The sequence below is a fragment of the Syntrophotalea acetylenica genome, from assembly GCF_001888165.1.
GTDB classification, from domain to species: Bacteria; Desulfobacterota; Desulfuromonadia; order Desulfuromonadales; family Syntrophotaleaceae; genus Syntrophotalea; species Syntrophotalea acetylenica.
The window spans coordinates 800,001-857,671 of record NZ_CP015455.1 but is presented as its reverse complement, the minus strand read 5'-3'; the positions used below and the strand labels follow the sequence as shown (position 1 = coordinate 857,671).

Annotated in this window: 38 protein-coding genes, 2 rRNA genes and 2 pseudogenes (2 of these 42 cut by a window edge); 23 read left to right on the top strand and 19 right to left on the bottom strand. The window is 57.2% G+C overall.

Annotated features, from left to right (window positions below):
- Positions 1–110, bottom strand: partial view of a PHP domain-containing protein gene (locus tag A6070_RS03890; RefSeq protein WP_330220600.1) — the 5' portion only. 721 nt of this gene lie to the left of the window's left edge; only the first 110 of its 831 coding nucleotides appear in the window; the start codon lies at positions 108–110; its stop codon lies beyond the left edge, outside the window.
- Positions 111–114: 4 nt separating this feature from the next.
- Positions 115–2,394 carry a Tex family protein gene (locus tag A6070_RS03885; RefSeq protein ID WP_072287132.1) on the bottom strand — a complete coding sequence of 760 codons (2,280 nt, stop codon included), beginning with the start codon at positions 2,392–2,394 and terminating at the stop codon, positions 115–117.
- A 163-nt stretch (positions 2,395–2,557) separates the two neighbouring features.
- Between A6070_RS03885 and A6070_RS03880 the strand changes: the two genes are divergently transcribed.
- The 4 genes and pseudogenes from A6070_RS03880 (at position 2,558) to ptsP (ending at position 9,452) form a co-directional block, all read left to right on the top strand.
- Complete coding sequence (locus tag A6070_RS03880; RefSeq protein WP_072287131.1) at positions 2,558–3,505, top strand: ABC transporter ATP-binding protein; 948 nt, start codon at positions 2,558–2,560, stop codon at positions 3,503–3,505.
- Complete coding sequence (locus tag A6070_RS03875; RefSeq protein WP_072287130.1) at positions 3,502–4,497, top strand: ABC transporter ATP-binding protein; 996 nt, start codon at positions 3,502–3,504, stop codon at positions 4,495–4,497. The genes A6070_RS03880 and A6070_RS03875 overlap by 4 nt, the downstream gene beginning before the upstream one ends.
- A 234-nt stretch (positions 4,498–4,731) precedes the next feature.
- On the top strand, positions 4,732–6,993 hold the full coding sequence (locus A6070_RS03870; protein ID WP_072288126.1) for a [Fe-Fe] hydrogenase large subunit C-terminal domain-containing protein: 2,262 nt from the start codon (positions 4,732–4,734) through the stop codon (positions 6,991–6,993).
- Positions 6,994–7,101: 108 nt separating this feature from the next.
- Positions 7,102–9,452: pseudogene (ptsP, locus tag A6070_RS03865) on the top strand (phosphoenolpyruvate--protein phosphotransferase).
- 13 nt (positions 9,453–9,465) lie between these two features.
- Here the strand turns inward: ptsP and A6070_RS03860 are convergent.
- The 3 genes from A6070_RS03860 to A6070_RS03850 form a co-directional block, all read right to left on the bottom strand.
- A complete protein-coding gene (locus tag A6070_RS03860; RefSeq protein WP_072287129.1) occupies positions 9,466–12,084 on the bottom strand; it encodes a bifunctional diguanylate cyclase/phosphodiesterase in 2,619 nt (872 codons plus the stop codon).
- 215 nt (positions 12,085–12,299) lie between these two features.
- A complete protein-coding gene (locus A6070_RS03855) occupies positions 12,300–14,957 on the bottom strand; it encodes a valine--tRNA ligase (protein ID WP_072287128.1) in 2,658 nt (885 codons plus the stop codon).
- Positions 14,958–15,154: 197 nt separating this feature from the next.
- The gene (locus A6070_RS03850) at positions 15,155–16,486 is read right to left on the bottom strand and encodes a response regulator (protein WP_072287127.1); all 1,332 of its coding nucleotides are present in this window, start codon (positions 16,484–16,486) and stop codon (positions 15,155–15,157) included.
- 728 nt (positions 16,487–17,214) lie between these two features.
- Here A6070_RS03850 and A6070_RS03845 point away from each other — a divergent pair.
- The gene (locus A6070_RS03845) at positions 17,215–17,658 is read left to right on the top strand and encodes a Ros/MucR family transcriptional regulator (protein WP_072287126.1); all 444 of its coding nucleotides are present in this window, start codon (positions 17,215–17,217) and stop codon (positions 17,656–17,658) included.
- A 65-nt stretch (positions 17,659–17,723) separates the two neighbouring features.
- Here the strand turns inward: A6070_RS03845 and A6070_RS16670 are convergent, their stop codons facing one another.
- Positions 17,724–18,077, bottom strand: coding sequence for a DUF2914 domain-containing protein (locus A6070_RS16670; RefSeq protein WP_407058568.1), 354 nt, complete (start codon positions 18,075–18,077; stop codon positions 17,724–17,726).
- Positions 18,078–18,273: 196 nt separating this feature from the next.
- Here A6070_RS16670 and A6070_RS03835 point away from each other — a divergent pair, with 196 nt between their 5' ends.
- Positions 18,274–19,074 carry a PilZ domain-containing protein gene (locus tag A6070_RS03835; RefSeq protein ID WP_072287124.1) on the top strand — a complete coding sequence of 267 codons (801 nt, stop codon included), beginning with the start codon at positions 18,274–18,276 and terminating at the stop codon, positions 19,072–19,074.
- On the opposite strand, the gene A6070_RS03830 is transcribed toward A6070_RS03835, so the two are convergent.
- From A6070_RS03830 to A6070_RS03795, 8 genes are all read right to left on the bottom strand, one after another.
- On the bottom strand, positions 19,062–20,261 hold the full coding sequence (locus tag A6070_RS03830) for a phosphopentomutase (RefSeq protein WP_072287123.1): 1,200 nt from the start codon (positions 20,259–20,261) through the stop codon (positions 19,062–19,064). The two genes, A6070_RS03835 and A6070_RS03830, sit on opposite strands and share 13 nt — an antisense overlap.
- Positions 20,237–20,902: a deoxyribose-phosphate aldolase gene (gene deoC, locus A6070_RS03825; RefSeq protein ID WP_072288125.1), complete on the bottom strand. Its 666-nt coding sequence runs from the start codon at positions 20,900–20,902 to the stop codon at positions 20,237–20,239. The genes A6070_RS03830 and deoC overlap by 25 nt, the downstream gene beginning before the upstream one ends.
- An 85-nt stretch (positions 20,903–20,987) precedes the next feature.
- Positions 20,988–22,172 carry a bifunctional glutamate N-acetyltransferase/amino-acid acetyltransferase ArgJ gene (argJ, locus tag A6070_RS03820; RefSeq protein ID WP_072287122.1) on the bottom strand — a complete coding sequence of 395 codons (1,185 nt, stop codon included), beginning with the start codon at positions 22,170–22,172 and terminating at the stop codon, positions 20,988–20,990.
- A gap of 40 nt (positions 22,173–22,212) precedes the next feature.
- Positions 22,213–24,903: a preprotein translocase subunit SecA gene (secA, locus tag A6070_RS03815; protein WP_072288124.1), complete on the bottom strand. Its 2,691-nt coding sequence runs from the start codon at positions 24,901–24,903 to the stop codon at positions 22,213–22,215.
- A 336-nt stretch (positions 24,904–25,239) separates the two neighbouring features.
- Positions 25,240–26,109 carry a M23 family metallopeptidase gene (locus tag A6070_RS16430; protein ID WP_083558710.1) on the bottom strand — a complete coding sequence of 290 codons (870 nt, stop codon included), beginning with the start codon at positions 26,107–26,109 and terminating at the stop codon, positions 25,240–25,242.
- Between the two features lie 192 nt (positions 26,110–26,301).
- Positions 26,302–26,751 (bottom strand): N-acetyltransferase, encoded by a 450-nt coding sequence (locus A6070_RS03805; protein WP_072287121.1) that lies wholly within the window; start codon positions 26,749–26,751, stop codon positions 26,302–26,304.
- Positions 26,752–26,754: 3 nt separating this feature from the next.
- Positions 26,755–28,440, bottom strand: a complete 1,686-nt coding sequence (gene recN / locus A6070_RS03800; protein ID WP_072287120.1) for a DNA repair protein RecN — start codon at positions 28,438–28,440, stop codon at positions 26,755–26,757.
- A gap of 45 nt (positions 28,441–28,485) precedes the next feature.
- Positions 28,486–29,343 carry an NAD(+)/NADH kinase gene (locus tag A6070_RS03795; protein WP_072287119.1) on the bottom strand — a complete coding sequence of 286 codons (858 nt, stop codon included), beginning with the start codon at positions 29,341–29,343 and terminating at the stop codon, positions 28,486–28,488.
- A gap of 236 nt (positions 29,344–29,579) precedes the next feature.
- On the opposite strand from A6070_RS03795, the gene A6070_RS03790 reads away from it, so the two are divergent.
- The 4 genes from A6070_RS03790 to A6070_RS03775 all read left to right on the top strand — a co-directional run bounded on the left by A6070_RS03790 (position 29,580) and on the right by A6070_RS03775 (position 37,808).
- Positions 29,580–30,878, top strand: a complete 1,299-nt coding sequence (locus A6070_RS03790) for a replication-associated recombination protein A (protein WP_072287118.1) — start codon at positions 29,580–29,582, stop codon at positions 30,876–30,878.
- A gap of 226 nt (positions 30,879–31,104) precedes the next feature.
- Positions 31,105–33,387: an HD domain-containing phosphohydrolase gene (locus tag A6070_RS03785; protein WP_072287117.1), complete on the top strand. Its 2,283-nt coding sequence runs from the start codon at positions 31,105–31,107 to the stop codon at positions 33,385–33,387.
- Positions 33,388–33,862: 475 nt separating this feature from the next.
- Complete coding sequence (locus tag A6070_RS03780; RefSeq protein WP_158514018.1) at positions 33,863–35,470, top strand: PilZ domain-containing protein; 1,608 nt, start codon at positions 33,863–33,865, stop codon at positions 35,468–35,470.
- A gap of 25 nt (positions 35,471–35,495) precedes the next feature.
- Positions 35,496–37,808 carry an HD domain-containing phosphohydrolase gene (locus A6070_RS03775; RefSeq protein ID WP_072287115.1) on the top strand — a complete coding sequence of 771 codons (2,313 nt, stop codon included), beginning with the start codon at positions 35,496–35,498 and terminating at the stop codon, positions 37,806–37,808.
- A 44-nt stretch (positions 37,809–37,852) separates the two neighbouring features.
- On the opposite strand, the gene A6070_RS03770 is transcribed toward A6070_RS03775, so the two are convergent.
- Positions 37,853–38,662 (bottom strand): class I SAM-dependent methyltransferase, encoded by an 810-nt coding sequence (locus tag A6070_RS03770; protein ID WP_072287114.1) that lies wholly within the window; start codon positions 38,660–38,662, stop codon positions 37,853–37,855.
- A gap of 164 nt (positions 38,663–38,826) precedes the next feature.
- Here A6070_RS03770 and A6070_RS03765 point away from each other — a divergent pair, with 164 nt between their 5' ends.
- The gene (locus tag A6070_RS03765) at positions 38,827–40,083 is read left to right on the top strand and encodes an OmpP1/FadL family transporter (RefSeq protein ID WP_072287113.1); all 1,257 of its coding nucleotides are present in this window, start codon (positions 38,827–38,829) and stop codon (positions 40,081–40,083) included.
- An 87-nt stretch (positions 40,084–40,170) separates the two neighbouring features.
- On the opposite strand, the gene A6070_RS03760 is transcribed toward A6070_RS03765, so the two are convergent.
- Both A6070_RS03760 and A6070_RS03755 read right to left on the bottom strand, forming a co-directional pair.
- Positions 40,171–40,638: a peroxiredoxin gene (locus A6070_RS03760; RefSeq protein ID WP_072287112.1), complete on the bottom strand. Its 468-nt coding sequence runs from the start codon at positions 40,636–40,638 to the stop codon at positions 40,171–40,173.
- A gap of 45 nt (positions 40,639–40,683) precedes the next feature.
- Positions 40,684–41,427 (bottom strand): glycerophosphodiester phosphodiesterase, encoded by a 744-nt coding sequence (locus tag A6070_RS03755; protein WP_072287111.1) that lies wholly within the window; start codon positions 41,425–41,427, stop codon positions 40,684–40,686.
- 215 nt (positions 41,428–41,642) lie between these two features.
- Here A6070_RS03755 and glpX point away from each other — a divergent pair, with 215 nt between their 5' ends.
- The 12 genes and pseudogenes from glpX to A6070_RS03695 all read left to right on the top strand — a co-directional run bounded on the left by glpX (position 41,643) and on the right by A6070_RS03695 (position 56,576).
- Positions 41,643–42,602, top strand: coding sequence for a class II fructose-bisphosphatase (gene glpX / locus A6070_RS03750; protein ID WP_072287110.1), 960 nt, complete (start codon positions 41,643–41,645; stop codon positions 42,600–42,602).
- A 113-nt stretch (positions 42,603–42,715) separates the two neighbouring features.
- Positions 42,716–43,462, top strand: a complete 747-nt coding sequence (locus tag A6070_RS03745) for a YebC/PmpR family DNA-binding transcriptional regulator (protein WP_072287109.1) — start codon at positions 42,716–42,718, stop codon at positions 43,460–43,462.
- An 85-nt stretch (positions 43,463–43,547) separates the two neighbouring features.
- Positions 43,548–44,033, top strand: coding sequence for a crossover junction endodeoxyribonuclease RuvC (ruvC, locus tag A6070_RS03740; RefSeq protein WP_072287108.1), 486 nt, complete (start codon positions 43,548–43,550; stop codon positions 44,031–44,033).
- A gap of 31 nt (positions 44,034–44,064) precedes the next feature.
- On the top strand, positions 44,065–44,661 hold the full coding sequence (gene ruvA, locus A6070_RS03735; protein ID WP_072287107.1) for a Holliday junction branch migration protein RuvA: 597 nt from the start codon (positions 44,065–44,067) through the stop codon (positions 44,659–44,661).
- A 107-nt stretch (positions 44,662–44,768) separates the two neighbouring features.
- Positions 44,769–45,793 (top strand): annotated as a pseudogene (gene ruvB, locus A6070_RS03730) (Holliday junction branch migration DNA helicase RuvB).
- 45 nt (positions 45,794–45,838) lie between these two features.
- On the top strand, positions 45,839–48,208 hold the full coding sequence (locus A6070_RS03725) for a hypothetical protein (RefSeq protein WP_072287105.1): 2,370 nt from the start codon (positions 45,839–45,841) through the stop codon (positions 48,206–48,208).
- A 153-nt stretch (positions 48,209–48,361) separates the two neighbouring features.
- Entirely contained in the window at positions 48,362–49,306 is a 945-nt protein-coding gene (locus tag A6070_RS03720) for a patatin-like phospholipase family protein (protein ID WP_072287104.1), read from the top strand.
- Between the two features lie 67 nt (positions 49,307–49,373).
- On the top strand, positions 49,374–49,709 hold the full coding sequence (locus A6070_RS03715; protein WP_072287103.1) for a phasin superfamily protein: 336 nt from the start codon (positions 49,374–49,376) through the stop codon (positions 49,707–49,709).
- A complete protein-coding gene (locus A6070_RS03710) occupies positions 49,703–51,394 on the top strand; it encodes an ABC1 kinase family protein (protein WP_072287102.1) in 1,692 nt (563 codons plus the stop codon). Before A6070_RS03715 ends, A6070_RS03710 begins: the two co-directional genes overlap by 7 nt.
- A gap of 190 nt (positions 51,395–51,584) precedes the next feature.
- Positions 51,585–52,514, top strand: coding sequence for a UDP-3-O-acyl-N-acetylglucosamine deacetylase (gene lpxC / locus A6070_RS03705; protein WP_072287101.1), 930 nt, complete (start codon positions 51,585–51,587; stop codon positions 52,512–52,514).
- A gap of 367 nt (positions 52,515–52,881) precedes the next feature.
- Positions 52,882–55,128 carry a sensor histidine kinase gene (locus A6070_RS03700; protein WP_072288122.1) on the top strand — a complete coding sequence of 749 codons (2,247 nt, stop codon included), beginning with the start codon at positions 52,882–52,884 and terminating at the stop codon, positions 55,126–55,128.
- Positions 55,129–55,208: 80 nt separating this feature from the next.
- Positions 55,209–56,576 (top strand): sigma-54-dependent transcriptional regulator, encoded by a 1,368-nt coding sequence (locus tag A6070_RS03695; protein WP_072287100.1) that lies wholly within the window; start codon positions 55,209–55,211, stop codon positions 56,574–56,576.
- A 282-nt stretch (positions 56,577–56,858) separates the two neighbouring features.
- On the opposite strand, the gene rrf is transcribed toward A6070_RS03695, so the two are convergent.
- Both rrf and A6070_RS03685 read right to left on the bottom strand, forming a co-directional pair.
- Positions 56,859–56,975 (bottom strand): 5S ribosomal RNA (rrf, locus tag A6070_RS03690).
- Positions 56,976–57,148: 173 nt separating this feature from the next.
- Positions 57,149–57,671, bottom strand: a 23S ribosomal RNA gene (locus A6070_RS03685); it runs 2,431 nt beyond the window's last position.

The window sequence follows — 57,671 nt, the reverse complement described above, 5'->3', positions numbered from 1 at the left end:
GGTGCGTACAAGCCGTCGGAACAGCGGCTGTGCAAATGCAGATCGACGTACTTTTCCAATCCCTGTATCCCCTTTCGACCGGCGTACGGACTGCACCAGTCACCAGTCACCGTCTTACTTCCGCTTCACCCGGAACCCCGCCTTTTCCCAGGCGGAGGGATCCTTGAGCGGCGCATTCCCGGTTTTCGCGCGTTTTTCTGCACCTGAACTTTTCGTCGCCCCGGGATCCGGCTGAGCTTCCTTGATGGACAGCCCGATGCGTTTGCGGGCCTCATCGACCGAGAGAACCTTGACCTTGACGATATCGCCGACCCGTACCACTTCGCCGGGATCCCTGACGAACCGGTGGGCCAGATGACTGACGTGCACCAGACCGTCCTGATGCACACCGATATCGACGAAAGCCCCGAAAGCGGCCACATTGGTAACGGTACCGGAGAGGATCATCCCCTCTTTCAGGTCGCCGATGTCGCGCACGTCGTCGCGGAAGGATACGGTTTCGAACTGCCGCCGTGGATCCCGTCCGGGCTTTTTGAGCTCTTCGACGATATCCCGCAGGGTCGGCAGACCCACGGTATCGGTGATGTAGCGTTCCAGCCGCAGCCCGGCAACCTTGCCGGGGACCGCGGCCAGTTCCGCTACCGACAAGCCGAGATCATCGGCCATCGCCTTCACCGTGGCGTAGTTCTCCGGATGCACGGCGGTGTTGTCGAGAGGATTAGCGGCGCCGCGGATACGCAGAAAACCCGCCGCCTGCTCGTAAGTTTTAGCGCCGAAGCGGGGAATATCGAGGAGCGATGCGCGGGCCGCGAAGGCGCCGTGGCTTTCGCGGTAACGTACCATGCTTTTGGCGAGGGCCGCGCCGATTCCCGACACATAGGAGAGCAGTGCCCAGGACGCGGTATTGAGATCGACCCCGACAAAGTTGACGCAGCTCTCCACCGTATCGTCCAGAGCCTTTTTAAGGGCCGGCTGATTGACATCATGCTGGTATTGACCGACGCCGATGCTTTTGGGATCGATCTTGACCAGCTCGGCAAGAGGATCCTGCAGGCGTCGCGCTATGGAGATGGCGCCGCGCACCGTAAGGTCGAGATCGGGGAATTCTTCGCGGGCGATATCCGAAGCCGAATAGACGCTGGCGCCGGCCTCGTTGACCATCACCACCGGCAGCTTGAGTCCGGCTTCCGCCAGGGTTTCCCGCACGAACAGATCCATCTCGCGCCCCGCCGTTCCGTTGCCGATGGCGATCATCTCGATGCCATGCGACTGAATCAGCCGCAGCAGATGTCCGCGGGCGGGTCCGATCTGACTCTTTCCCGTGTGTGGATAAATGGTCGCAGCCTCCAGAAAACTCCCTGTCTGGTCGACCGCCGCCAGTTTGGAGCCGGTGCGCAGGCCGGGATCGACCCCCAGCACCCGGCGGCTTCCGGCCGGTGGCAACAGCAACAGGTTGCGCAGGTTGTCGGCGAAGACGGCAATGGCCGCTTCGTCGGCCCGTTTTTTGGCCTCAAGACGCAACTCCACCTCGATGGAAGGGGCGATCAGCCGCCGATAGGCATCTTCGGCGACCTTTTCCAGCACCGGCCTAAAGATGCTTTCGCCCTGGATCAGGCGATTTTTAAGGCGCGCCAGCAGCTCTTCTTCCGGCGCGGCGATGGACAGGCGCAGCACCTCTTCCTTTTCGCCACGCCGCATCGCCAGCATGCGGTGGGAAGGCACCTCGCGCAGCGGTTCCTGATAGTCGTAATACATTTCGAACTTGCTGACCTTCCCGGCCCAGTCAGGCGCCACCCGCGAGCAGAACAGACCCTGTTCCCAGGTCAAACGCCGGACCACAGCGCGCATATCGGCATCTTCGCTGAGGGTTTCGGCCAGAATGTCGGAAGCTCCCTGCAAAGCCGCGGCGGCGTCCGGCACCTCCCGTTCCGCATCGACAAACGGGGCGGCGATCTGCTCCGGTGACCCATGCGTGACCCGGCCATCCGCCATCAGCTCGGCCAGTGGCTCCAGTCCCCGTTCGCGGGCGATCATGGCACGGGTACGACGCTTGGGTTTGTACGGCAGATACAGATCTTCCAGTTCGTTTTTCTGGCGGGTCCTTTCGATACGGGCGGCAAGCTCGGGGGTCAGCTTGCCCTGCTCTTCGATGGAGGACAATACGGTGACCTTGCGCTCTTCGAGTTCGGTAAAATAAGCGAGGCGTTCTTCCAGGTTGCGGATCTGCACTTCATCAAGTTCGTCGGTGCGCTCCTTGCGGTAGCGGGCGATGAAAGGCACCGTCGCACCCTCGCGCAGCAAGGCGATAGTATTGGCTACCTGGGCAGTCCGCAGGCCGGTTTCTTCGATCAGGCAACCAAGAACGCGGTTATCCTGTTGTGCATTAAGAGACATTGAAAACCTCCAAAAATGGGTATATCGGGGGCGAATTCTAACACGGCCGGGCTACCGCGAAAAGGCCAACTTGTCAGCGGCACTCGGCACGCAGCCCGGGCACTTGACGGGCAACGGCTTTCCGGCTACATTGGCTGACTGCAACCCGCCACAAGGAGCATGCATGCCCGCCCTTCTTGACGTTCGCAATCTGCGCACCTATTTTTTTACCAAAACCGGCTTGACCAAGGCCGTGCGCGGCATCGATTTCACCATTGATGAGGGGGAGACCCTGGCGCTGGTCGGGGAATCGGGCTGCGGCAAGTCGATCACCGCCCTGTCCATGCTGCGGCTTGTGCCGCCGCCCGGCCGCGTGGTCGAAGGGGAAGTGCTTTTCCGGGGCGAGGATTTACGCCTGCTGCCGGAGACGGAGATGCGCCGGGTGCGGGGCAACCAGATCGCCATGATCTTCCAGGAGCCGATGACGGCCCTCAATCCGGTGTTCTGCATCGGCGAGCAGATCGCCGAGGTATTGCGCATCCATCAAGGCATCGATCGCCAGGAATCCCTGCAACAGGCCGCCGGACTGCTGGCCCAGGTCGGCATTTCCTCGCCCCTCCAGCGCTGCCGTGAATACCCTCACCAGCTTTCCGGTGGCATGCGCCAGAGGGTGGTGATCGCCATGGCCCTGGCCTGCCGCCCCCACCTGCTGATTGCCGATGAACCGACCACCGCCCTGGACGTCACCATCCAGGCTCAGATCCTGCAACTGCTCGATGAACTGAAAACCCGGCACCGCATGGCGACACTGCTGATAACCCACGATCTTGGCGTGGTGGCGGAAACCGCCGACAAGGTCGCGATCATGCACGACGGTCTGATTATGGAATACGCTCCGGTAACGGCTATTTTCGATAATCCGCGCCACCCGTATACGCGCAGTCTGCTGGCATGTATTCCGAGGATGGGACAAAAGCGGCACCGTCTCGCCATTCACCATACTCTGACGCCGGCAAAGGGCCTCTCCCTGCTGGACAGCTGCCCCGCCCCCTTCGCCCCCGAAAAGGGCAAACTGCCGCCCTTGCTGGAGGTGGCGCCCGGACACCTTGTACGCTGCTGGAGAGAAGCATGAATACGCTGCTCGAGGTACGCAATCTGCGCAAAACCTTTCAGGTCTCCACAGGCGCCCTGGCGGGCGCACCCCGCCTGTCCCTCAAAGCCGTCGACGGTGTCGGTTTCACCTTGCAGACCGGAGAAACCCTTGGTCTCGTCGGCGAATCGGGTTGCGGAAAATCCACCACCGGCAAGGCGATTCTGCGGCTTCTGGAGCCGGATTCGGGGGAGGTCCTGTTCGACGGAGAAGACCTGTTGAAGCTCAGCCGAAACCAGATGCGCAACCGGCGTCGTGATCTGCAGATGATTTTCCAGGACCCATACGCCTCGCTCAACCCCCGCATGAAAGTAGCCGACATTGTCGGCGAACCCTTCATCATCCACGGCCTTGCCAAAGGCAGGGAACTGCGGCAGGAAGTGCTGCGGTTGCTGCAAACCGTCGGCCTGGACGCGCCTCACATGGACCGCTATCCTCATGAATTTTCCGGAGGACAGCGCCAGCGCATCGGCATTGCCCGGTCACTGGCGCTGAATCCCCGCCTGATCGTGGCGGACGAGCCTGTCTCGGCGCTGGATTTGTCCATCCAGGCCCAGGTTGTCAATCTGATGCAGGACATCCAGCAGCAGTTCGAGCTTACCTACCTGTTTATCGCCCACGACCTGTCGGTCATCGAACACATCAGCAACCGGGTGGCCGTCATGTATCTGGGGCGCATCGTTGAACTGACCGCCGCCGAACAGTTGTACCGGGCACCTCGCCACCCCTATACCGAAGCACTGCTCAACGCCGTGCCGATCCCCGACCCCCGTGCCCGCCGCCAGCGTCGGCCGCTGACGGGTGAAATACCCTCAGCCACCCGTCCGCCGGAAGGGTGTCACTTTCACCCGCGATGCCCCTACGCACAGGAGATCTGTCATTGTCAGGCCCCTGAACTGCGCGACCAGGGCAGCGGCCATCTGGCCGCATGCCATTTCAGCCAGGAAGTCGGGCGTTACCGCATTCCTCGCTGACGCGCGGCCGGGCCAGGCACAACAGCTTCCTTGCAACTGACCGTGCAATGCGCACCGCACCGTTGACGCCCATCATGCGGCGGACGCTTTTCTCATCTGTTTATTATCCATCGTCAATGACATTTGCAAAATGTTTGACTTGCCTGTGGCATTGATGGCACACTTCCGGCATATTTACCGCAACCAACATCCCGGCCCGATGATTCCTTGTGAAGGGATTCGCCACCCGTGGGCATGATTCAAACCGACATCCAACGCTGCCGCAGCTGTTTTGCCTGCCTTCGTCATTGCCCGGTCAAGGCCGTCCGCGTCACCCCGCAGGGCACCGACACCGATGCCGGTCGTTGCATCGGCTGCGGACGCTGCCTGCAGGTCTGCTCCCAGCAGGCACGCAGGGCACCGAACAGCCTGAACCGGTGCCAGCGCCTGTTGCGGCACAAAGAACCGATGGCAGCCATCCTAGCTCCATCCTTCCCGGCCTACATAGGTGATATGCGCCCCGGCCAACTGGTATCCGGCCTGCACCGGCTCGGCTTTCAGCTCGTGGTTGAAGGCGCCTGGGGGGTCGAACTTGCCGCCCGAACCATCGCCGCCGGGTTGCGGACCGTGTCAACCGCGCCTCGGATTCTCAGCCATTGCCCGGCCATCGTGGCCTTGGTGGAGCGCCATTTCCCGCAACTGCTGCGCAACCTGTCGCCCTGCGTCTCGCCGCTGGTGGCTGCGGCACGGGCCCTGCGCGCAACCCATGCGGGGCCACTGCGCATCGTCACCATAAGCTCCTGCTTCGCCGCCAAAATCGAAGCAGCGGACGACCAGTTCCAGGATGTCATCGACGGGGCATTGACCTTTGCGGAAATAGGCGAACTTTTCGAAACGGCCGGCATCACACCGACGCGCTTGCCGGAAACCGTGTTCGACCAGCCCCATGCGCGAAGCGGAAGACGCTTCGCCCTGTCGGGCGGAGCCCCGACCAGCCTGTTGCCGCGTGATTACGCCGAGCAGGGCGAGATGCTCTCGACGGAAGGCTACCAAAACGCGCGGGAGGTCCTGCTCGACCTGGCGGCGGGCCGCATCCGGCCTGGGATTGTAGACCTGCGCCTGTGTCGCGGCGGCTGCCTCGGCGCGTGTGACCCGGGCAGCCGCCTGTCCGCTTTTGCGCGGGGCCGGCTGGTGGAACAGTTTGCCCGTCAGCACGACAACGGCCCCCGGCCCGAGCCTGACGCCGCGTCCGCAAAGGTCAATCTCAAGCGGACTTTCAGCAATCGCCAAACCCGACAGGAACACCCCAGCGGCGAAAGCATCCGCAGGGTTCTGCAGTCCACCGACAAATTTTCCCAGCGTGACGAACTCAATTGCGGTGCCTGCGGCTATCGCACCTGCCGTGAACACGCTACCGCCGTGTGCCGGAGTCTGGCTCGGGAAGACATGTGCCTGCCCTATTTCGTCAAGCGACTCAAAGCGGAGCAGGCGCGCCTGCAAAAATCCGCGCAGCTTGCGCAACAGGCCGCCGAGGAGGTCATGCCCGGTGACGACCTGCTGGCGAGGCAGCTTCTCGATCTCGTGCAAGAAGTAGCGCCTGGTGATAAAACAATTTTGCTGCGTGGCGAGATGGGAACCGGCAAAAAAACCGCCGCCCGGACCATCCATCGTTACAGCCGCCGGGCGGAACAACCTCTGGCCACCCTCAGCTGCTCCGGGCTGGATCAACAGCAGCTGCTGATCGAATTGTTCGGAAGCCGCCACGCTTCGGATTTCCGGCAGGGGCTTTTGGAGCTGGCGGCCGGCGGAACCCTGATGCTGGAAGAAATCGGGGATGCCGGGCAAAAGGTACAGGATGCCCTGCTGGAGTTTCTCAACCATGGCTCCATCATGCCGGTGGGCGCGAAAATCCGGCTTCCGGTCGATGTGCGACTCATCGTCACCAGTCGCCGCGACCTGGAACAGGGCGTTAAGGAAGGCTGGTTCAGCAGCGACCTGTATTACCGGCTGTGCCTTTGTACCCTGACCCTCCCCCCTCTGCGCAACCGGCCGCAAGCCCTCCAGGAACTTGCCGAACAGCTGCTGCGGCGATCAGGCCGGCGGCTTAACAGGAACCCCGCAGCCATCGACGCGCCAGCCATGGAAGCCCTGTGCCGCTATGCATGGCCAGGCAATATACTGGAACTGGCGGCAGTCATCGAGCGAGCGGTCATCCTTGGCGGCGATGATCCTGTCCTGCGACGGGAGCACCTGTCCTTGCCCCTTGCGGCAGGCGCGTCGGCTCCGCAGCCGGATCCCGGAAAATCCCCAAGCGATTTCCGGGCCCGGCGAGGCCGGCAGATGGAATTAATCGAGCGCGGCCTGCTGGAACGTTACCTGCGCGAATCGTCCGGCAACGTGTCCGCCGCCGCGAGGCGCGCCAACCTGCCGCGACGCACCTTCTATCGGCTGATGGAACGCTACGACATCCAGCGGTGCAAGTTTCTGACCCGCCCGGCGGCGAGGAAAGGTGACTGATCGTCGCCACGCTTTTGAGTTCAAGCCCGCCGACGCGGTTCTCTTCAATATGATTTGCCGGACCCGATACCGTTTGTGCAACCGGCACCCGAGAAAGGCCATTGTGTGATGGAGCCAAAACATACCAACCACATCGGACTGCGCACCCTTGAGGATATCAGCACGCTGATTCTCAAATCCCACGATTTGCACGAAACCCTGCAGAACATCGTGTCGGTCGTCGCCCGACGGACCCTGTCGGAGGTCTGTTCGATCTATCTGCTGGACGAGGATCGGGAGACCTTGCGGCTGGGAGCCACCAAGGGGTTGTCCCGTCGTGCGGTTGGCCGTGTTACCATGAAGGTCAGCGAAGGGTTGACCGGCCTGGTGGTGGAAAAACGACGCGTGGTCGCGATTCAGGAGCCCCAGAATCACCCCCGTTTCCGCTACTTCAAGGAAACCGGCGAGGAGAGATTTCACAGTTTCCTGGGAATCCCGCTGTTCGACCGCAATGAGCCGATAGGCGTGCTTGTCATCCAGAGCCGGGCCTCCCGGCGCTTCAGCGACGAAGACATCAGCGCCCTGTCGACCATTGCTTTTCAGGTATCGTCCATCGTGATCAACGCCCGCCTGCTCGACTCCATCCAGCGCAAGGAAGCCGAGGCCAGCCGCTATGCGGAGGTGTTACGCCAGGCTGCCGGCACGACACGGTCCGTCTCCGGACAGGCGCCGACGCAAAAGGAACCGCCCCAAAGCACCCTGCGCGGCAGCATCGCCTATCCCGGCCTGGCTGCGGGGCCGGCTCATGTCATGTCGGCACCGCACGGGCTGACGGATATTCTCGAGGAGGAAGCACTCGATCCGCAGCGGGAGAAAAACCTGCTGGAGGAAGCCCTGGAAAAAACCCGCATCCAGACCATCTATCTGGAAAAACGCATGGCCGAGAGGCTGTCCCGGTCGGACGCTTCCATTTTCCATACCCACCTGATGATTCTCGAGGACCGGGCCATGCACCAGCGCCTGATGGCGGAAATCGACCAGGGCCACGGGGCGCGCTACGCGGTTGAAAAAACCATCGGGAACTACGTCGAAGCGTTCGAAAAAATGGAGGACCCGTATCTTCGGGAACGGGCCGCGGACATGCGCGACATCGGCCGTCGCCTTCTTGCCAATCTGGCAGGCCAGGATCCGCATCCGCTGCAGCTGAAACATCCCGGCGTGCTTATCGCCCGCGAGATTCTGCCATCGGACATGGCAATGCTCGATCACGAGCAGATACGCGGCATCGTCACCGAGGCCGGCGAACGCAATTCCCATGCCGTCATCATGGCAAAATCCCTTGGCATCCCGGCGCTGGTAGGGGTCCGGGGGGCACTGAAACATATAGCGCCCGAGGAGCATGTCATCCTGGACGCCAATTCCGGCCTTCTGCATATCAACCCCGGCCCGCGGATCCGTGAAGAATACCGCAGGCTGGAGGAAGACGCCGGACGCCAACTGCACCAGATTGAACGATTCCGTGACCTGCCAGCCTGCACCCGCGACGGCGTCAAGGTCATCCTCCGTGCCAATGTCGGTCTGGTCAGCGATATTCATATCGCCCGGCGCAACGGCGCTGAAGGGGTCGGGCTGTACCGCACCGAATTCCCCTACATGATCCGCGCCGACTTTCCCGACCGTGAGGAGCAGTACCGCCTCTACGCGAGGGTTGTCACGGAATTCGACGGGATGCCCGTCACCATCCGGACCCTGGATATCGGCGGAGACAAGGCCCTGCCCTACTTCCGCCCCCCCTTGAAGACAACCCCTTCATGGGCTGGCGCTCGATCCGGGTATCCCTCGACAATCGGGACATTTTCCGTACCCAGATCGAGGCGATTCTCATGGCGGCCTGCCACGGCCCGGTCAAAATGCTGTTTCCCATGATTTCAGGGATCGAGGAAATTCGTGCCTGCAAAGCGGTTGTCGATGAAGCCCGTCACAATTTAAAACGGGAAAACCTGGCCTTCGCGGCCGATGTGCCCATAGGGATAATGGTCGAGGTGCCGGCCGCCGTGCAACTGGCTGAAAGCCTGGCGAGGGAGGTCGATTTTTTTGCCCTTGGCACCAATGACCTGATCCAGTACCTGCTGGCGGCCGACCGCAACAATCCCCTGGTCAACCGCTATTACGATCCGCTGCATCCTGCCGTGCTGCAAGTATTGAACAACGTCGCAAAAATTGCGCAAAAGCAGAAAAAAGGGCTTTGCCTGTGCGGTGAAATGGCTAACGATCCCCTCAACCTGCTGGCTCTGATCGGCATGGGAATCCGCGAATTTTCCATGGCCGCGCCTTTTATCCCGCGGGTAAAAATGATGTTGAGCCGCATTTCCAGCCGCGAGGCGGAAAGCACGGCCCGAAAAATCCTGACCATGTCGGAGGGAAGCCGTATCCGCGACTGCCTTGCCGCGATGCTGAGGCATCTGGAAATCACCTTTTGACACGGGGCTGCTGTCAAAGAAGCTCTTCCGGACAGAACTCACCCTGCGGATGGCCCCGGAGAAAGGCTGCGGTCTCCGCCGCCGTCATGGGCTGTGCCAGATGGAAGCCCTGCCCCGAAGGGCACCCCAGGCTGCGCAGGGTATCGAGTTGCAGGGCATTTTCAATCCCCTCCGCCACCACCTCCATCCCCAGGGTTCGCCCCATGCTGACGATGGCCTCGGCTATCGCCCGGTCGCAGGCATCGTCCGCCAGATTTCTGCTGAAGGCCTGATCCATTTTCAGCTTGGAAAACGGAAACGTCCGCAAATAGCTCAGGGAGCTATAGCCCAGACCGAAGTCGTCCACCGCCAGACAAATACCGGCCTGTCTCAGAATCGTGAGCATGTTGCGCGCATGCTCGGCACTCTGGATAACCACCCGTTCGGTGATCTCAAGTTCAAGCAGCCCCGGTTCCAGGCCGTAATGGCGCAACAACCGGAACACCATATCGATAAAACCCGACTGACGGAACTGGCGGGCGGAAATATTGACGGCCATGCGCAACCGCGGAAAACCCCCGCGATGCCACGCCACCATCTGCCTGCAGGCTTCCCGCAGCACCCATTCCCCGATGGGAACAATCAGGCCGGTATCCTCGGCAAGAGGGATGAATTCGTCCGGCGGCACCAGACCACGGGTCGGGTGCCGCCAGCGCAGCAGCGCCTCAAGCCCGATGACCGAGCCGGTCTGTAAATTGAACTGCGGCTGATAGGTCAGGTGGAACTGCTGTTGTTCCAGGGCACGGTGCAAATCTGTTTCGAGATTGAGCCGAGCCTCGACGTCGACTTGTAACGACGGCATGAAAAACCGGCAGGTGTTGCGACCCTGTGCCTTGGCGTGGAACATGGCATTGTCGGCGGCTTTCAATATAGCCTGGGCATCACCGCCATGTTGCGGAAACAGGCTGATACCCACACTTCCGGTCAGATAGAAGCGGTGCCGGCCGATCTGCAAGGGACAAGCCATCGCTTCCAGCAGTTTTTGCGCCACCGCCCTGCCCCCTTCACCGTCAGCGGGATTTTCCAGCAGCACCAGGAATTCATCACCCCCAAAACGAGCCACCACATCCGATCCTCGCAAAACCCCCTGAATCCGCCGGGCCACCTCCATAAGAATCTGATCGCCAACTACATGCCCCAGAGATTCGTTGATGTTCTTGAAGCGGTCGATATCAAACAGCAGAGCTGCCACCGTTGTATTCCGGTTTCGGGCCCGGGCGATGGCGCCCTGCAAAAGCTCCAGGGCTTTCAGGCGATTGGGAAGGCCGGTCAGGACGTCGTGATAGGCAAGAAAATCGAGTTTCAGTTTTTGCTCCCGGAGCATGTTTTCCGATGCCCTGCGCTCGGAGATATCCCGTGCCAGCACAAAAAAATAACTCTGCGGCAGCAGCGCGACACGACTGACACTGATTTCTGCGGGGATCCCCTGACCGCGGCGCCCCCGCATCGTCACCTCGCAGGGCAGGAACCGCGCTGCGGAAAGGACATTCGCAGCACCCCGTGCATCTTCAAGGGAGGTATCGGCAACATCCGCCCAACCCAGTTCCAGCAGGTCCGGGCGGCTGCGGCCGAGGACCCGGCAGGCCTGTTGATTGGCATCCAGAAACCTGCCATTGGCATCGCATAGGAAAAAGGCATCCACCGAATTTTGGAAAACGTGCCGGAACAGGGACTCGCTGTCACGCTGTTTTTGCTCGGAACTGACCAGGCGTACCCAGATCAGCCAGATGCAGGAGCCTGCCGCAATGCTGAAAAGCAGCAAGCCAAGGTGAAAATAGACCATGGCCTGCCGCCCCCGGGCATAGATTTCACGCGGCAGGGTGACACCTAGCGCCTGCGCCGGCTGCCCCCATATGTCACGCAGCAGAATCCGTGATCGCAGGCGGTGTGAATCGACGGCCCGCAGCAGGATTTGCGGACGCGGATTCGCGGTTTTTGTCCAGGGCATCCATTCCGGCCCCGATTCCAGGCGGGTAAATTCAAAAGGCAGGTTCGCCTTGGCGCGAAGTCTTCCCAGTTCCGCTGGGTCGAGAAATCGCCCCATGAGCAAAGTGCCCCGCGGTGGCCCCTTGCCTTCTCCGGTCAGTACGGGCTGCAATGCCATCAGGAGGCTGCCTTCCGGCAAGGACACCAGACCGTGCACCCCCTGCGCATGGATTCGCAGCACCCGCTGACTCCAGCCGTCCCTGAAAAGCTGCTGCAACCCCGCATAAATTGGCACTTCCGATTGTTTGTTCAGATCAAAAGCCTTGCCGGCCACGATCTTACCCTTTTCATCAAGAAACACCAACACGTTAAGATTCAAGGAAGTAAAGGTGCTGTCAACAACATTGCTCAGCAAAAAACGGCGATCGCGGCTCTGCATGAAGTCATAAGCATCATCCCACTGGGCCCAGTCCCCGGCGAGGCGCTTCAGAAAGGCGAGATGTCCCCGATAGACTCCGACACCGCGCTGCAGGGTTTCCCGCGCCTGGCGGCGCTCCAACCGGATAAAACTGTCGAGAAACACCTGGCGGCTCAGCAGCAGCAGGATGCCGTTCAAGGCAATGATGGCCAGGCCAAGACCCAGCAGGCATTTCCACCGACATCGCATGGCAGGCTTCTCCTCTTTGAAGCGAAGGGTCCTGCAGATCCCTGCACCGAAAATGAGTTGTAATTTTTTACGTTAATTTCATAAATGATTGCTTATCAAAGATTTCATGTCAAGCGTTTCGCGGTCGGCGTTTCCGCGCAAACGAAAAAAACCCGTCCAGCCATGCTTCGGCTGGACGGGCTCTATGCAAAAAACCGCCGGGAGAGCGGCGAGGCTTACTTCAGGGCGGAAATCCTGGCCAGACTCTGCCGCAGGATGGCCGCTTTTTCCTCGGCATCCGCGAGCTTTTGACGGTCTTTTTCCAGGACATCGGCCGGCGCCTTGGACAAAAAGGATTCATTCGACAATTTTTTGCTGAACATGGCAATGTCCTTTGCGACTTTGGCGATCTCCTTTTCCAGCCGTTTCAGTTCCTCATCCAGGTCGATGAGGCCGGCCAGTGGCAACAGGATCTCTACCTCTCCGGCGACCTGGGTCGCAGCCTGGGAGGGGCGTTCGACGCCTTCACCACAGGAGAGTTGGTCGACTTTTGCGAGGCTTCTGACATATCCCTCACCGGCAGCCAGAATTCCGGAAATCTCCGGGTTTTTACAGTCCAGAACCGCCGTGATCCGTTTTCCGGGCGGCACATTCATTTCGCCGCGGATGTTGCGGATGCCCTTGATGACCTCCATGATCAATTCCATATGCGCGGCACCCGCCTGATCGGCAGGCAGCGCAGACACGTCGGCATAGGGGGCCGCCATGATCGATACCGTCGGGCGGACCCCGGGCAGGGCCTGCCAGATTTCCTCGGTGACGAAGGGCATGAACGGATGCAACAGCCGCAACAGCTGCTCAAGGACAGTGTACAGCACGGCCTGGGCGGTTTTTTTGCGCTGTGCATTTTCTCCGTAAAGGTCGTCCTTGCTCAACTCGATAAACCAATCGCAGAACTCGTGCCAGGTAAAAGCATAGAGGGCACTGGCAGCTTCGTTGAACTTATATTCCGTCAGAGCCTGGCGGGCTTCCGCGACCACATCGGTCAGGCGACTGAGAATCCAGCGTTCCGACAGGGCAAGTTCGCACTGCTGCAGATCGACCCCGTCAGGCTCGAACCCTTCAAGGTTCATCAGCGCGAAACGGCTGGCGTTCCACAGCTTGTTGACAAAATTGCGGTACCCGGCGATGCGGTCAACAGACAGTTTAACGTCGCGCCCCTGCGCGGCGAAAGCCGCCAGAGTGAACCGGAAGGCGTCGGTTCCGTACTCATCGATCACCGTCAGCGGATCGATGACATTGCCCTTGCTCTTGCTCATCTTCTGACCCTGGGCATCACGCACCAGAGCATGAATATAAACATCGCGGAAGGGCACCTCACCCCTGAACTTGAGCCCCATCATCATCATGCGGGCCACCCAGAAAAACAGGATGTCGAAACCGGTGATCAGGCAGGATGTCGGGTAAAACTTCTGCAAGGTTTCGGTTTTTTCCGGCCAGCCCATTGTCGAAAAGGGCCACAGGGCCGAACTGAACCAGGTATCGAGGACATCCGTTTCCTGCCGGAGATCACTGCCCCCGCAGTGGCTGCAGGCGGTCGGATCTTGACGGGACACGGTTATTTCGTTGCAGGCCTCGCAGAACCAGGCAGGGATACGGTGCCCCCACCAGATCTGGCGGCTGATGCACCAGTCACGGATATTGAACATCCACTCGAAATAGGTTTTTTCCCACTGCGCCGGGATGATGCGGGTCTTGCCGGTCTGCACCGCCTCGATGGCCTTGTCGGCCAGCGGCTGCACTTTCACGTACCACTGCAGACTCATATAGGGCTCGATAACCGTTTTGCAGCGATAACATTCTCCAACGGCGTTAAGATGCTCCTCGATCCGCTCGAGCAGACCGGCCGCTTCCAGATCGGCCAGCACCGCCTTGCGCGCTTCAAAACGTTCCAGGCCCCGGTAGCGCCCGCCGTTGTCATTCACCACGCCGGAGGCGTCGAAGATGTTGATGAATTCAAGATTGTGGCGCTTGCCGATTTCAAAGTCGTTGAAGTCATGGGCCGGCGTGATCTTGACCGCGCCGCTGCCGAACTCCCGGTCGACGTAGTCGTCGGCGATAATGGGAATGGGCCGCTCCATCAGCGGCAGCATGACCGATTTGCCGATCAGATCAGCATACCTTTCATCATCGGGATGCACCGCCACGGCGGTATCGCCGAGCATGGTTTCGGGACGGGTGGTGGCGACTACCAGGTAGCGGTCCGTACCAACCACCGGATAGCGCAGATGCCAGAGGTTGCCCTTCTGGTCCTGATGCTCCACTTCCAGATCCGAAAGAGCCGTGTGGCAACGGGGGCACCAGTTGATCAGGCGGTTGTCGCGATAGATCAGTCCTTCCTCATAGAGCGTGACGAACACTTCCCGCACCGCACGGGACAACCCTTCGTCCATGGTGAAACGCTCGCGATCCCAATCGCAGGACGCTCCGAGCCGCTTGAGCTGATTGATGATCTGTCCGCCGGATTCTTCCCGCCATTGCCACACGCGCTCGATAAACCCCTCCCGGCCCAGCGCGTGGCGGCTGCTGTCTTCGGCGGCCAGCTGTTTTTCCACCACGTTCTGGGTGGCTATGCCAGCGTGGTCGGTACCGGGCTGCCACAGAACCTCGTACCCTTCCATGCGCTTCCAGCGTACCAGAATGTCCTGCAGGGTATTGTTCAGAGCGTGTCCCATATGCAGAACGCCGGTGACATTCGGCGGAGGGATCACAATGGAAAAGGGGGCTTTGGCAGAATGTTCATCGGCGTGAAACAAGCCTTGCCCGGTCCAGAATTCATACCATTTGGCCTCGACGTCATGAGGCTCGTAACCTTTGGGGAGTTTCGCTTCCATGGACAGTCCATCCTTTGGCAGTGCCCGCGCGTTGCGGACATTGGATACATGCCGATCAAAAACAAACGGGGATTTTAACAATCCCCGTTTGGCAGGTCAACTGTTCTCCAGGCTTTCCCCGGCGCAAAAACAGGCGTTTGGATCATCGCCAAACACATCGGCCCGGCGACACCGGCCATTTTGTCCGGGTCATGCCGTCAGACTTTTTCCGTGATGCGGCGGATTTCGTCGCGGATCATCGATTCGGCCAGATCGGGGACCACCTCCCAGGCGATCCGCTCCAGAATGGTATCGGCCAGACGCTCGATCACTCCGGCCGCAACCTTTTCGACAATGCGGCTCAAATCTTCCTCGGAAATCCCCCGGACCTGCGCCTCGATCTCCGTTGCAGACGGAACGAAGCCGGAGCCGTCACCCACCGTCTCGTCAGTCGGGGCGGCTTCTGCATCGGGTCCGGCATCAGGCGGTTCGGACACAGGTGCAGTCGTTTCAGTAGCGGCTGACGCAGCAGCGGGTTGCGACAGTTTCTCCACCAGGCCGGCGTTCTGGAAGAAGCTCAGCCCGTCCCGGCTGGGCACCTCGTCTTCAACCGGAGCTGCGGGTTCGGCCTCGAAAACAGGTTCGGGTTCGGAAAAAACCGGTTCCGGCGCCTCGGAAATCTCCGCCGCCGCCTCACTCGATGACGCAGTCGCTTCGCCGGCATCCCAGGACAGTTCGCTTTCCGATTCGAAAGCCAGGTCGGAAGCTCGTTCCGCGGCAAGCTCGTCGTCCGTCAGTTCCTCGCAAAGGATGTCATCCTCGTCAAGAAACAGAATCCCCTCGTCGTCGGCATCGTCCTGCGCAAGGAGGTCATCCTCCCCATCCCCGCCGGCAGCCGAAGCCGGAGTGGATGCAAAGATATCATGCGGTTCATCCGCAGGCAGCTCCGAATACGCCGCGAGGTCTTCGTCATCCGCAGGAAAGCTATCGGCAATATCCAGCAGATCCGGCTCCAGGTCACCGGCCTCATCGGCGGTCAGATCGGGGACCGGCGCAAAATCCGCGCCCTCCAGTTCCTGCCACATATCGGCATCGGCAACCGTTGCCTGCCCGGCGAAACCATCATCAAACTCCGGTATCGCGGGGACATTGGAAACCGCAGACGGCGGCGCCAACCGGGGCCCCCTTGCAAGCAACGCTTCCACCTTGTCCAGCAGAGCCTGAGACTCGAAAGGCTTGACGATCCAGTCATCGATGCCGGCGTCTCGGGCACGGTCCTCGTCGAACGGCTCAAAGCTGCCGGACAGCAGCAGGACAGGCACATCCCGCAACCCGGGATCCTGTCGAATGGCCGAACAGAGTTCATAGCCGTTTTTGCCGGGCATGATGGCATCGGCCATAATCAGATCGGGACGATCTGAACGAGCTGCGGCCAACGCCGAATCACCGTCGCTCACCACGGCAAGATCACAGTCTTCATTGGCGAAGATGATGCCAACTACCTTCTGTATGGTAATACTGTCGTCGGCCAGCAAAAGCTTCCTGCTCATTCAAGCCTCCCAATAACGTACAAGAACGCAGTAGTGGCCCGAACTGGAATTCATGCCGGGCCATAAATCGACTTCATGCCTTGGCTTCGCTCCGGGCTCGACATCCCCCTCCCGTTCACCGCCATGCATGATCTTGCCTGCAAAACGCGTCAACGCTAGCATAGCACCCTTAACCTGTCAAGATTTTTAACCGGAAATTTCAATAGCTTATGCACTCTCACAGCTTCTATACAAGGTTCCGTAAATTTCGATAACCCCAGCGGGCCATCGCAAGGATTCCGCCAAATCACACTATAACAACGCGGGCGGCAACCTTCAGTTTCCATGTCTGCCCCTGTCACCCTGGATCGATGAACCACGGTACCTTCTTATTATCCGCCAAACCTGAATGCTGCAAATAAATGCAACAACAGGGCCGACAAATGACATGCCTTGAGTCAACCGCGAACTCAAATACGCCGCTTGTCGAATACACTCGCCCTGGGTATTCATGAGGGGCAAAAGGATCGGCATTACCAAACAACACACGCGGCTGCCTAATTGAAATATCGTGCATTGCCGACAAATAAACAAAAATCAAAAACCACAAAAGAGAATCGTTGCAAACGATAAAAGAAGCCCATAAGTGGTCAAAAAGATCTTTTTACTTGCTTTTAGGAAAAGATATTGTATTAGTATTTTAAATTTGATAAACGAGTTCAAAACAACTTTTAAGGGAGGACACCTTTATGCCGAATTTGCTTGAAATGGCTGCCGAAATCGTCGCATCACACGCTTCAACCACCCCCATGACCAAGGAAGAGCTGATTGCAGAACTAAACGATCTCCACCAGGCTCTGGTTGCAATCGAAAATGGAACGGCACAGGAAACAGCAATGGAAGACGAAGAAGCGGCTCAAACACCTGCAGTTTCCCGCAAAAAGGCCTTTGGAAAAGACAAGGTGATTTGCATGATTTGCGGCAAGGCAATGAAAACCCTTGCCCGGCACCTGAAAACCGCTCACGGTATGACGGCCTCGGAATACCGGAAACAGTTCGACATCCCTCGCACCCAGCCGCTGGCCGCCCGGGCCTATTCCGAAAGCCGGCGACAGATGGCCATTGACCGAGGCCTTGGCGACAATCTCGCCAAAGCCCGTGCGGAGCGCGGAAAAAGCAAACCCAAAAAATAGCCCCGGATGGCACCTCGCCCCTCCCTCAGGGGGGGCTCCAAAGGCGGCGCCTGATCGAATCTCCGTTAAAACAATCGGAAACTTCTGACGCCGAGCAAATTACTTCGGGCATCCCGCACTTCAACCCGCCACATACCCTGAGCGCCCTGAGGAATGCTTTTCCTCGACCATGTCCGCCAATTCTGTGAACGAACCGACAACGGAACCCTCGCCACCTGCCGGCCGTCGTGATACCAGATGTGCCACACGACCGCAGCCTCCTTTGCCCCGCCTATGCGAGAAAAAAAATACAGGCAGGCAACATTCGCTGTATAGGATCGCAGCGCATCGACAGGCGTGCGGTTTTCGATGGCGGTGGTTACCGTCAGGTCACAAGCCTGCAATCCGGGCGACTCGCCATATGCGGCCCCGGTCCACATCGTCGCAAGCAGCAATAAAACAAAGCAGAAACGTATCACAGTCCCCCTCTTTGGCGCCCAATACCGCCAAAAGGCGGACTTTTAGCACGATTTCCCTTGACCAGACGCCTTCCTTGACATATACCCGTAGGCGGCATGCACGGTGTTTACAATAGCGTTCTATTATGACACGATCGATCTTTACGGAATGTTGCCTATGAAACGCCTTCTCCTCGGAGAACACAGAGAAGACATCCTCAACACCCTCGACCTGACCCTCAAACACTGGGGCTACCGGGTTCTGGCGGTGCCCCGCAGGGAGCGTCTGAACAAGCTCATCCGGGATACGGCCTTCGACCTGCTCATTATCAACGCGGACTGGCTGGACGCGAATCATGCAACGCTGGAGGCGCTGGAAACCTGTATCGGCAAAGGCGCATCCCTGATGGTTCTGAAGTCTCGCGAAACAAGCCCGCAACTCCCCCTGCCGCACCAGCTTCTGGACGTGCCGGTGGATATTTTCTCCCTTTTCTCAGCCATTCAGCAGCATCTGGAGAAGCACCCCCGGAAGAACATGCGCCTGGCCCTGAAACTGCCCGGCATGATATGTCGCCACCACCAATGCCAGCTCGGCGAGGTATTGAGCCTTAGCACCCGCGGCCTCTTTATGAAAACCGGGTTCAGGCTGGACCAGGGCGAGCGGTTTCGCATTGTGCTTCCTTTAATGGGCATGAAGGAGGAACTGGAACTGAGCGGCAAGGTCCTGTACCGGGTCCACCCCGACCCGAAAAACAATTATCAACAGGGGGTCGGCGTAGGTTTTGTCGACCTGCAGCCAAACGCCGCCCGACTGCTTGAACGTTACATAAAAACCTGCTTCAGAGAGGAGATGTCCCACCGGCGGGGGCACCATGGCTGGCATACCGGCGCGCTGACCCAGGGGGAAGAAGATACGGTACTGCGCCTGCCGGCTCCGATGCTCTGGGAAACACCGCCAGCCCCGCCTCAGCCGAGCTGATCGGCGAAGCTCGATCCCGTTTCAACACGCACACCGAACATATCGGCAAGAGTCGCCGCTACATCGGCAAAGCTGCGCCGGATTCCCAACGACCCGCCCCGCTTCAATCCGGAGTGCCAGACGAGCAGAGGCACACTTTCCCGGGTATGATCCGTCCCCGGAGTGGTGGGGTCACAGCCGTGATCGGCAGTGATCACCAGCAGATCTCCCGGTTCAAGTGCCGGCAAAAAGCCTGCCAGCCATGCATCGAATTCTTCTAGCGCCCGTCCGAAACCGCGCACGTCAAGGCGGTGCCCATAGAGCATGTCGAAATCGACCAGATTGGTGAAAATCAGCCCCCGGTCAACCTCGCCGAGCGCCTTGCGGGTTTTGGCCATGCCATCGCTGTTGCTGGAACTTTTTACCGATCGGGTAATCCCTTTTCCGGCAAAAATATCGCGGATCTTTCCGACACCATAGACGGTCAGCCCCTGCTGTTCCATGCGATCCAGAAGCGTGTCAGCCGGTGGCGGCATGGCAAAATCCCGGCGGCCTGCCGTTCGCTCGAAATTCCCGGCGGCCGTACCAACAAACGGTCGGGCGATGACCCTCCCGACATGGTATGGATCGAGGACCCGGCGCATCTTTTCGCACAAGGCATAAAGGCTTTCGCGCGGCAGCACTTGCTCGTGGGCGGCAATCTGAAAAACCGAATCAACACTGGTATAGACAATGGGGCGACCACTGCGAAGGTGCTCTTCCCCGAGCAATTGGAGAATCTCCGTACCGCTGGCGGCAATATTGCCCAGCGGAGCGACCCCGGCAATTGTGGCAAAAGCGTCAATAACCGCCTCGGGGAAACCCTGCGGATAAGTGGAAAACGGCTCGTCCTGCACCAACCCCGCCAACTCCCAGTGCCCGGATGTGGTATCCTTGCCCCGGGCCCGCTCGAGCATGCGACCGTAAAGTCCGCGGGGTGCCGCCACCGCCGGAACTCCGGAAACAGGCACAATCCTCCCCAGCCCCAGTCTTTCCAGGGTCGGAAGACACAGGCCGCCACAGCGCTCCGCCACGTGCGGCAGGGTGCTGGCCTCCTGATCGCCAAAATCCGCCGCATCCGGCTGCCCGCCGACGCCGACGCCGTCAAGGGTGATCAACACCACCCGTCGCCAGACACGCGCTGTCACGAGGCCATCCCGCCCTGCCATTGCTGCATGATTTGCACCCCGTTGCTGGTGCCGATACGATGCGCCCCGGCTTCCAGCATGGCACGGCAGGCGTTCCAGTTTCGGATGCCGCCGGCCGCCTTGACCTTGATCCGCCCCGCGGCGGTCTGGCTCAACAGCCGCACATCCGCTTCGGTCGCCCCCTGCGGTGCAAACCCGGTCGAGGTCTTGACATAGGCGGCCCCCGTTCCGGCCAGCAGATCGACCAGGGCGACTTTTCCTGCATCGTCCAGATAGCAACACTCGATAATGACCTTGACGGGCGCTGGCGCGGCGGCTCGCACAACGCCGACGACATCCTCCCCGACAAGGTCCAGACGTCCCTCGACAGCGGCCCCCAGGGGGATCACCATATCGATTTCAGTGGCACCTGCGGCCACGGCCGCGGCCGCGGCCGCAGACTTTACAGCAGAGATATCGTAGCCGAGGGGGAAGCCGACAACCGTTCCCACGGAGACGTTGCTGCCCCGCAGACAGCTTGCAGCGATCCCCACAAAACAGGGAGGGATACACACCGAAGCAAACTGCCAGTGCAAGGCTTCCTGGCACAACCGTTCAATCTGGGAGGGAGTCGCATCCGCCCTGAGCAACGTCTGATCGATAAACCGTGAAGGGGATTCCATAAAAAACCTGTTCTTGCAGTTTTTCATTGCGAAACGAGTTGCAGCAATGCAAAGCCTTCCGGACCTGATGCAGGCCCGCCTGGCTTCAGGTCCGATAGGCGGCGTTGATCTTGACATAGTCATAGGTCAGGTCGGATGTATAGTACTCCGCCCGACCATTGCCGATGCCGAGATCGATGCACACCGAAAATTCAGCCCGTTTCAGGACCTCCGTAGCCTGCGCCTCAAGCTCCGGCCCGGTACCAAGACCTTTTTGCACCACGGGAACATCGCCAAAACAGATGGCAATGCGGTCGGGATCGACCTGTGCGCCGGAATACCCCACAGCGGCGATAATGCGCCCCCAGTTGGCATCTTCACCAAAAAACGCCGTCTTGACCAGGCTGGATGTGGCGACATGATAGGCAACCCGTCGAGCATCGGCGGCATCGGCGGCACCTTCCACCTGCACATGCACCAACTTGGTCGCCCCCTCGCCATCGCGAACGATCATCTTGGCCAGATCGAGAAGAACCTCCCGCAAAAGCGTGGAGAACTCCTTTGCTTCAGGCGAACCAGCTACGATTTCCGGGGTTTTGGCCTCGCCGTTGGCCATCACCAGGACCATGTCATTGGTCGAAGTGTCGCGATCCACCGTGATGATATTGAAGGAATTGGCGACCGCATCCCGCAGTGCCTGCTGCAGAAAATTCGGCTCGACACAGGCGTCGGTCATCACGAAAGCCAGCATGGTCGCCATGTTGGGATGGATCATTCCGGCCCCTTTGGCCATACCGAGCAAGGTATAGGGCATGCCTGCAACCGCGCCCTGCCGGCTGGAGAGTTTGGCAAAGGAATCGGTTGTCATCATGGCTGCGGCCACATCCTCGACAGCGTCCGGCGACAACCCCCGGGGCAGATCGGGAATCGCGGCCTGCATAACCGGCATGGGCAAGGGATGGCCGATAACGCCGGTTGAAGACACCGCCACCAGTTTTTCGTCGATACCAAGGCAGTCCGCCAGCAACCTGCCGCAGCACCGGGCATCGCGCAGGCCGGGTTCGCCAGTGCAGGCATTGGCGTTGCCGCTGTTGATCAACACGGCCTGACACCGACCCGCAGCGACCCGTGGTGCCGTCACCAGTACCGGGGCCGCCTGGATTTTATTGGTGGTAAACACACCCGCGCACGTGGCAGGGACCGAAGAAAAAATCAAGCCGAGATCGAGCCTGCCGGATTTACGGATCCCCGCCGGCCGGGCTGCAAAGGAAAACCCCTTGACCGTTGTCATCATGCACTCCTGAATAAGATTGAAAAACCGGCGGCAGGCATCACTGCCCGCAACACTTTTTGAATTTCAGGCCACTGCCGCATGGGCAGGGGTCATTGCGGCCCACTTTTTTATCGTGACGAACCAGCGGTTGAAGCGCCTCTGGTTCTCCCCCGGCGCGATTGAACATCACCTGCTGCCGGCGCTGGCGGGTTTCCATCCGCTCGACATCCTGTTCCCTGGCCAACTGGACCCGAAACAACTTTTGCACCACCTCCTGCCGGATCCGACCCATCATCTGCAAAAACAGTTCGTAGGCCTCCCGTTTGTACTCTTCCTTGGGATTACGCTGGGCGTAACCGCGCAGGCCGATGCCTTCCTTGAGGTGATCGATGGACAGCAGATGGTCTTTCCACTGGCTATCGATGGTCTGCAGCAGAAGCACTTTCATCAGGTGAAGCATGACCGGCATGCTGAACTCTTCCTCACGCTCCCGCAATCGCTGATGAACCTGCTGTTTCAGCTGTTCCACCAACAACGCAGGGGTCAGATTGCGGGCCGATACGTCCACCGGATTCGGCATCATGTTGAACTGGCTGTAAAAGTCCTCATTGAGGCTGGTCCAGTTCCAGTCTTCCGGGTTGGTTTTTTCCGGGCAGAACGTCGCGACAATATCCTCCACCATCTCATCGACAATGGCGGCAATGGTTTCCGGGAGCTGCCGGCCGGCCAGAACTTCCCGGCGCTGAGTGTAGATAACGTTGCGCTGGGTGTTCATTACGTCATCGTACTCGATGAGGTGTTTGCGAATATCGAAATTGTGAGCCTCGACCTTTTTCTGGGCGTTTTCAATGGCCTTGGAAATAAAGCGGTGCTCAATGGGTTCGCCTTCGGGAATTTTCAGCCGATCCATTATATAGGCGACTCTGTGCGAACCGAAAATACGCAGCAGATCGTCCTCAAGACTCAGGTAGAAGCGGCTTGCGCCCGGATCACCCTGGCGACCGGCACGCCCGCGCAGCTGGTTGTCGATGCGCCGGCTCTCATGCCGTTCCGTACCGAGAATATACAGCCCTCCGGCGGCCAGCACTTCCTGCTTCTCTTTGGCGCAAACCTCCTTGAACCGGGCCAGGGCCTGAGCATGGACCGCCTCGTCCTCTTCGGTGCCGGAGGTCTCGCGCTGCGCCAGAAGTTCGGGATTGCCGCCCAGAATAATGTCGGTTCCGCGGCCCGCCATGTTCGTGGCGATGGTGACGGCTCCCTTGCGGCCGGCCTGGGCGACGATTTCCGCTTCCCGCTCATGATGCTTGGCGTTGAGCACATTGTGAGGCACGCCGCGCTTGCGCAGCATCTCGGACAGAATTTCCGAGTTTTCAATGGAAATAGTGCCAACCAGTACCGGTTGGCCTTCGGCATGACGCTGGATGATATCCTCCACCACGGCCTTGAATTTTTCCCCCGTGGTCTTGTATATGACATCACCCTGGTCGGTTCGCGCCAGCGGCCGGTTGGTGGGGATCACCACAACTTCGAGCTTGTAGATTTCACTGAATTCGGTCGCTTCGGTATCGGCGGTACCGGTCATGCCGGCCAGCTTCTCGTACATGCGGAAATAGTTCTGGAAGGTAATGGTAGCCAGCGTCTGATTTTCGCTTTCGATCTTGACGCCTTCCTTGGCTTCCACCGCCTGATGCAATCCGTCACTCCAGCGTCTGCCGGGCATGAGACGGCCAGTGAATTCATCTACGATCATCACCTCGCCATCCTTTACCACATAGTCGACGTCCCGCCTGAACAGAGCATGAGCCTTGAGGGCCTGGTTGACATGGTGCAGAATCTCGATATTACCGGGGTCATAAAGGTTTTCCACCCCCAGAAGGCTTTCCACCCTGGCGACCCCTTCCTCGGTAAGGGTCGCACTCCTGGCTTTTTCATCAACCGTATAATCACCGGTGTATTCCCGCACCGTCTGTCCAACACGACCGTCGCGACTCTCGATCACCTCGCCCTTCTTGAGCATGGGAATGATCCGGTTCACCGAATAGTACAATTCGCTGGACGCTTCGCTGGGCCCGGAAATGATCAGGGGGGTACGAGCCTCGTCGATCAGGATCGAATCGACCTCGTCGACGATGGCGTAATGCAGGGGCCGCTGGACATAATCATCCAGGGAAAATTTCATATTGTCGCGCAGATAGTCAAAGCCGAATTCGTTGTTGGTGCCGTAAGTGATGTCGCAGGCATAGGCGTCCTTGCGTTGCGCGTCGGTCAGTCCATGCACGATGCATCCAACACTGAGTCCTAGAAACCGGTGGATTCTCCCCATCCATTCGGCATCGCGCCTGGCCAGATAATCGTTGACCGTGACGATATGCACGCCGTGGCCGGGCAGCGCGTTGAGATAGGCCGCCAGAGTCGCCACCAGAGTCTTGCCCTCGCCGGTTTTCATCTCGGCGATCTTGCCCTGGTGCAGCACCATGCCACCGATAAGCTGCACGTCAAAATGGCGCATGCCGAGAGCCCGCTTGCCAGCTTCACGCACAACCGCGAAAGCTTCGGGCAACAAGCTCTCAAGAACCGCTCCCTGGGTCAGCCGCTGGCGAAATTCAACGGTTTTGGCGGCCAGGGCCTCGTCAGACAATTGCGCCATCTGCTCCTCGAGGTTGCCGATCTGCGCCACCAGCGGCTGCAGGCGCTTGAGGTCCCGCTCATTTTTACTGCCGAATATTTTGGTCAACAGGTTTCCAACCATAAAAGAAATCTCCATGAGTGCGGCCCATCCGGCCGGGAGGATATAACGGACGTGAAAGGAAGAAACAGGTCGTTTCGACGGGGCGCAGTGTAGCACAAAGGCGGAACGCCCTCAACGGGAATGGCAACCCCGACCAGGGGACGGACGTACATTCAGCGCCTCAGAACAGTTATTGTCAACAGATTCGGGAAAGCCGTTTCAATGAAAGGAAAAACAACGCCTGCCGGAATGGCTGTCCGCAGTTCTCCCGGGGGAGCCGCAGCGGCCACGTTCCAGAGAGGTGAGACCAAAACATGATCAGGGCGCCAGCCTATGGAAGGCAGCGCATGAGCAGCATCACAAAAACTTTTGGGGATTGACAGGCATGCCGTTAAGGTGGACTTCGTAATGCAGGTGGGGACCGGTCGAACGCCCCGTGTTGCCGACAGCCGCGATGATATCGCCGCGGCGTACCCGCTGCCCCGCCTTAACGAAAACTTTGGAAGTGTGGCCATAAACGGTCTGATAACCATAGCCATGGTCGATGACTACCATCTTGCCGTAATCCGGAGCGGTAGCAACCCGCTTGATCACGCCATCCGCAGGGGCGGTGATCGGAGTGCCGATGCGGGCGGCTATATCGAGACCACAATGCATCCTGCGGCCGCCACCAAACGGCGACCGGCGCAACCCGAACCCTGATGTAATCCAGCCTTTGACAGGCTTGCCCGCAGGCCTTGCCGCAAACAGGGAACGCTGGTCATTGAGCGCCCCCTGCAATTCTTCAAGACTTGCGCGCCGCAAGTCGATGGATCGGCGAATTTCGTCGATCTGACGCTGAACGCCGGACAGCTCCAACCCCGGATCGGATTCCACCGGACCGCCGATGCCGGCCGGTACGCCCTCGACGGGTTTGGCCAACTTGGTCATCAGGCGGACCTTGGTGTCGTTACTGGCCAGCACCACCATCTCTTTGCGCAATGACTGCAATTGGCCAGCCATTGAACGCAGTTTTTGTCGGTAGACGCTCTTCTCGGTTCGCAGACGTTGCAACTCGGCATAATCGAGCTGCATACGAAAGCAATGATATGCCAGCCCGCTGAGGATCACACCCGCGACCACCAGCGCAACCCCAAGCAATCGCAACCGTCGGCGCCCCGCCTGGAACCGGCGAATGCGATGGTGCCCATCGGGGATAATGATGATGGAAAACTTCTCCGCGGGCAAAAAAACCTCCCTGAAACACCTGAAAGGGCAATAACCATTGACACATAAGGAAAGATGAAACCATTGAAAGATAAAGGGAAACAGCCTGAATTGTCAAGGATTAATTTTATCTTTCCATGCCCTTCAAGCCCCTGCCGGAATCTGAATCTCCAGAAAAATTGGCGCTTCTGCCATCAAAAAGATACGTGCTTTTTACAGCCGGATACTCATGGCGATTTCGTCGCAGTCAGGAAACTTCGGACATTTCAGACAATCGCTCCAGATTTTCTGGGGCAACTCGGATTTTTCGATAAAATCGAATCCCATCTTTTCAAAAAAACCCGGCTGGTAGGTCAACGCGAAAACCTGCTTGATGCCCAGTTCACGAGCCTCATCAAGACAGGCCTGCACCAGCTGGCGCCCAACGCCACGGCGTTCATGACTGGAAGCCACGGCCAGGGAGCGGACTTCCGCCAGATCATCCCAGCAGATGTGCAGGGCAACCGCGCCTACCACCTGTCCATCCTGTTCGAGAATGTAAAAATCGCGAAGGCATTCATACATATCGGCAAGCGACCGGGACAGCATCAGACCCTGCTGGGCGTAACCGAGCAGCAGCTTGTGGATCACTTTGACATCGGGAATACGCGCCTTGCGAACCATGATTCACCCCTCTCCTTGCTGGCCGGCCTGAGCCGACTGTCCGATAATTTCCCGTGCGTGTTCCAGGGCATGCTCCGTCACCTGTGCGCCGCCAAGCATCCGGGCCATTTCCTCCACCCGCTGCTCGCCATCCAGAGGCACCAGTTCGGTAAAGGTACGCCCGTCCTTTTCCTGCTTCTGAACCCTGAAATGATGATCCGCGCAGGCCGCCACCTGCGGCAGATGGGTGACGCACAAAACCTGGCAGCGGCCGGCGATATCCCGCAATTTGCTGCCGATGGCACTGGCGGCCACCCCTCCGACCCCAGCATCGACCTCGTCAAAAATCAGGGTTGAAATTTCATCGCCCTCCGGAGCCGCCCTTCTCAGAGCCAGCATGATGCGGGACAACTCCCCGCCGGAAGCGATCCAGGCCAACGGTTTCGGAGTTTCACCGGCATTGGCGGCCAGATAGAACTCCCCCCGCTCCAGCCCCTGAGGGCCCGGCTCATCGAGAGGGAAAAGCCGCAATTCAAACGATGCACGCGGCATGGCGAGATCGCTCAACTGCTCCTCCACTGCCTGGCGTAACCGTGCCGCGGCCTCATGACGCCGGCTCGATATCTCCCCGGCCTTGTCGCTCAGCAACTCCTGGTCGGCGACCTGCTGTTGCCGCAGGCTCTCCCTGCGAACGTCAGCGTGCATGAGGTCTTCGATCTGCTCATCGATGGACCGGGCATGGGCGATCATCTCGCCGACGGCCATGCCGTATTTTCGCTTGAGCCCGGAGATAAAATCGAGACGTTTTTCGACCTCTCCCTGGCGAACCGGATCAAACGCCACCCGGCCTGCGTATTCGCGCAGCTTGAACGCCACATCCTCAACAACATACAAAGCGCTGCGGATTTCTTCGGCAGGGCCGGACAGAAACGCATCGATCTCGCAAAGCTTCTCCAGTTCCCCCGCGATCGCATCGAGTTGCTCGCTGATGGCCCCCTCGGCGGCATAAAAGACATCGTAACCGCGTTCGGCGATGCGAACCAACCGCTCGGAATTCTGCATCAGGCGCCGTTCCGCCTGCAATTCTTCCTCCTCCGTCTCCTTCAGGCCCGCCGCCGCAAGCTCTCGCTGCTGATACTGCAACTGTTCAAGACGATCGGCGCGCTGCTGCTCGGCCTCTTCCAAAGCCTGCAGCCGGGCGGCCTGCTCCCGGACCCGCCCGTGCAGCGCTGCGTAGTCAGTCAACATATCGGACAGTCCCGCGAAGCGGTCGAGCATGACCAAATGCTGCTCGACCCGCTGCAGGCTCTGGTGTTCGTGTTGGCCATAGATATTCATCAGACGCGTGGTCAACGGCTGCAACTGGGAAAGTTTGGCAAGCGAGCCATTGATGTAGATTTTGTTGCGGCCGGTTCGATTCACAACCCGCTTGATCAGCAGTTCATCACCGTCATCGAAACCGGTTTCCGCCAGTTCCCGCAGCAGAGACGGCTTGTCGGAAACATCGAAAACCGCCTCCACCACGGCTTCATCTTCACCGGTGCGCACCAGATCGGGATTGGCCCGCCCCCCCAGGATCAGGGATACCGCATCGATAATAATCGATTTTCCGGCTCCAGTTTCTCCGGTCAGAACGTTGAACCCGCCGCTGAATGACACATGCAGTCGGTCGATAATCGCGAAATGCCTGATGTAAAGATCTGTCAGCATGTCTTTCCCCCGGGAACACCTTCTTTGACCACTTGCCAGGCCGGGTCAGCGTTCCCCCCAGCCCAGCTTGGTGCGCAGTACCTCGAAATAATCCTTGGACGGACTTTTGATCAGCCGCGTAGATCGGCCCGCCCTGCGGATTTCAACCACATCGCCCGCTTCCAGAGCCATTCCGACCTGACCGTCCGCAGTCAGCACGACATCCTGATCGCGGAACTTCATCTCGATGCGGATACAGGCCGTATCAGCGACAATCAGCGGCCGGTTGGCCAGCATGTGCGGACATATGGGAGTCACCACCAGGCAATGCAGGCCCGGTGAAATGATCGGCCCCCCCGCGGACAGATTGTAGGCCGTTGAACCGGTTGGCGTTGCAATTATCAAGCCGTCCGCCTTGAAGGTTGTCAGATAGGCGGAATCAACGGAAACCTCCATATCGATGATGCGGGCAATCGCCCCCTTGTTGATAACGATATCGTTAAGCACACAGAAACTGCCGGCTTCGATACCGTCGCGCAGCACCACGGCGTTGAGCATCATGCGCTCGGAAAGGGTGTATTCTCCCTTAAGAACCTTCTCCAGGCTGAGATAAAGCTCACCGCGAGTGATTTCCGTCAGAAAGCCAAGGCTCCCGAGGTTGACCCCAAGGATAGGCACATCCCGCCCGCAAACCTTGCGCGCCACGGAAATAAGGGTTCCGTCCCCGCCCAGCACGACGATCAGATCGACCATGGCGGGAATCGCGGCGCGGTCGTAGCCCGGTTCCTGCCCTGCCATGTTGCAGGCCAGGTTTTTTTCCAGAAACACTTCCAGCCCCCGCCCCCGCAACCAGCACACAACGTCACGGGCAAGCATAACGGCATCGGGATGATTGTATTTTGCGTAAACACCAATTCTTTTCATGGTTCTAAATTCTCCGACAAAATTATCAGGCGCAAACCTAACATAGCCTTCCAGGCAAAGTCCATCACATTCAAGAACTTAGCCCGTTCCCGGCAGTTGTGAAGCGGACCGCGTTCATGGTACATTCCTTTCACCGCAAGGCAAGGATCTTTTGCCGTACGCACCAAACGGCAAGACAAGCCGGCGCACACCACCATCTTTTCAGGGGCAAGCAGCCCAGAACGAGGATCACGACCGTGGATTTGTTTGAAAGCGACACCCACACCAACAACCGGGCCCCGATGGCGGAACGTATGCGCCCGCGCACCCTTGAAGAAATGGTCGGGCAGCAGCACCTCATCGGTCGCGACAAACCCTTGCGCCGCCTCATCGAATCGGACAAGCTGACCTCCCTGATTTTCTGGGGGCCTCCCGGAACCGGGAAAACCACTCTGGCCCAGGTCATTGCCGGCTCGACCCGCAGCCGCTTCGTCTTCTTTTCCGCGGTCCTCCAGGGCATCAAGGAAGTACGCGAAATCGTCCAGAAAGCCCGGGAGGAGCGGGCCTTTCACAATCGCAGAACGCTGCTGTTCGTCGACGAGATCCACCGCTTCAATAAAGCCCAGCAGGATGCTTTTCTGCCGTCCGTGGAAAAGGGAGACATTACCCTGATTGGCGCGACGACGGAAAATCCTTCTTTCGAAGTGAACTCGGCTCTGTTGTCCCGCTCCAGGGTGTTTGTCCTGCATCCTCTCGACGCTGCGGAGATTGCCCGTTTGCTCGAGCGGGCGCTTTCCGACCCGCGGGGATTGCAAGACGCCTTTCCACAGACCGAAACCGCGGCGCTGGCTTTTCTCGCCGAAAGTGCCCAGGGCGATGCCAGGGTGGCCCTGAATGCCCTGGAAATGGCGGCGGACCTGAGCCGGGGCCAGCCGGCCATATCCCTCCAGGCAGCCAGGGACGCGATGCAACAACGCGGCCTGCGTTACGACAAGGGCGCCGAGGAACACTACAACGTCATTTCCGCTTTTATCAAAAGCCTGCGGGGCTCGAACCCGGATGCCGCTGTTTATTGGCTCGCCCGCATGATCGAAGCGGGCGAAGATCCCATGTTCATTGCAAGACGCATGGTTATTTTCGCCGCCGAGGACGTCGGCAACGCTGATCCGCGGGGCCTGCAACTGGCTGTTGCCGCCCAGCAGGCAGTTCACCTTATCGGCCTGCCCGAGGGGCGCATTCCTCTTGCACAGGCGGCAATCTACCTTGCCTGCGCCCCGAAAAGCAATGCGTCCTACCTGGCCATCGACCGGGCACTGGCCTGCGTTCGCGAAACCGGAACGCTGCCCGTCCCGATCCACCTCCGCAACGCGCCGACCCGTATGATGAAGGACCTCGGCTATGGCCTCGGATATCGATATCCCCACGACTTTCCGGACGCCTGGGTTGACCAGGAATATCTTCCTGAAAAACTACAGGGGCATTGTTTTTATCAACCATCCGGAAGCGGCTACGAAAAACGCATGGAAGAATTCCAGTCGCGGCGCAAACCGGACTGACGGATCGGAGCGTCCGCCCATCTTCCACGGTTTCCGCATGTTTCCTGCCCGACATTAATTCTTGACCGGACATGAATAAATTGCAAAAATCCACGCCAGGGGTATGCTAAACAGCGAAACAATATGTATGCTGTGGCAAAAGCAGCCCCGCGGCACCTTTCCAGGCAGTGATCAAACCGGGTCCGTTCTTGTCAACGCATGACTGCAACCTGACTTTTCTGGGCGTATGAGCGGCGAACCTCGATACAGCAGTAAAATTTTCAACCTCTACATCACACTGGTTCGCCAGAGGTATGGCCACGTCAACCTTTCCGAACTGTTAGAAAAATCAAATATCAGGCCTTGCGAGGTTGCCGACCTTAATCACTGGTTCAGCACACGGCAATTCGCCCTTTTTTACGAAACCCTGATCAGGGAAACCGGCAACCCCCGCATCGCACGGGAAACCGGCCGTTTTGCCGCGGCGCCGGAAGCGACGGGGTTTATACGGCAACATGTACTGAGCTTCGATTCACCGGGCAACGCCTTTGCCAATCTTGACGCGACAATGGCCACCCTGGATCATGCCAGCAAATTGGAAACCCGCCAGACGGGCTCCGGCCGTGTGGACATCTCCGTATGGCCCGCAGCGAAAAACGAGGGAAACACCGGACAGTGCCAATTTCGCACCGGCCTGTTCGAAGCCATCGTCACAACCTTCAACCTGGATATGCCGAGCATCACGCATCCCGAGTGCATCGACCATGGGGGCTCCTGTTGCCGCTACGTCGTCCAGTGGAAGCCCTCGCATGCCCAAAGATTGCAGCGCCTTCGCACCTTGGCCGGGGTGACGGCCCTGACCGCTCCCGCCGCGGCCTGGCTGGCAGCCCCGCAATTCGCCTTGACGACGGTGTTGCCAATTACGACGGGTGTTTTCTGCGGGCTGTCGCTGCTCACGGATCATTTTTTGAAAAAGCGATTGTCCACCAGTCTTTATCATCTGCGCAGCTCTTCCGAGGAGATGGTCGCCCAACTCAGCAGCAACTACAACAATGCCCTGCTGACCAATGATATTTCGCATGCCATCAGCAGCAAAACCACCATTGAGGACATCCTTCAGAGCGTCTGTCACGCTTTCGAAAAACGCCTTGATTTCGATCGTGGTCTTATCCTCCTCGCCGATGCGGACAAAACCCGGCTCAACTTCCGCGCCGGGTTTGGATTACCGCCAAGGGTGAGGTTGCTGTTAAAAAACACCCTGTTCCCACTCGACACGCGTGCGGCAGGCGATATCTTCACCACGGCCTTTCGGGAAAAGCGCTCATTTCTTATCGCCGACATCGATATCCCACAGGAAAACCTGCCTGATTACAGTTGCAATTTTTTGCGCAAAACCGGCTGTAAAGCCGTCATCTGCTGTCCAATTCTGTGCGACGGCAAAGCCCTGGGTGTCCTTGCGGTAGACCAGACTCGAAACCGCCGGACTTTGACCCAAAGTGATCTGAACCTGCTCAGCGGCCTGGCCAACGTGCTTGGCGTCAGCATCCGCAATGCACAATTGCTGGCCTCCCGAAAACGCCAGTTCAATTCCACCCTGCATGTGCTGGCGGCGACCATCGATGCCCGGGATCCCCTGACCGCGGGGCATTCAGAGAAAGTGACGGAATACGCGCTCGGCATCTGCCGGGAGTTGAATCTCTCGGAAGATTACTGTGAAATGGTCAGGGTTTCCGCATTGTTGCATGATTACGGAAAGATTGCGGTTCCCGATGCCATTCTCAAAAAATCCGGCCGCCTGACACTCGAGGAATACGAAATTGTCAAAGCTCATGCCGAGTGCACCAGCAGCATTTTGAAACAGATCAACTTCGAGGGCATCTACAAACGCGTCCCGGTGGTGGCCGGCGCTCACCATGAAAAAATAGATGGCAGTGGCTACCCCAAGGGGCTCAGGGATGCGGAAATACCGATTGGCGCCAAGATCATAGCCGTCGCCGATTTTTTCGAAGCCATTACGGCGCAGCGACACTACCGTGACCCCATGCCTTTGCCTGTCGCCTATAAAGTCCTGAAACAGGAAGCCTTTTCTCATTTTGATGGAAAAATCGTCAAAGCCTTTCTGAACTATTTCAGGCGAGCCTACCCCGAAGACTATGAACGCATGGTACGGCTGGCGCCTCTCGTCAAGCGTGAAATTGTCCGCATTCCGTGCCGCACGCCGGTGGTTTTTGAAAACGGGGGGAAAAGCGTCTTTGGTACCAGCACGGACATAAGCACCGGTGGCATTTTCGTCGCCAGTCCTGAAGCCATGGCTGAGGGAACAGCCCTGAAGTTGTCCTTCTTTCTCCCCGACAGTCCCAACAACATTATCGAGGCAGGTGGCCGGGTTGCATGGGTAAATCACAAATCCCATCCCAGAAAAACGGCTTTTCCATCGGGCTTCGGCGTTCAATTCATCGGGTTGCCTCGACAGGCCGTCGATGCTGTGCAGAAATTCGCCCGGGGGCTGCCGACAGGAATTCACGCCTGAAGCCTCGGTGCTTGATGTTATAAACAATTTGCCATGCAGGTGTGATGTGCGAGCTATCGGTAACTGCCACGAATCAGAACTTCTTTCCCCTCAAGCGGAATCGACAGCCGACCCTGGCATTGCCCGGGATATCCTTGTCAATCATTTGAATTTCTTTAATTTTCAGGGACGCAGTGTCATTGTCAACCTGCGCCACAAAGACTTTGGACGCGCCCTCTGCCTCAACGCGACGCCGCTGCCCTGCTCCGGGAACCGGCTGCAGTGTTTCTGGGCGGACCCTGAAGAACTGCCGGAAGATCTGGCTTTTTTTGAGACGGAAACCATCGTGGTGCCGCTGGGCCGCGATTCCCTGTGCATTCCCGGAACCGACGCCGTTTGCGACCTAGAGGGCATCAGCCTGGATTTGCCAGCGTTCTGCTCCAAAATCGGCATCCGCCGCCTGGAACGCTACCGCTGCCCGGACATCCATGTTTCCATGATCCAGAACAGCGCCCTGTTTCAGGGCAGGCTGATCGACTTCAACGCGCTGTCCTTCTGTGTACGAATCTCACTCACGCCCCCCCAATCCTATCAGTGGCTGAATGCCGAACTGCCCGTGAACATTTTGCTGCAGGATGACAGGCAAACCATTTTTTGTGGAGAATGCAGAATCATCCGTGAAGGCGGGTCCAAGCAGAACCGGGAATTCGTACTTTGTCCCACCGTCCACAACACCCGGCGCTTCCGGGCGAAAAAAGCACGCAGCACGCGCCAGGAACTGCTGCCTCTGCCAAGTATCGTCTTCACCCATCCTTTGACCCGCAAACTGATAAATCTGAAGGTGACTGATATTTCCGGGTCGGGACTTGCGGTGGAAGAAGACCGCGCAAACCCGGTTTTGCTGCCAGGCATGTTTCTCAAAAATGTCAGACTGCGCTTTACCAATCACTTCGAAATGGCTTTCGACGGCCAGATCATTCATCGCACACCGTCTGTTGATGACGATCAAGCCTCCCGGTGCGGTATCGTGTTTCTGGACATGGCGGTCAACGACCATGTGCAATTGCTCGGTCTGCTCCAGCATGCCTGTGATCCCAACGCCTATATCTGCGACGCGGTGGACATGGATGAACTCTGGCGCTTCTTTTTTGATACAGGGTTCATCTATCCGCAGAAATACCAACACCTGCAAAAAAACAAGGACCGCGCCAAACAGGTATACCAGACCCTTTACGCTCAAAACCCCAACATTGCCCGACATTTTATCTATCGCGAAAAAGGCGCAATCCTGGGTCACATTTCCACTCTCCGTTTCTATGATAAAGCCTGGCTGATTCATCATCATGCAGCCAAGGGCAATAAAGGCCGAAAAGCGGGAATTGCCGTATTGAACCAGATTGGCAGCTTCATCAACGATTCGCACAGTATCTACTCGATGCACATGGAGTATGTACTCTGCTATTTTCGACCTGAAAACAAATTCCCCCGTCGGGTTTTTGGAGGTGTCACCGAAAGCCTCAATGACCCTCAGAACTGTTCGATCGATAATTTCGCCTACTTTTATGACGCTACCGGAGATCCGCAGGATTGGGATGTGAGCGGCTCCTGGGAATTGAAAAAGGCCTCCGCCGAGGATCTGCTCGACTTCGCCGCATTCTACGAAAACTGTTCGGGCGGACTGCTGACCAGCGCCCTGGACATGGAAGCGGATGCCCTGGAGCAGAAAGAGCTTAACCGTGAGTACAAAAAACTCGGTATTCAAAAAGAGCGGGAAATTTTTGCCTTTAAGGAAAATGGCAAATTAAAATCCATTCTTGTATTAAGTATTTCTGATCTTGCAATCAATTTGTCAGAGTTAACCAATTGTTTAAAAATCTTCGTCCTTGATCAGAATCTTCCCGTAAAGAGCTTGAATTGCGCCATCAACTTAATTTCGGCTAAAAGTCCACACACAAATATCCCCAAACTTCTTTTTCCTGTTGAATATGCAGAGGCGAACCTTATAAACTACGAGAAACAATATTGCCTCTGGATTTTCAAAACAAAGAACTCCGACCAGGGCCTGAGGCAAATGCGATCGACGACCAGATTCAATCGGCAATAGAATCAAAAAACAAAAAGAGATGCTAATGAACTACAAACAAGAAACAAAAAAGCATCTATATAACAGCCGAATCATCGATCCTTTTCTGCGCCTTCTGCAAAACCGCTATCCGCAAATTGACATACCCAGCCTGCTGTCCCACGCAGATATGAAGCCTTATGAAGTTGCGGACCAGTGGCACTGGTTTACCCAGACCCAGGTCAACGCCTTTTACGACAAGGTCGTCGAACTGACAGGCAACGAAAAAATTGCCCGGGAAGCCGGTCGCTACGCGGCTTCGCCTGAAGCCAATACGGTAATCCACCAGTACGTACTCGGATTTCTGGGCCCCCATCGAGCTTACCAGTGGATCGGCAAGGCCGCTTCCAACTTCACCCGCTCCGCCAGATACGAATCCCGGCGGCTCGCGAAAAACAAGATTGAAATCACCGTCACGCCTCATCCCGATGTTCAGGAACAGGAATTTCAGTGTCACAACCGTATCGGCTTTTTCGAGGCGATTTCCCATCTGTTTCGTCACAAATTTCCACAGATAGAACATCCGGAATGCCTTTTTCACGGCGGCAGCTGTTGCCGATACGTGATTACCTGGCAAACAGAAAGTTTCTGTTTTCTGAAAACCCTCCGCAGCGCTTCTCTGGCGGCCAGTGCCGCCGGACTGGCAATTCCGGCCTTTTCCACATCCGCGGCTTTCGTATCGCCCCTGGTTCAGGCAGGCCTGCTGAGCTTTTTGGTATCGTGGCTTCTCCTGGAAAAAAAATCGACCAGAACCGTCTGGAACAGCATGGAAGCCCTGAGAATTTCATCAGGGACGCTGCTTGAGCAGATAGAGAACAATTACAACAATGCCTTGCTGACCAACGCCATTTCCCAGAGCATCAGCAAGGAAACCACCATTGAAGACATTCTGCAAAGTCTGGTCGTAAATTTTCAGCAAAGCCTTGATTTTGACCGGGGCCTGGTGCTGTTGGCCGACCAGGACAAAAAACACCTCTTTTTCCGTGCCGGATACGGTTACTCGAAAAAGGTGGAAAATCTTCTCAGAAGCAGCACCTTTCATCTGGACAACCCGGACTCCAAAGGCGCCTTCGTTGTTTCTTTCCGGGAGAAGAAAACGATTCTTATCAACGACATCAACGATATCCAGGAAGATCTGTCACCACGCAGCCTGGATTTCGCAAAAAAGATGGGAGTCAAATCGTTTTTATGCTGTCCCATCGTCTACGACAATGAAGCCATCGGTATCCTGGCGGCCGACAACCTCACCACCAAACGCGCTTTGCTCAAAAGCGACATCACCCTTTTGAGCGGTATCGCTCCGATCATTGGCATCAGCATCCGCAACGCCCAATTACTGCAGAACCGCAAGCAGCAGTTCAATTCGACCCTGCATGCACTTGCAACCACCATCGATGCGCGGGACCCGCTTACCGCAGGCCATTCCGAGAGAGTAACCCAATTCACCCTCGGCATCTGCCAGGAACTGGCTCTCTGCGATAGGGAACGCGAAAAAATCCGTGTAGCGGCCCTGTTGCACGACTACGGCAAAATCGCGGTGCCGGACGCCATCCTCAAAAAACCCGGCCGTTTGTCAGCCCGTGAATACGAAATCGTCAAGGATCACGCCAATCAGACGCGGCAGATTCTGGAAAAGATTCATTTCGAAGGGATTTACGCCGAGGTTCCGGCTATCGCCGGATCCCATCATGAAAAAATTGACGGCAGCGGCTACCCGCTGGGCTTAACCGGGAAAGACATTCCCCTCGGAGGGAAGATCATTGCGGTCGCGGATTTTTTCGAGGCCATCACCTCCAAACGCCACTATCGCGAACCGATGCCGTTCCATGTGGCCGCCGATGAACTGAAAAAAGGACGGGGCAGGCATTTTGAGGAGGACATCGTCGATGCTTTTCTGAGATATTTTGAACAGCAGCTTGCCAGCGACCCCGCAATCATGCCCGGTTCCTGCCGTCAAGCCTCTCGGGAAAGCATCCGGGTACCGTACCGTGCTCCGCTGACCATCCAGTACGAGGGCCTGCGAGACGAAACCACGACCTCGGATATCAGCAGCCGCGGCTTGTTCGCGGCCACCGCGCTTCCGGTCAGGGAAGGCGCTCCGGTTAAACTATCCTTTATCCTGCCCGATGCCTGCTCTACACCGATGGAGATCAATGGCCGCGTCGTCTGGATCAACCATCGTTGCCTGCCGCGCAAAACCCTTTTCCCTCCCGGTTGCGGGATCGCTTTTACCGATCTGCGAAAACCCCACCGCGACACCCTGTTGCAATTCATAGCCACCCATAGCCGGCATTTTTCCCAGGAATCCCTCTCCTGCTGAATACTGCACCTGCAGGCCCCGGATAATGACATAAACGCCACGCTTCACTTTGGCCGACTGCCCCGGCAGGCAATCAGCGGCGTGTAGGTAAAACGTCTCGGATCACTGAAAAAAGCCTGAAACTCCTGAGTGAACTCCTGAAATCCGCCGGCATACTCCGGAAATCCATAGCCGCTGTTTTTAACCGCGACTTCCACCTTGCGCAGCCAATTGAAGGCATCCACGTCGTTGAGTTCGCCGATAATCAGGTGATGGGCGCTCAGTCGCACATCGATTTTTTGACATCCCAGATCGTACAAAAAACTGTAGAGCTTCCTGCCCATGTAGGGATCGAAATTCCCATGTGTCTCCAGTTGCCCCATGATGGCCGTCAGCGCGGACTCCAGGCGGGGTGGCATGCCGTAGTGATTCAGGCAGTTATGATCCAGGTCGATAAGACACAGGATGCCCCCCGGTGCCAGAATGCTCATCAGGTTTTCCACGATCCGCGCGGCTTCACGACGATGATATTCAAGAACAAACCTCACCCAGACAAAATCAAACTGCCCCAGATCAAGCAGCGGGTCATAAAAATCACGACAGGCAAAACCAAGCCCCGCCACACCATAGTGGCTTCGTGCATGGGCCACACGTTCGGGCGAGGCATCAATCCCCAGCACCTCCCCGCCGGGATGAACCATCCGGTGCAGAAACGAGCTGGTCTTGCCACTGCCACAACCGACATCAATAACACGCATACCGGGCTGAAGGCCTGCCCATCGAGCCTGTTCTTCCAGACGTTCCCGGTCGGTTTTAAGATCCAGGCGCCTGGCCTCCTGATCGCTTTCCATCAGATAAGCGGTACGGGTTTTCATCGCAGCTCCATTAAAATTCTGCAAATGTGTAATTTATAAGCAAAAAACGAATTGTCTACAGCCTGCTTCACCGATATAGTCTTGAACATTGTAGAGATTGCCATATTTTGCGTCGGGAAGCATCTGCCAACTTGCCGTTCGCTGTTTTTTCCGAGGGGGCGACCATGAGACTTTTTGTTTTCAGGGCGTTTTTCATTCAACTGTTGCTTGTCGCGTGCCTGTTTTCAAGCGCTCGTCACGGTTTTGCCTCAGGCTTCGGCATTTTCACCCAAAGTGCCGACGCCCTGGGACAAGCCAACGCAACCACCGCCCATAGTGACGGACCGTCGGCGGTATTCTTCAACCCGGCACTGCTCACCGAATTGCCCGGCACGCAACTGGAAATCGGCACCACCGTCATCCTGCCCTCCCGGGATTTCAAGGCGGAAGATGGCACAACCGCCGACAACCGTGATACGGCCTATTTCCCAAGTTCTTTTTATGTTTCCCACCAATTCGGCGACCGCTTCAGCGCCGGCCTCGGCGTTTTCAATTCTTTCGGCCTCGGCACCGTCTGGGACAGCGACTGGCCGGGGCGTTTTATCGCCACCAAATCCCGCATCACCACCTTCAACATCAATCCGACGCTGGCCTGGCAGTTATCGCCGCGGATTTCCTTTGGCGCCGGGCTGAACATCCTCCTGCTCGACGCCAAGCTGAAAAACAAGGTGGATCTCTCAACCTTCGGAGAACCGGAAATCGGCCAGCAGTTCACCGGCAGCGGCGAAGCAGCAGGCTTCAACGCAGGCATATTGCTGAAACTGACCGATGAACTGTCCTTTGGCGCCGCCTACCGCAGCGAGATCAAGGTCGATATCGACGGCAAGGCCCGTTTCGACATCCCCGATTCGGCTTCGCCGCTGATTTCCCTGCTGTTTCCCGAAACACGCGGCAAAACGGCCATCACCCTGCCCCAGCAGTTCACGGCAGGCCTGGCCTACCAGTTCACAGACGCCTGGACGATGGAAATCGGGCTGCGCTGGGAAGACTGGTCCTCCTTCCGGCGGCTCAAAATCACACTGCGCGACCCCGTGGGTGGCGAGACCAGCAGCTTGGCGCCCCGCGACTGGCACGCCACCTGGGCTTACAACATCGGCACCAAATACCGCGTGAATGACCGCCTGGCGATCATGGCCGGATACCTGTACGGTGAGAATCCGATCCCGGACAGGACCTTCGAACCGGGCGTTCCCGACTCCGACACCCATCTATTCACCCTCGGCACCGAGTGGTCCCTTGACCACCTCAAGCTGGCGCTGGCTTACGGCTTCCAATTACAGGAGGATCGCAGCAAGCGCAGCAACCTGTACGGCCCCCTCGCCAACGGGGAGTATGAAAACCATCTGCACCTGATCGGCGTCAGCCTCACGCACACTTTCTGAACCACGGCGTTATTCGCAAAAAAGCCGGAACAGATGTCAAAGCCACTGCTCCGGCTACTGCCACCCTGGGGCACGACGCCAAAGAATTTACAGCCCTCTCAAATACGCAAGTACCTCCTGCGGATGGGTCTCGGCCTTTTTAACCCGGGGCCAGTGTTTTATGATCGTGCCATCCGGGCCTATAACTACCGTCGATCGGATCGTACCCATAACGGTCTTGCCGTACATTTTCTTTTCGCCGAAAGCACCATAGGCCCGCATGGTCCGGCCATCGGGGTCGGACAGCAGCACAAAAGGCAGATCGAACCTGTCGATAAAGCGGTCATGGGACGCCAGGCTGTCCCTGCTGACTCCGAGCAGCACCGCTTCCCGTTGCAGCAGATCGGCATGCACGTCCCGGAAGGAACACGCCTCCTTGGTGCACCCGGCGGTGTTGTCCTTGGGATAGAAGTAGAGCACAACGGTCTTTCCGGCATAATCGTCCAGCCTGTGCATCTGCCGATCGGTCCCTTCCAGTTCAAAACCTGCCGCTTTACGTCCCTCGAGATTTTCCATCATCCGCCCTTTCGAAAATTCACTTTCCCAAAATGGCGCCACGTTTCACCTGCTCGGCACTCCCTGTGAGCTGGCGACTCCAGCCAGCCACCGGCGCAGGCTGCCGGGCTCGTTGGTGAACAGGCCATCCACGCCCATTTCAAGCAACGTCATGGCGCGCTTTTTTTCATCCACAACCCAGGGAAAAATCTTCAGCCCCCGGGCATGGCAAAGCTCAACCTGTTCAGCGACAACCCGATCCTGGCGGGGATGGAAACTGACCGCACGATTGGCAACTGCCGTCTCGATCAAGCGGTCCCAATCGGCATCCTCGCTCAGATAACCGAGGAACAACTCCGGAGCGTCAAGATGAAGTGCCTGGAGCACAGCGTGGTCAAAGGAGGAAATCAGCACTCGGCAGCGGGCATGCCGCTTTAGAAGCCGCTTGACGGCCACACCGGCCGCAAACTCCTTGATCTCGATATTCAGGAGCATACGGTCCTGGATTTGGCAAAGTACCTGTTCCAGGGTTGGTACCGATTCTTTGGCGAACTGCGGACCGAACCAGCGTCCGGCATCAACACCGGCCAGGTCGGCGAGCGATCGTAACGCAAGCAGGCCACTGTCATCCGTGGTACGGTCGAGGGTGGCGTCGTGCATCACCACGGGCACCCCGTCTGCAGTCATGCGGACATCGAGCTCAATGCCATCCGCACCGTCCAATTCTGCCAGGCCAAACGCGGCCAGCGTGTTTTCGGGCGCCTTGCCGGAAGCCCCACGGTGTGCCCAAATGACGGTTTTTTGAAACATCCTGCCAATCTCCCCCGGGCAAATGTTGATCTTAGCCTTTGCATCACCATGGACGGCATCATCGCTTTGGAGACCACATCAAGTCAAGTCGTCATCGGCCGACACATGCGGGCCGGCAATAGGGTTCCGTGCCCTAAAACTTGTCTTTACCAGTTTTTTCTGTCATGATGGCGCCGCTGCGAACGGCAGTCTTTAGCCCAAGGAGGATTTTTGTAATGGAACGCAATTTAGCCATGGATCTGGTACGGGTCACCGAAGCCGCCGCGCTGGCCTGTGGCCGCTGGGTTGGCAAGGGGAACAAGGATGCTGCCGATGAAGCGGCGACCGAAGCCATGCGTCGCACGCTCGATTCCGTCGAATTTTGCGGCACGGTTGTTATCGGCGAGGGCGAGATGGATGAAGCGCCCATGCTCTATATAGGTGAGAAAGTCGGCAAGAGTTGCGGCGGATATCCCGAAGTCGATATCGCCGTCGATCCGCTGGAAGGCACCAACATTTGTGCCAAGGGTAAGACCGGCGCTATCACCACCATTGCGCTGGCACCCAAGGGAGGGTTTCTTCACGCGCCCGATATGTACATGGAAAAAATCGCCGTCGGTCCGGAAGCCCATGGCTGTATCGACCTGAACGAGTCACCCGAAGAGAACCTCAAGCGGGTGGCCGACGCCAAAAATTGCTATGTACAAGACCTTACCGTGGTGATCCTCGACCGACCCCGGCACGAAAAGATCATCAGTGAAGTGCGCAGGGCCGGAGCCCGGATTCACCTCATTTCCGATGGCGATGTGGCACCGGCCATCGCGGCTACGGTCTGTGGCAGTGGCGTCGACATGCTGATGGGTATCGGTGGTGCCCCCGAGGGGGTGCTGGCGGCGGCGGCACTCAAGTGCATGGGAGGCGACATGCAGGGCCGCCTGGTGTTCATGAACCGGGAAGAAAAAACCCGCGCACGCACCATGGGTATCGAAGATTTCGACAAGATTTACACCGCCGAGGAAATGGCGCAAGGGGATGTGGTTTTTGCGGCCACCGGCGTTACCAACGGCGAATTGCTGCACGGCGTGCGCTATGTGTCGGGCGGCGCGGAAACCCATTCCATCGTCATGCGTTCCAAAAGCCGCACAGTTCGGTTTATCCGCGCCCAGCACCAGTTTGATTTCAAGCCGGTTTATTGAACGACGCTTTGCCGGCGGCAAGGGCCTCGACACAAGGGCTCCGCATCCACCTTTGATGCGCAACCAAATACCCGGAAAAAGCATAATTATCCCAGGCAAGGAGACACGGCAACATGGCAGGACATAGCAAATGGGCCAACATCAAACACCGCAAGGGTGCCCAGGACGCCAAGCGTGGCAAAATTTTCACCAAACTGATCAAGGAAATCACCGTAGCTGCCAAGATTGGCGGCGGCGACCTGGAGGCGAATGCGCGGTTGCGCACGGCCGTCGACAAGGCGAAGGGCTCCAATATGCCCAAGGACACCATCGAGCGGGCGATTAAAAAAGGCTGTGGCGACCTCGACGGTGTCAACTACGAAGAAGGCACCTTTGAAGGCTACGGGCCCGGAGGCGTCGCGGTTATTGTAGAATTCATGACCGACAACCGCACCCGCACCGTTGCCGATGTTCGCCACATCTTCAACAAGCACAACGGCAGTCTTGGCGTCAATGGATCGGTCGCGTTTCTATTCGATCGCAAGGGGCTGATCTCCTTCGACACCGAGCAGGATTTCGACGCTTTGTTTGAAACGGCACTGGAGGCCGGAGCCGAAGACGTCAAGGACGAGGGCGACGCCTATGAGATCATTACCGATCCGGCCGACTTCATGGAAGTGCGCGATGCCCTCGCCGCCAAAGGTCTGCAGTGGCAAACAGCCGAGGTGACCATGATTCCCCAGACCATGGTTGGGCTGGAGGGCAAGCAGGCCGAACAGATGCTCAAGATGATGGACAAACTCGAAGACAATGATGACGTTCAGAACGTCTATGCCAACTTCGACATTTCGGACGAGGAAATCGCCCGCATCATGGAATGAGCCCTGGTCCCTGTCGACCGTATTTATCAGGCGGGGCAAGCCCCGCCTTTTTCCTTTGACAAGGACTCATCGAGGGTGATTTGACATGCGTATTCTTGGCATCGATCCAGGCACCCGCATCACCGGTTACGGTCTGATCGAAAAAATCGGCAACCGCCTGCTTCATGTGGACAACGGCGCCATCCACACCCGCACCGATGCCCCGCTGGCGGAACGGCTCAAAACAATTTACGATGGATTGTCGCGGGTTATTCGCGATTATGGGCCGGCAAGCGTGGCAGTGGAACGCATATTTGTCGCTAAAAACGCCCTGTCGGCACTGAAGCTTGGACATGCTCGGGGCGTTGCCATGCTGGCCGGGGTCAACGCGGCCCTGCCCGTAGCCGAATATACCGCCGTGGAGGTCAAGCAGGCCGTTGTCGGCTACGGCAAGGCGGCCAAGCCGCAGGTGCAGCAGATGGTGCGCGTACTCTTGAATCTGCCTGAAATCGCCCAGGAGGACGCCTCGGATGCTTTGGCGGTGGCCATTTGTCACGCGCATTGCTATCATCTCAAGAGCCTGCTGATTTGACGGACTTTCTCTTAGCTTCCGGAATGATGCCATGATCGCTGTGCTCAATGGACAATTGATCCATAAATCCATCAGCCAAATTATTCTGGATGTCGGCGGCGTCGGCTATCGACTGCTGATCCCGCTTTCGACCTACTACGCCCTTCCGGATGAAGGTCTGGTACGACTGCAAGTGCATACCCATGTGCGTGAGGATGCGCTGCTGCTGTTCGGTTTCTGGAGCAGTTCCGAGAAGGAGCTTTTCGGACTGTTGCTGTCCGTATCCGGCGTTGGCCCCAAGGTGGCGCTCAACATCCTGTCTCACATGCCAGCGGCGGAATTGCATCAGGCATTGTCACAAGGCAATGCGAAACAGCTGGCAACCGTTCCGGGGATCGGCAAAAAAACGGCGGAACGGCTGGTCCTGGAACTTCGTGACAAAGTCACGAGCCTTGCCGGCTCCGCTGCCGGCAGCAAAACACCGCCGGTGCCTGCACCATGCGATTTCCGGGATGACGCCCTGTCGGCACTGGTCAATCTCGGCTACAAGGAAAACCTGTCCCGCAAAGCACTCGATTCCCTGGACCTGGATGCCGGCACCCCCCTGGAGGAAATCCTCAAACAGGCACTGAAAATCCTCATGCGCTAAATCGCGGCACCAGAGACCGTAACCGAAAGAACATTTCCCTTTGAAAGGGGTGGGCTCTTTCTGTATCCTGAAGCAGGAAAAGCGGAAATCCCCAAAGGCGGACTGGCATGACTGAACGATTTGTCACACCCGATTTCAACATAGAGGATGACCGGTTGGAAGCGACCTTGCGGCCGCGGGTACTGGCGGAATATATCGGCCAAAGCAAGGCCAAGGAAAACCTGCAGGTTTTTATCGACGCCGCGCGTGGACGCCAGGAGTCCCTCGATCACGTTCTTTTTTACGGTCCGCCGGGCCTGGGCAAGACCACTCTCGCCAACATTGTCGCCAGTGAAATGGGCGTCAGTATCAAAAGTACCTCCGGCCCGGTGATCGAAAAGCCTGGAGACCTCGCAGCCATCCTGACCAATCTGGCCGAGGGCGATGTGCTGTTCATCGATGAAATCCACCGCCTGTCGCCGGTGGTGGAGGAGATTCTCTACCCTGCGATGGAGGACTACCAGCTCGATATCATTATCGGGCAGGGACCTTCGGCGCGAACCATAAAGCTCGACATCCCCCGCTTCACGCTGGTGGGAGCAACCACGCGGGCCGGGCTGCTTTCCTCACCTCTGCGAGACCGGTTCGGGGTTATCTGCCGGCTGGAATTCTATAATCATGACGAGCTGGCCACCATCGCCGGGCGCAGCGCCCGGATTCTTGACATCCCCATCGAAAAGGACGGCCAACGGGAAATCGCCCGCCGCAGTCGGGGCACGCCGCGTATCGCCAATCGCCTGCTGCGACGCGTCAGGGATTTCGCCCAGGTCAAGGGCAATGGGGTCATCACCCGCGAGATTGCCGATATGGCTCTTTCGCGGCTGGAGGTCGACAGCAGCGGTCTGGATCACATGGACCGCTTGCTGCTGCTTGCCATCATCGACAAATTCGCCGGCGGACCGGTCGGACTGGACACCCTGGCCGCAGCCGTCGGAGAAGAGAAGGATACCATTGAAGACGTTATCGAACCCTACCTGCTGCAGAACGGCTATCTGAACCGAACCCCCGCGGGCGCGTGGCCACGGAACTGGCCTACCGGCATTTCCAGCGACAGATTCCGCGCGGCCAGGCCAGCGGTGAGCTATTTTCCTGACAGGTCCACGCTGCGGCCAAACCTGCACCGTCTTTTGTCGAGCCTATGAAAACCCCCGATAGTACCCAAAAAACCGGCCAGGAGCCCTTCAATCAAAGGGTGCAACAACTCTCCCTCTGGGCCCAGGAATTCATTACCGGGGGCCGGTCCCCGTTTCGGCGGATCGAACCTTTTGCCCCGATCCTCACCCCTGCGGGGGAAATCCATCCACCCCTGGTGTTCTGGATAAACCGCGACAGCTACATGGCCGGGGGCGTCCTTTTTTTCCCCGACCCGTCCGATCCCTCGCCGCTGCCTCAGGGACAAATGGCGGCAGAGGCTCTCGGTCTCAATTATTTTGTAACCTGGGATATTTCCCATATCACCCTCTGGCAGCGCAGCCAGGATGACTGGAGCGCTGCCAGAAAACTGCCCGTCGGCGGCGGCGAATCTCCCAATGCAGCCGATTCCCATGAAGCGCTGCTTGGGCTGATGGAGGCGATGAAAACCTTCAGCGTGCTGGGCGCCGTTCTGCCCGACAATCTCTCCGCCTATTACCTGGCGAACCTGTTGCGCGCAACAATGGCTTCCCTGCAGACCCCATTGACAGAGCATTACAGAATTCACCGGGGGATGGCCGAATCGACCCGGCCGGAAAGCCCCGCCGAAAAACAGGCCCAGGGCAAATCCTTCACGACGCTGGTGCGCGTCATGGCCCTCGCCCTGCACGACATGCTGCCCAAAGCAGGACAGCCCCAAAAACTGGAAGGCGATATAGCCATCGCCATCGCTGCGCTGCCTGAACCTTTGGCCAGCGCGTTGCGCATGCTGCCTGCAGAGGCTGCTCTTCCGGAAGAAGCTCAGGTGCGTCTGCATCTTTTGCTGCACCGACTCACGCAACTGGATATTTCTCGACAACCGCAGCGTGCCCTCCAGGCCCTTGAAATCCTGCGTCTTGAGACAGCAGCAGAGCTGGGTGGGCACCCAGTTCCGGGCCTCCCTGCGCCAGCCTGCAATCCGGTGCTGTTGCTTCATCCCGACGCAATTCCGGAACAAGCCGAAGCACCGATTCTTGTCGCCTCACCTCCCTTGATTGCCCTTCATGTGCTGTTGCGCCACTTGTACCGCCGGACGCCCTTCAAGGCATGTGTTTTTAATGCCCTTGAAGTGCGCCCCGAGCCCGCACCGGCTTCGATCTGTGGGACACTGACAGACAGCCGCCTGCCTTCCGTTGGGGAAAAACGGGAGTTGACCGCCCGGCTGAGGCTGTCGTGGCCGGCGCGGCGTTTCCGCCTGCCCCCCCGAACGCCCATGTGGGCCTGGCAACTGTTACACCTTGTAGGACTCGGCGCCAAAGACACTTTTTACGATGTTGTCACCCCTCCGCACTGGCTGTCCAGCACCTTCGGAAAACAGCTGCTGGGGCTGATTCTGGAAACAGCGGCCCTGCATAAGCTGTACAGACAGGAAAACAGCCTGCGCTTGCAACTGCGCAAATCACAACAAGCGGCAGCTGAGGTCGAAATTGTTCACGGCAGACAGGTCCGCCGCATTGCCGCGAAGCAGCTTCAGCAGGGGGCAGGATCCCTGTTGGTCCTGGCTCTTGCTCTGCATGAGGATATCTGGAATATGATCGTCAATGGCAAACTGCATCCGGTAACGTCGCAAACCTGGACAGATCTTCCGGAAGCAGGCCTGCTCCTGTTTTTACGGACCGGCCTCGGGCGTTACCTGTGGCAGGTCGCCAGCGGCGGGCGGCCGCTGCCGCGCCGCACCGCTCTGCGCAACGAGGTACTCCGGCAAAGCCTGCCACTGCCGGACAGGCAGATCCTGGCAAAACTGCAGCACCTGCAGGCCAAGGATCAGAGCGAACCGAACGCTTCCCTCCTCGATCGGGAACTGGCTCTGTATCTCGGTCCGCTGCCTGAACTGCCTGCCGCAGCCAGTTCCGTCACCGACCACACAGAGCATGCCGCTTTGCCAGACACACCGGAACAGGAGGTGATCGAGGCTGTCTGCGAGCAGGTCTTCAGGGATGGTACGCCCATTTTCCCCGATCATTATCTTTATGATTATTACAGGCCGGAACTACGCACCTATGTCTTCGACTCCCCGCTGACAATTCAAGGAGAATTTTTCGGGCTCATCGAAGTGCGGGATGCCAGGGGAAATTCCTTCCAGGTCGAAGGTCTGGAGGCCGCCCAGGCCCTCGTACTTGTCTCATCACAACGCATCGGAAGCGTCGACCTGCCCGTTGACCGCTCGATTATCGTTTCGATTCTCGATCGATACCGTCAGGATCTGCGCAAACTCCGCGGCAGCCTGGTCAAGGAAGTGTTCCGGCGCCAGGCAGACCCGCACAGTGCCAAGGCGATTGTGGAGAAACTCTGGCGACAAAAATCCCTGCCGCCATGGCACTTGATCTCCGGAGCCTGAGGGTTTTTGCGGCCATCCTCGGAACCCCGGTCGGGGTTTTGCTGTCAGAATGCCTTCCGCAGGGTTTCAGATCAGCCGGCGCCGCATGCATTCCCCTTCCGGTTCAGGCATTCAGTGGCTCCCTGCCGTATCGCGAAAAAGGAAAGGAACGCCATGGCACAATCCCGCCCTCTCATAGGTCTTGCTCTCGGTAGCGGCGCAGCCCGGGGACTGGCACATATCGGCATCCTCAAGGTTCTCGAAGAGGAAAAAATCCCCATCGACCTTATTGCAGGCACCTCCATCGGCGCAGCCCTGGGGGCCCTTTACGCGGCAGGGGTCCCTGTGCATCGCATGGAAAAAGTCATGCGGGAGCTGGACTGGCGTGCACTTGCGAGGCTTATCGATCCCACCCTGCCGACCTCGGGGTTGATGGACGGCAATCGCGTTGCAACATTCCTGGCGGAACTTTTGCCGGCAACCACCTTCGAAGAGCTGCGCATCCCGCTGGCCATCACCGCCACCGATGTTGAAACGGGCGAAGCACTGATTATCCGCAAAGGCAACCTTCTTGAAGGGCTGCGCGCCGCCATCGCATTTCCCGGCATTTTTACTCCGGTGCTTTTTGGCGACCGTTTCCTGGTCGACGGAGGCCTGACCAACCCGGTTCCGCTGGATATCGCCTATCAGATGGGAGCGGATAAAGTGATCGGGGTCTGCACCATTCCGCGCATGGAGGACCCGGCGGGCGAGATATCCCTGCCTTCGGAAACCGGTGCTGGGCGCGATAAGGGCCGACTGCATGAATTCTTCACCTCCGCGAATATTGAAAAACTGTGGAGAGATCTTTGGCAGGCCGACCACCCGGGTAATGACAAGGAGTCAGGGCGAAATCGCAAACCACCCAATATTTTCAGCATCTGTTCCCGCAGTGTAGCCATTATGGAAAACCGCATCAACGATCTGCAGATGGAAAGAACCAGGGCTGAGCTGCTGATTCGGCCTGTATTCACCGCATTCAACATGCTTGAATTCCACCGCGCGGATGAAGCCATTGCGGCAGGTGAGCAGGCTGCTCGCCAATGTATCCCACAATTGCGGTCCTTGTGCGAAGCCTGATTGCGGGGAGTGCCCTCTGTGTTAAAATTTGAGTGTTTCCAATGAATTCACAACCCAGGGGGATATCATGATCGATTTGATTGAAAAATCGCTATTGACCGGACTCGGAGCACTGACCTTGACCCAGAAAAAGGTCGAGCAAATGGCCGACGAGCTGAAACGCAGGCTCAACTTGAGTGAGGAAAAAGGTCGCGAGCTGTTAACCCTGCTTTCGGATATGGCACGCGACAACCAGCAGAAGCTCGAAGAGATCGCCCGGGAAGAGGTGCAAAGAATCTGTACCGATCTCGGCATGGTCAAAAAAGATGAGCTGAACCGCCTGGCCAAAAAAGTGCAGGCGCTGGAAAAAGAACTCAGGGCACTGCAACAGGCAACGCAGGATGATGCTCCCGGCAAATGCTGAACCTGAGGCGGCTCAACCGCAACATTCGCTCCCTGCGCCGCTACCGGCAGATCCTTGGAACCTTGCTCAAGTATGGCTTCGGCCAGGTTCTCGATCAGCTGCAGTTACGCTTCACGCTGCAACGAGGGCGGCAACTTTTTTTCGGCAGCCCGGAGATAAGGGCGGCAAGACGTCAATCTCCGGCCGTGCGGCTTCGTCTGGCGATGGAGGAACTCGGCCCGACCTTCATTAAGCTCGGGCAATTGCTGTCGACTCGCCCCGATCTTCTTACCCCGGAATACATTGCCGAATTCAGCCGGCTCCAGGATGCCATCCCGCCATTTCCCTTTGAAACAGTCCGCCATCAGATCAGCCGCGAGCTGGGGTCGCCAATAGAGTCCCTGTTTTCACATTTCGAAAAAACGCCCCTTGCTGCCGCATCCATTGCCCAGGTACATAAAGCCAGCCTTCCAGACGGCAAAAAAGTTGCTGTCAAGATCCGCCGACCCGATATAGAACAGATCATCGCGACCGATCTCGACATCCTCATGAGTCTCGCCTACCTTGCCGAGCACCATATCGCGGCGCTACACCTCTACAATCCCGTTGCGCTGATAAAAGAATTTCGCCGCAGTATCCAGCGTGAACTCGATTTCCGGCGGGAAGGCCACACGCTTGAACGGTTCGCGGCGAATTTTGCAGGCGATAAAACATTTCATGTTCCACAGGTGTATCGCGAACTCTCTGGCGAAGCCGTATTGACCATGGAATATATCAAAGGGATCAAGGTCAATAATTTCGGCAAATTGCGCGCGGAGGGTTATGATCTGAAAGTCATTGCCCGACATGGTGCCGATGCGCTGCTCAGACAGGTTCTGGTTCACGGCCTGTTTCATGGGGATCCGCACCCTGGCAACGTCTATATTTTACCGGGTCCGGTGATCTGTTTTCTTGACTATGGCATGGTTGGCCGTCTGGACCATAATCTTAAATATCAGCTGCTTGATTTGCTTGCAGGCATCCTTGAAAGAGATGTCGAAAAGGTCTCGCGGCTGCTCCTCGACTCCGGCGAGCTGGAAGAGGAGCCGATTCTGACGGACCTTAAAAAAGTGGTTTCCGATTTTATTGACGACTATTACGAGGTTCCTCTGCAGGAAATCCATACCGGCCATTTGCTTACCGATCTTATCGGCATCCTCGTGCAGTTTCGCATCAGTGTACCGCCGGATCTACTGTTGCTGGCAAGGGCACTGATCACGATGGAAGGCATCGGACGGCAGCTGGATCCGGATTTCAATATGGTCCATCATCTCAAACCTTTTATGGAGCAACTGGCGCGTGAACGCTGGTCCTTGACTTATATCACACAAGAACTGGGTGGGGTGGCGGGAGACTACAGTATCCTCCTCCGAAGGCTGCCCCGAGATCTTCGGACCCTGTTGCTGCGCATGACACGCAACCGCCTGAAAATCAACCTTGAACACCGCGGCCTCGGCCAACTTATCACCGACCTGGATAAATCAAGCAACCGACTCTCATTCAGTCTGCTCATCAGTGCCCTTATCGTTGGCTCCTCCCTTATCATGCAGGTGGATAAAGGACCGCAGGTCATGGGCTTCCCGGTCCTGGGCTTTCTGGGCTATACCATCGCCGCCATACTCGGATTGTGGCTGGCCGTAGCCATACTGCGCTCAGGCCGCCTGTAAGATTGTGGCCCGCAAGCCACACCGGAGTGTACATGACACGCTCCGACGGCTCGTCGCCCCCCCAGCCCCGGAAAAAACTCAACAATATCGGACCGCTGCATAACCCTGACAAGTGGCACACCCCTTGCAAACCATAAAATACAAAGACAAAACAACAACGCCATTCGCCTTATTCATAAAAGGACGTGCCATGATTTACCAATCGACCCTCAAGCGCTCTCTGACTATTTCCGGTATCGGTCTGCATACCGGCCGCCAGATTACCATGACCTTGCGGCCCGCGGATTCCGACACTGGCATCGTCTTCCATCGCATCGAGGGCGACCGGCGTGTTGCCATCCCGGCCATATCCGCCAACGTTGTCGATACGCGCATGGCCACAGTTATCGGCAAGGACGGCGTATCCGTGTCAACAATTGAACACCTCATGGCAGCATTTTCCGCCTGCGGCATCGACAACCTGCATATCGACATTGACGGTCCCGAAGTCCCCGTCATGGACGGCAGTGCAGCGCCGTTTGTCGCCATGCTGCGAGAAGTCGGCAATCGAGCCCAGGACAAACGCCGGAAATACCTTGCCATTCGCAAACCGATAACCCTGGTGGATGGGGAAAAACGCGTCAGCATCATCCCCTCGCGATTTTTTCGCATCACTTTTGATATCGCTTTTGACCACCCCAGTATCGGGCTTCAACATCGGGCCATAAAAATTACCGGTGATTCCTTTCGCAAGGAGATCGCGGCAGCACGTACCTTCGGTTTCCTGCACGAAGTCGAGTATCTCAAGGCCAACGGGCTGGCCCTGGGCGGTTCACTTGACAATGCCGTGGTGCTGGGCAAGGAAGGCGTTCTCAACCCCGGTGGCGTGCGCTTCCAGGATGAGTGCGTTCGGCACAAGATTCTGGATGCAGTGGGTGATTTCAGTCTGCTTGGGTATCCTCTGCTGGGACATGTCAAAGCCTACAAGGCCGGTCATGACATCAATCACCAGGTAGTCGAAAAAATTCTTGCCAATCCTGCCTGCTGGCAGTTGGTTGAATCTGGCGAAACCGTCAGCCACAACAGCCTGTCCCTCGGCAACCGCCCCGCCATGGCAATGGCAGGCATAGCCGAAATCTGAGCCTGAAAATTCCAAACCGCGATTACAAAAGCAGCCTTTCCCGGCTGCTTTTTTTTTGGTGAGAACCGGAAACCACATCCCGGAGTTGCAAAACGCATGTTTCCTGCTCTAGAATTGAATATTTCTTTACAAGCCTGTTGGCATCACCGATGTGGCCCACTATCATCGGTTGCATACATTTTGCATCATTATCCGAAAGACAAGTGGCCAGCATTTAATCAGCCATTGGGGCGCCGCGCAAGCAGATCTCCGAATTAATTCGGCTTTAGCGCCGCAGAGACCGGGGAAAACGCAATCCGCTGGTTTCAATTCATCACCCCACACTCTTATCAACGTTCTTCCAGAAGGAAGAGTATCCGTGAATCCCATGCCCTGTGATCCTGATAAAAAGTTCCGAGAAAACCGTAAACGGCGTCGTGAATGGCTGCTGATCGGCTTTACCACGTTACTGGTGATTGTGTTTTCAAAATTCGAGACACAACTCTTCCAATTTTCCTCTCAAGTGCCTCTGGCGAAAAGCCTTCTGGTTCTTGCGTTGATCAATCTGAACATTCTATTGATCATCCTGACGTTGTTTCTGGTCTTCCGCAATGTCTTCAAGCTCATTCTTGAGCGGCGCAGGGAAGTTCCGGGGGCCCGCTTGCGAACACGACTGGTCGTCGCCTTTGTCACCCTGTCGCTGGTGCCAACTCTTCTGCTGTTTTTTGTGGCTGCAGGATTCGTCTCCAGTTCCATCGAAAACTGGTTCAACATCCAAATCGAAACCTCCCTCCACGAATCCCTGGAGGTGGCGCAGACATACTATAAAAATTCAGGAGCCAATGCGCTTTACTACGGTGACCAGCTGGCACGCTTCATCAAGGACCAGAAACTGCTCAATGAGAGTAATCTTCCGCAGCTCAGGGATTTGATTCAGGCCAAGCAGCAGGAATACAACCTAGGCGTTGTGGAAGTCTTTTCTTCAACCTACGAGGAATTGGTGCGTGCCGCAAATCCCCAGATCCCCATATCGGAGTTTACGGATCCCGGCAGCGATACCATTCGCGAAGCCTTGCAAGGCAACCGATTCACGCGGGTTACGCCCATCGGCAAAGCCGATCTGATTCGCGGCGTGGTGCCGGTCTATTCCAACTGGAATCCCGAGGACGTTGTCGGGGTAGTCGTGGTTAATTACTATGTCCCCTACTCTCTGGTTAACAAGATGAAGGAAATTTCGGCTTCCTTCGAGCAATATAAAACAACCAAACTGCTTAAAGATCGCATCCAGAAAGGGTATGTGCAAGTTCTTCTGATTACTGCCCTGGCCATCATTTTTCTGGCCACATGGTTCGGCTTCTACCTTGCACGCACTATCACCGTTCCTATTCAGGAATTGGTTTCGGCTACCAAGCGAATTGCCGGAGGGGACCTGACAGTACAGATTTCTCCGCAAAGCGATGATGAAATTGCTCTTCTGGTAGAAGCGTTTAACAAAATGACGGCGGATCTTCGCAAAAGCCAGGCAGGCATCAGCGATGCGAATCGACATCTGCGGGCGTCAAACCAGGAACTCGACCAACGCCGCCGTTACATGGAGATCGTATTGAAGAACGTCACCGCAGGAGTTATTTCGGTTGATCGCCAAGGGCGTATTACCACGATCAACAAATCCGCGGAAAAACTCTTGAAAATAATGCCCGGAAAGGTCCTCGGCCAGCACTTCCGTCAGGTATTGCAAGCCGAACATCTGGTCATCATCAACGACTTGCTGCGGCAATTGGCCAAATCAGGCAAAGATTCCATTCACAAGCAGATGACCATCCCACTGGAGGACAACAAACTCACCTTATTGCTCAACCTCACGACTCTGCGGGATGAAAACGGCGAATTCATGGGAACGGTTGTCGTTTTCGATGATCTCACGCATATGATCAAAGCCCAGCGAATGGCGGCTTGGCGTGAGGTGGCCCGGCGCATCGCGCATGAGATAAAAAACCCGCTGACTCCAATCCGTCTGTCTGCACAACGTCTGCGCCGCCGGTATCTTGACCGGTTCCCCGAAGATGACAAGGTCTTCGACGATTGCACCTGCATGATCATAAAACAGGTTGATGAACTGAAAATTCTTGTGGATGAATTTTCCAACTTCGCCAAGATGCCCTCTGCCAATCCTGCGCCGAACAACCTTAACGAAATCATCAACGAAACACTTATTCTTTACCAGGAAGCCCATCGACACGTTGTTTTTTCATTCATGCCGGACTCAACTGTCCCAATATTCAACCTGGACCGGGATCAGATAAAACGGTCAATGATCAACATGCTTGAAAATGCCGTCGGCGCCATCGAGAAAGAGGGCCATATTTCCTTGGAGACTCATTTCAATCGTGATATGCAAATGGTTAGCGTTATTATCGCAGATGACGGCTGTGGAATCCCCAGCGAAGATAAACCGCGCCTCTTTGAACCCTATTTTTCAACCAAAAAATCCGGAACGGGCTTGGGACTGGCTATCGTCGCCACCATTATCGCCGATCACAATGGCTATATCAGGGTAAAAGACAACCATCCCAAAGGAACAAAGTTCATCATCGAACTGCCGACAACCGGACGCAACGATGAAAATGTCGCCTGACCGTCTGTTGTTTCCCAAAAATGACTGGCGACATCATATACTTTTGCTGATACCACCAACGGTGAGTTAAGGAAGAACAGATGAAGACAATTCTTGTCGTGGATGACGAACAAAGCATCCGGGAAAGCCTGGACGGCATCCTCCAGGATGAAGGCTTCCGGACCCTCTTTTCTGAAACCGGCGAGGGGGCTCTGACCCTGCTGACGGAAGAAACCCCTGATCTGATATTGCTGGATATCTGGCTTCCTGGAATCGATGGACTGGAGACGCTGCGTCGTATTCGTGAAAACAATCCTGAACAATTGGTTATCATGATGAGCGGTCACGGGACTATTGAGACCGCCGTCAAGGCCACCAAATTGGGGGCTTACGACTTCATTGAGAAACCTTTATCCCTGGAAAAGGTCCTGATTAGCATAGAAAATGCGTTTAAAGTCAGTCGACTCGTCGAGGAAAATCGTTCGCTGAGAGCCAGGATGGCCAAAGAGTATGAAATGGTTGGGAGCAGTGAAGCCATCATGAAGCTCAAGGAACAGATCACCATCGCTGCGCCAACTTCCGGGTGGGTTTTGATTACCGGCGAAAACGGCACAGGCAAAGAGCTGGTGGCCCGTGCAATTCACCATTATTCAAAGCGCAATGATAAGCCGTTCGTTGAGGTCAACTGTGCGGCCATTCCTGAGGAACTCATTGAATCTGAGCTTTTTGGTCACGAAAAAGGGGCATTTACCGGTGCCACCGCCCAGCGCAAGGGAAAATTCGATCAGGCTCACGAAGGCACGCTTTTTCTTGATGAAATCGGGGACATGAGCCTCAAAACCCAGGCCAAGATCCTGCGCATCCTGCAGGAACGAAAATTCGAGCGTGTTGGAGGAAATCGAACCATAGAAGTCGATGTCCGCGTTATTGCCGCGACCAACAAAGATCTGGAAGAAGAAATCGGCAAGGGGAATTTCCGCCAGGATCTTTATTATCGGCTCAATGTGTTGCCATTTCATGTCCCCCCCCTGCGCGAGCGGCGGGAAGACATCTCCCTGTTGGCAAGGCACTTCCTTGTCTATTTTTGCAGCAAGGAAAGTAGAGATATAAAAACCATGGAACCCGATGTCATTTCAGCATTGACGGCCTATAACTGGCCTGGAAACGTGCGTGAATTAAGAAATATCGTGGAGAGGCTCGTCATCATGAGCCCACATCAAACCATAACTATGTCCGATCTGCCCGTCGGCATTCAGAATGCAAATCCTGAGGAACAGGGAATCAAGGTTTTTATGACAGGAGAAGGAATAAGTCTGAAACAAGCACGGGAAGATTTCGAAAAGGAATTTATTCTACAGAAGTTGCAGGAAAACGAGGGGAACATTTCCCGCACAGCAGAAGCGATCGACATGGAGCGCTCCAATCTGCATCGGAAGATCAAATCCTATGGAATCGACGCAAAAAAATAGGCCTTCTGGTTTCCCCGGCCTATCACTCATCAAAAGCAATCCCAGAACGGCCAGACAGCCAAATGACTTCTTGTGTATTTATTACTTTACTGGTAATATATATAGAATGGTTATCGATTTTTGGCGCGCCGGCTTTCCCTCCTGGCGGCGCGTCTTTTTTCTTTTTTATAAATGGTTCGCGAATCGGATAGCGCAGATATAAAAAAAGCACCCTTTCGAGGGTGCTTTTTTTATTTAAAACAAAAGGCCTCTCCAGATCGAAGAGGCCTTTTTCGGAAAAAATTTCGGCGGCGACCTACTTTCCCACACAGTTACCCGTGCAGTATCATCGGCGCGGCAGGGCTTAACTTCTGTGTTCGGGATGGGAACAGGTGTGACCCCTGCGCTATAGCCACCGAAAACCGTAAACTGGTTTTCAATTGCTTAAGACATTAACGATGCTTCGTATCGCAGCTTGCAGCTTTAAGCGCTGTCCTTACAGCTGGCGACGATTCGAGCGTTTCAGACATTTCCATCGCGCGGTATCAAGGTCGGGGCGAGGCGAACCTCGCCCCTTCCTTTTAAAACTTTTTATGGTCAAGCCTCACGGTCAATTAGTACCGGTTAGCTGAACACATTGCTGTGCTTACACACCCGGCCTATCAACGTCGTCGTCTCCGACGGACCTTCAGGGGATTGCTCCCGGGGAGATCTTGTCTTGAGGGGGGCTTCCCGCTTAGATGCTTTCAGCGGTTATCCTTTCCGAACATAGCTACCCTGCCATTGCTCCTGGCGGAACAACAGGAACACCAGTGGTTCGTCCATCCCGGTCCTCTCGTACTAAGGACAGATCCTCTCAAATCTCCTGCGCCCACGGCAGATAGGGACCAAACTGTCTCACGACGTTTTAAACCCAGCTCGCGTACCGCTTTAATTGGCGAACAGCCAAACCCTTGGGACCGACTTCAGCCCCAGGATGCGATGAGCCGACATCGAGGTGCCAAACCTCCCCGTCGATGTGAACTCTTGGGGGAGATAAGCCTGTTATCCCCGGAGTACCTTTTATCCGTTGAGCGACGGCCCTTCCATACAGAACCGCCGGATCACTAAGACCTG

What these genes read in the sequence shown, in the direction of transcription:
- A6070_RS03725 (WP_072287105.1), top strand. Translation starts at nt 45,839, where the DNA reads ATGAAAACCCCCGATAGTACCCAAAAAACCGGCCAGGAGCCCTTCAAT.
- A6070_RS03695 (WP_072287100.1), top strand. Translation starts at nt 55,209, where the DNA reads ATGAAGACAATTCTTGTCGTGGATGACGAACAAAGCATCCGGGAAAGC.
- A6070_RS03795 (WP_072287119.1), bottom strand. Translation starts at nt 29,343, where the DNA reads ATGAAAAGAATTGGTGTTTACGCAAAATACAATCATCCCGATGCCGTT.
- deoC (WP_072288125.1), bottom strand. Translation starts at nt 20,902, where the DNA reads ATGGAATCCCCTTCACGGTTTATCGATCAGACGTTGCTCAGGGCGGAT.
- A6070_RS03780 (WP_158514018.1), top strand. Translation starts at nt 33,863, where the DNA reads ATGATCCAGAACAGCGCCCTGTTTCAGGGCAGGCTGATCGACTTCAAC.
- A6070_RS03830 (WP_072287123.1), bottom strand. Translation starts at nt 20,261, where the DNA reads ATGGCAGGGCGGGATGGCCTCGTGACAGCGCGTGTCTGGCGACGGGTG.
- A6070_RS03720 (WP_072287104.1), top strand. Translation starts at nt 48,362, where the DNA reads ATGGCACAATCCCGCCCTCTCATAGGTCTTGCTCTCGGTAGCGGCGCA.
- A6070_RS03775 (WP_072287115.1), top strand. Translation starts at nt 35,496, where the DNA reads ATGAACTACAAACAAGAAACAAAAAAGCATCTATATAACAGCCGAATC.
- secA (WP_072288124.1), bottom strand. Translation starts at nt 24,903, where the DNA reads ATGGTTGGAAACCTGTTGACCAAAATATTCGGCAGTAAAAATGAGCGG.
- A6070_RS03765 (WP_072287113.1), top strand. Translation starts at nt 38,827, where the DNA reads ATGAGACTTTTTGTTTTCAGGGCGTTTTTCATTCAACTGTTGCTTGTC.
- A6070_RS03835 (WP_072287124.1), top strand. Translation starts at nt 18,274, where the DNA reads ATGAAACGCCTTCTCCTCGGAGAACACAGAGAAGACATCCTCAACACC.
- ruvC (WP_072287108.1), top strand. Translation starts at nt 43,548, where the DNA reads ATGCGTATTCTTGGCATCGATCCAGGCACCCGCATCACCGGTTACGGT.
- A6070_RS03805 (WP_072287121.1), bottom strand. Translation starts at nt 26,751, where the DNA reads ATGGTTCGCAAGGCGCGTATTCCCGATGTCAAAGTGATCCACAAGCTG.
- A6070_RS03770 (WP_072287114.1), bottom strand. Translation starts at nt 38,662, where the DNA reads ATGAAAACCCGTACCGCTTATCTGATGGAAAGCGATCAGGAGGCCAGG.
- A6070_RS03885 (WP_072287132.1), bottom strand. Translation starts at nt 2,394, where the DNA reads ATGTCTCTTAATGCACAACAGGATAACCGCGTTCTTGGTTGCCTGATC.
- A6070_RS03845 (WP_072287126.1), top strand. Translation starts at nt 17,215, where the DNA reads ATGCCGAATTTGCTTGAAATGGCTGCCGAAATCGTCGCATCACACGCT.
- A6070_RS03710 (WP_072287102.1), top strand. Translation starts at nt 49,703, where the DNA reads ATGCTGAACCTGAGGCGGCTCAACCGCAACATTCGCTCCCTGCGCCGC.
- glpX (WP_072287110.1), top strand. Translation starts at nt 41,643, where the DNA reads ATGGAACGCAATTTAGCCATGGATCTGGTACGGGTCACCGAAGCCGCC.
- recN (WP_072287120.1), bottom strand. Translation starts at nt 28,440, where the DNA reads ATGCTGACAGATCTTTACATCAGGCATTTCGCGATTATCGACCGACTG.
- A6070_RS03855 (WP_072287128.1), bottom strand. Translation starts at nt 14,957, where the DNA reads ATGGAAGCGAAACTCCCCAAAGGTTACGAGCCTCATGACGTCGAGGCC.
- A6070_RS03875 (WP_072287130.1), top strand. Translation starts at nt 3,502, where the DNA reads ATGAATACGCTGCTCGAGGTACGCAATCTGCGCAAAACCTTTCAGGTC.
- A6070_RS03870 (WP_072288126.1), top strand. Translation starts at nt 4,732, where the DNA reads ATGATTCAAACCGACATCCAACGCTGCCGCAGCTGTTTTGCCTGCCTT.
- A6070_RS03755 (WP_072287111.1), bottom strand. Translation starts at nt 41,427, where the DNA reads ATGTTTCAAAAAACCGTCATTTGGGCACACCGTGGGGCTTCCGGCAAG.
- A6070_RS03850 (WP_072287127.1), bottom strand. Translation starts at nt 16,486, where the DNA reads ATGAGCAGGAAGCTTTTGCTGGCCGACGACAGTATTACCATACAGAAG.
- argJ (WP_072287122.1), bottom strand. Translation starts at nt 22,172, where the DNA reads ATGACAACGGTCAAGGGGTTTTCCTTTGCAGCCCGGCCGGCGGGGATC.
- ruvA (WP_072287107.1), top strand. Translation starts at nt 44,065, where the DNA reads ATGATCGCTGTGCTCAATGGACAATTGATCCATAAATCCATCAGCCAA.
- A6070_RS03880 (WP_072287131.1), top strand. Translation starts at nt 2,558, where the DNA reads ATGCCCGCCCTTCTTGACGTTCGCAATCTGCGCACCTATTTTTTTACC.
- A6070_RS03860 (WP_072287129.1), bottom strand. Translation starts at nt 12,084, where the DNA reads ATGCGATGTCGGTGGAAATGCCTGCTGGGTCTTGGCCTGGCCATCATT.
- A6070_RS03760 (WP_072287112.1), bottom strand. Translation starts at nt 40,638, where the DNA reads ATGGAAAATCTCGAGGGACGTAAAGCGGCAGGTTTTGAACTGGAAGGG.
- A6070_RS03715 (WP_072287103.1), top strand. Translation starts at nt 49,374, where the DNA reads ATGATCGATTTGATTGAAAAATCGCTATTGACCGGACTCGGAGCACTG.
- A6070_RS03700 (WP_072288122.1), top strand. Translation starts at nt 52,882, where the DNA reads ATGCCCTGTGATCCTGATAAAAAGTTCCGAGAAAACCGTAAACGGCGT.
- A6070_RS03745 (WP_072287109.1), top strand. Translation starts at nt 42,716, where the DNA reads ATGGCAGGACATAGCAAATGGGCCAACATCAAACACCGCAAGGGTGCC.
- lpxC (WP_072287101.1), top strand. Translation starts at nt 51,585, where the DNA reads ATGATTTACCAATCGACCCTCAAGCGCTCTCTGACTATTTCCGGTATC.
- A6070_RS03785 (WP_072287117.1), top strand. Translation starts at nt 31,105, where the DNA reads ATGAGCGGCGAACCTCGATACAGCAGTAAAATTTTCAACCTCTACATC.
- A6070_RS16670 (WP_407058568.1), bottom strand. Translation starts at nt 18,077, where the DNA reads ATGTGGACCGGGGCCGCATATGGCGAGTCGCCCGGATTGCAGGCTTGT.